The organism is Thermopolyspora sp. NPDC052614 (assembly GCF_040678635.1).
Lineage (GTDB): Bacteria > Actinomycetota > Actinomycetes > Streptosporangiales > Streptosporangiaceae > Thermopolyspora.
The window spans coordinates 304,627-361,709 of record NZ_JBFATZ010000008.1; the positions used below are offsets into that span (position 1 = coordinate 304,627).

A 57,083-nucleotide genomic window follows, 5' to 3' on the forward strand; every position below is an offset into this window, starting at 1 on the left:
AGATCATCGACGGGCTGACGACGGGCGTGGTCTACGCCGCGATCGCGCTCAGCCTCGTCCTCGTCTACCGCACCTCACGGCTGATCAACTTCGCGCAGGCGGAGATGGCCACCTTCGGGGCCTTCCTCGCCTGGCAGTTCCACGACTGGGGGCTCGGCTTCCTGCCGGCGATCCTGCTGGCGGTGGTGGTGTCGTTCCTGGCCGGCGCCGTCATGGAGCGGACGCTCGTCCGGCCGCTGGCCGAGGCGCACAACGAGCTCGCGCTCTTCGTCATCTCGCTCGGCATCCTCATCGTGCTCCTCAACGCGGAGGCCTGGATCTGGGGCTACGAGGTCAAGGACGTCCCCTCCGTCCTGACGGGACCCGCGCTGGAGATCGGCTCGGTCCGGGTGAGTCAACAGAAGCTGGTGATCGTCGCCGTCGCGGTGGTGATCGCCGGGCTGCTCTGGTTCCTCTTCCAGCGCACCCGGTTCGGCCTGGCCATGCGGGCCGCCGCCGACAACCTCTCGTCGGCCACGCTGCTCGGCCTGCCGGTGCACGCGTCGATGACCTTCAGCTGGGGCATCGCCGCGGCGATCGGCACGCTGATGGCGACCCTGGTCGCGCCGCAGCAGTTCCTGCAGCCGGGCATGCTGCTGTCGGTCCTGTTGTACGCCGTCGCCGCCGCCGTCCTCGGCGGTATCGACAGCCCGGTCGGGGCGATCGTCGGCGGCCTCATCGTGGGCGTCGTCGAGAACCTCGCGGGGACCTACGTCCCGGGCATCGGCCAGGACTTCAAGGCCGCCGTCGCGTTCCTCATCATCATGATCGTCCTGCTGCTCCGGCCGCAGGGCTTCTTCGGCTCGCGGACGGTGGTGCGGGTATGAACCGGTTGCTCGCCGTCATGCACCGGCGTCGCCCCGCGCTGCCGATCCCGGCCTGGGTCAACGTGCTGGTCGGCGTGGTGGTGTTCGGCTACGCGCTGTACCTGCCGCTGGTCTCGCCGACCTACGCCAACACCAACCTGGCGATGGTGTGCGTCTACGTCGTCACCGGCCTCGGCCTGCACCTGCTCACCGGCATGACCGGCCTGATCTCGCTCGGTCACGGCTTCTTCTTCGCCATCGGCGCGTACGCCACGGCGATCCTCTCGGGCACGTACGGGTGGCCGGTCCTGGCGTCGTTCGCCGTCGCGGCCGCGCTCGGGTGGATCCTCGGGTTCGGCTTCGGCCTCCCGGCGCTGCGCCTGTCCCCGCTCGCGCTCTCGCAGGTCACCCTGGCACTCGCGTTGATCACGCCGTCGGTCATCAAGCGGCTCGACTTCTGGACCAACGGCAGCGCCGGGCTGTCGGTCAACATCGCCGATCCTCCGGCGTGGACGGGCCTCGACAAGGACCAGTGGATCCTCTACATCTGCCTGGTCGTCACGCTGATCGTCTACCTGATGGCGGTGCTGATGTCGCGGGGCCGTACCGGGCGGGCGATGAACGGGCTGCGCGACAACCAGGCGGTCGCCACCACGCTCGGCGTACGGGCGACGACGACGAAGTCGTTCGTGTTCGCAATCAGCGCGGCGTTCGCGGCGGTCGGCGGCGTGCTCTACACCCTCGTCGTGCAGTACGTCGGCGCGGACGCGTTCGCCCTGCCGTTCGCGATCTCACTGATCGCGATCATCGTCGTGGGCGGCTTCTGCTCCGTGCCCGGCGTCGTGCTCGGCGCGATGTTCGTCGTCTTCATGCCGACGTGGATCTCGGACGTCAACACCTCCTCGTCCGGTCTGGTGTACGGCATCGTGCTCGTCGTGTTCATGTTCGCCCTGCCCTACGGCATCGTCGGCGTGATCCGGATGGCCGGCAAGCCGGTCGTGGACCGGCTGGGCACCCGCGGCAAGGCCCGTCCGGGCGAGGTACGACCGGCGCCGGCGGAGAAGGTCGCCCAGCCGTGAGCCGCGAGTGACGAAAGCCGCGAGGTGACGGCCGCAAGCGATGGCCGCGAGGCGATGGAGGGGCGCGCGGGCCGATCGGATGCCCGTCGGCCCGCGTGCTCCTCCGTCACACCCCGTCCGCACCGGGCCCGAACCGCGGCTCCCTGTTCTCCAGGAAGGCGCGCACGCCCTCCTCGAAGTCGCCGCCGCGCATGCACTCCGCCTGCGCGGCCTTCTCCATCGCCAGGACGGCCGCGAGGCCTTCACCTGTCATGACACTCCTTGACCCGGAATGAACGCTCATATACATATGAATTCATATACCCCAATGAACCAAGCTCGCTACCCGCACCAGCGCCATTGATGCTTATGTGGAATTCACTTCCTTGTCCAGCGGCGATTCGAGGGACTGTGGGGCGACTTCACCGAAGGGATCGCGCATGAGCGAGATCGACGACTTCCGCGAGCGCGCCCGGCTCTGGCTCGACGGCCACGCCCGGCGCGCCGAGGAGGCCCTCCGCGCCGACTCCGGCGAGGAGGCCGCGGACCTGGCGGAGGCCAGGCGCTTCCAGGCCGCGCTGTTCGAGGCCGGCTTCGCCGGCCTGACCTGGCCCAGGGAGTACGGCGGCCAGGGCCTCGGCATCGAGTACCAGGTGGCGTGGAACGAGGTGTCCGCCGGCTACCGGCTGCCCACCGTCTTCTCCCTGGGCCTGGGCATGATCGGCCCGACCCTCCTGGAGCTGGGCACGGAGCAGCAGAAGCGGCGCTACCTGCCGAAGATCCTCTCCGGCGAGGAGATCTGGTGCCAGATCTTCTCCGAGCCCGGCGGCGGGTCCGACGTGGCCGCGCTGCGGACCAGCGCGACGCGTACCGACGAGGGATGGGTGATCAACGGCCAGAAGGTCTGGACCTCGGTCGGCCATCTCGCCGATCTGGGCGCGGTCCTGGTGCGCACCGATCCGACCGTGCCCAGGCACCAGGGCATCACGATGCTCATCGTCGACATGCGCGCCCCGGGCCTCACCGTGCGGCCGCTTCGCATCGCGACCGGCGAGGCGCCGTTCGCCGAGGAGTTCTTCGACAACGTCCTGGTCCCGCACGACGCGGTCATCGGCGAGGTGAACCAGGGCTGGGCGGCGGCCGTCGTCATGCTCCGCAACGAGCGCATCGCGCTCGGCACGCAGGGCCGCTCGCAGGCCAACCCGCTGAGCTTCGAACCGATGCTCGCCGCCGTACACAAGCACGGCTCGATCACCTCGGACCGCGCCCGCACCGGTCTCGCGGAGCTGTACGCCCGCGAGCTGGCGCTAGCCGAGTTCGGCCGGCTCGTCCACGAGGAGGCCATCGCGGGCATCCCGGTGGGCGCCCGCGGATCGGTGGGCAAGCTGGCCGGCACCCAGCAGGCGCTGTGGGCGGCCGACCTCGCCGAAGAGCTCCTCGGCGAGACGATCGCGATCGAGAACGACGACCTCGCCGCCATCCGCTGGGCGTCGCTGTACGCCACCGGCATGGCGATCGCGGGCGGATCGACCGAGATCCAGCGCAACATCATCGGCGAGCGTGTCCTCGGCCTGCCCAAGGACGGCGGCATCGACGCGAAGGACGTCCCCTTCAACCGGCTTCGGTTCGGCGACGGTAACAAATAGAGGAGGCTGGACGGACCGCTGATGGCGGGCGCGGCGATCGGCCCACGTACCCCCGGGCGAAGGCCCGCGAGATCCTCGGCTCGGGTGGTTGGATACGGTCGCGGCATGAATGTTCATCGGGTACGCGGCGTGGTGGCGTTCCACGAGACCGACGCGTCCGGGCGTTACCACTACACGAACGCCCTCAAGTGGGTCGAGAACGTCGAACACGCCCTCTACCGGTCGGTCGGCGTGCGGGCCGCCACGTTCCCGCGCCGGGCCGTCGCCGCGAGCTTCGAACGATCGTTCGTGGACGGTGACGAATACGAGGTCGAGCTTGAGGTCGAGAAGGTGGGGAATACCTCGATCACCTATGTGTGGCGGATCCTCAAGGGGGAGCACGTCGCGGTGAACGGATCGCATACGGTCGTCCACATCGACGGCTCCGGCAGACCCACCCCGTTGCCGGACGCGCTTCGCGCCGTGCTGGACGGCCTCGCGAACGACACGGCCTGATCGGCGAGGCGGTCCGGCGTCGCCGATCTGCCATACAGCGTTCTGCTAGATGGAATCGAGGTGGCTCGTCGGGTGCTATAGTGCAGGCGCCACCCGGAATGGTCGTGGCTCCGTTCGTCGCTCCTAGCGGAGGGCACATGTCGGCGCCGGCAGGCTATCCGATCGAGTCGGTCGAGAACGCGGCCCGCGTTCTGTTGATGCTCCGCGAGCGGCGTATTCTGCGGGTGGCCGAGGTCGCCGCCGAGCTGGGCATCGCCCGGTCGAGCGCGCACCGCATGCTCACCACCCTGCAGTCCCAGGGCCTGCTGCGGCAGGAGCCGGTGACCCGTGGGTACGGTCCAGGGACCGGGCTCATCCAGATCGGCGTGGCGGTGATCGGGGCGACCGACCTGCGTGCGGAGTCCCGGCCGACGATCGAGCGCCTCTGCCACGACCTCGGCGAGACGGTGCATCTGATCGTCCTCGACGGCTCGGAGATCGTCTTCATCGACGGCGTGGAGGGCCGTCACGCGATCCGCGCCGCGCTGCGCATCGGCGACCGGGCGCCCGCGCACGCGGCCGCGGCCGGGAAGGTCCTGCTGGCGGCCCTGCCCCGGGAACAGCTGCGGGAGCGGTATCCGGGTGGTCGCATCCGGGGCGGGACGAACAAGGCCATCAGCAGCCGACGCGTGCTCGAACAGGAGCTTGAGACGGTCCGCGAGCAGGGGTACGCGACGAACTTCGGCGAAAGCGAGCCGGGGCTGCACGCGATCGCCGCGCCGGTACGCGACGCCGCGGGCAGCGTACGGGCCGCCATCAGCGTCTCGGGTCCCGCGGAGCGTCTGGCCGAGGAGAAGCTCGCCTCGCACGTTCGCACGCTGCTCGACGCGGCGGACCGGCTCAGCACGGTGCTGAGCTAGCCGCCGCGTCGCGCGATCGCGGAGTGTGCGCTACGTCAGCGACAGGTCCGAGCGGAGTGCGGCGAGCAGGTCTGGTACGTCCGTGAGCCTGGCGGCGGTGCCGAAGACGTAGAAGTCGGGGCGAACCAGCACCGCCGTGACGCCCGCCTTCCGCATCCAGCCGGTGAGCGCCTCGCCGTCCTCCTGGATCCCCTCACCGCCGATCACCACGGACCGCAGCCCGATCGCGCGCCCGAGGTCGTCCACGGCCGCTGCGGCCGCCGCGTCCGGTTCGCCCAGGCTGAAGAGGGTGAACCCGTGGCCGAGCACGTCGTCGGACCGTTCCGCCTTCCCGTCGCCCGTACGCAGCAGCGGCTGGACGGCCAAGCGGCCGGCCAGCGGTTGCCCGTCCCGGAAGCCCGCGCCGATGGGCGGCTCGAAAGGCGGGGGAAGCTCGGTCGCCGACCGCATGGCCTCGCGGTGTCGCGCCGCGCGTACGGGATCGGTCTCGCAGACGGTGGTCCCGATCCGTACCGACTCTTCGATGTAGGCGATGACGTGCGGCCTTCGTGAGGCCGTGTACAGGTCCAGGAGCCCGGGGTCGGCGGAGCCCGCCAGCACGAGGTCGAACATCCACGCGAGGGTCGCGGCGTCCCGGATGCCGGAACTCATGCCCTGCCCGAGGAACGGCGGCATGACGTGCGCGGCGTCGCCGGCGAGCAGCACCGATCGGTCCCGGAACGTGTCGGCCACGATGGACCTGAACCGGTAGACCGTCTGCCGGATCAGCTCCCCCTCCCGGGGGCCGATCCACGGTTTGAGCAGGTCCCAGACCCGTTCCGGCCGCACCATCTCGGCGGGGTCGTCGCCGTCGACGAGCATGAACTCCCAGCGGAAGTACCGCTGGGCCACCCTGCCCATGTGGTTCGGCCGCGCGGGATTGAGCACCTGGCCGGTGTCGGGGATGTCCAGGGCGGGGGCACCGGGGCGTGGGCGGACGTCGACGACCAGCCAGTCGCCCCGGAATCCGAGATCCTCCGTCCGGATGTCGCAGAGCGCGCGCACCGTGCTGCCGGCGCCGTCCGCGCCGACGACGTAGCGGGCGGTCACGGCACCGCCGTCGGCCAAGGTCACCGCCACGTGGTCGGTCTCCTGGCGGAGGCCGGTCACGGCCGCGTCGAAGCGGACGTCCACGGTGGGCATCGCGTGGACGGCCGCGTCCAGGACGTCCTCAAGTTCCGGCTGGTAGAAGTGGTACGACGCGTCCCAGCCGGAGGGGGCGGCCCAGTCGCGCGGCAAACGCGAGATCACGGCTCCGTCGGGGTCGAGGAACTCGTACACGCGCGCCGGCTCCGCGATGCGCCGTACCTCGTCCGCGATTCCCAGCGATTGGAAGACGCGCATGATCTCGTGATCGAAGTGTCCTGCCCGGGGCGTCTCGTAGCGTCCGGTGCGGCGCTCGCACACCACCACGCGGTGCCCCGCGCGCCCCAGCAGTGCGGCCAAGGTCTGCCCGACCGGGCCGTATCCCACGATGAGGACGTCCGCGTCCGGCTCATCGGGCCTGATCACGGCTTCGCGGGGACCTTCGGTAAGACTCATGTGGCTCGGCCCTTCGCCTCTCGTACTCGGCGGCTCGTGAACGCGGCCGGCGGGTCGCCGTGGGCTCACAACAACCCGACAAGCATTGGTTACAGGTAGCGCTCATTCTGGAAACCGGTCATGGTTCTGTCAAGCAGACATCGCCCGCGATCGGCGGGCACGGGCCCGCGAGGAGGACCTTCGCCCGGCTTCCACCTCCAGGACCAGGGCCATCAGTGGCGACCTCGATGTGAAGCGGCTGGCCCGGCCCGCGGATCACCGCTCCGAAGTTCGCCTCTGCAGAACCTTGTGTTCATAGCGGAATTTGTTCTACGTTACAGACCGCGTTCTGGTAACGGCCGCGGCACTCACCCCGCCCACCGATGCGCGAACAACGCGGAGCGACGCCGACGAAGGGAAGCCCCCATGCCAACGACAAGCAACGGCATCCACTACGAGGAGCGAGGCGACGGGCCGGGCACGATGGTGATGCTGCCCGGGCTCGGGTGCTCGCTCGCCTGCTGGTCCCGGGTGACACCCCTGCTCGACGGCCATCGCATCGTGCTGTTCGACCTGCCGGGCCACGCGGGCTCCGCCCGCGCGGTCGCCGACGGAACGAACCTCGCCACCTTCACCAAGCCGTTGATCGACGCCTGTGACGAGCTCGGCCTGGCGCGTTTCTCCCTCGTCGGTCTCTCCTTCGGCGGCTCGGTCGGCGTACGGATCGCTCTCGACCGGCCCGACCTGGTGCTCTCGGTCATGGCGTTCATGCCGTGGAACGCCGGCGGGACCGAGCCCGGCGATCCGGTCATCGAGGGGTTCTACAACTCCTACGGCGACGTCGAGGCCATCACCCGGGCCATCGCCGCCATCTCGCTCGATCCGAGCATGACGACCGATGTCGTACGCACGATGCCGACTGTCAGCGAGCGATTCTGGCGCAGCTGGTACGGCGGAGGCGTCTACACGAGCATGTTCGAGGAGCTGCCGGGCATCACCGTGCCCGTGTGCTACGTCCTCGGCGGCAGGGACGCCGTCGCCCCCCAGGACAAGTTGATCGCCGACGTCGGGGCGATGCCCGGCGGACGCCTGGTCTACCTGTCGGACGTGGGGCATCTCGCCCCGTACGAGTCGCCCGAGCTCGTCGCCACGGAGATCCGCGAGTTCGTCACCCGCCACGCGACCGCCCGCACGGGGGTCGCCTGACCCGCCGCGACCGTCGCCGAGCGCTTCAGCAAGGTCCGCGACCCGCTTCCGACCGAAAGTCAGATGTCCGCATGAACACCCACGCCGGCTCCACCCGGCCGAAGGTCGCCGAGCTCGGCCACGTCGGAATCCGATGCTTCGACGTGGCCAAGCAGCTCGACTTCTACACCGGGGTCCTCGGCCTGGTCGTCACCGACCACGACGCGGACCTCGGGAACTACTTCCTGTCCGCCCGCCCCGACGACGAGCATCACGAGCTCCTGCTCACCAAGGGCCGCGACGTCGCGGTCGGCGGCAGGCTGATTCAGCAGATCTCCTTTCGCTGTGAGTCCTTCGAGGACGTCGTCGGTCTGTACCGCCGGTTGAAGGAGTACGGCACGAAGTTCGACATGATCGTGTCCCATGGCAACGCCATCGGCGTCTACTTCTTCGATCCGGAGGGGAATCGGACCGAGGTCTACTGGCGGACCGGCCTCGTCGCGCGCCAGCCGTTCATCGAGACCATCGACATCGAGACCCCGCCGGATCGGCTGATGGACGCGATCCGTGCCTCGGTGGCCAAGTACGGCGCGAGCGGATTCACCGAGGAGAGCTACCTGCGCTGGACCCGCGAGCAGGCGAGGCCGGCGGACGACGACACGAAGGGCCGAAAGTGAAGTTCGTTCGATTCGCGAGCGCCGGAGGCGAGGTTCGGGTGGGGGTCGTCGCCGGGGAGCACTTCCGCGTCCTCGGCGGCCACACCGACCTGCTCCCGCTGATCGAGGCCGGTGAGGCCGCGCTCCTGGAGGCCGGACGCCGGGCGGAGAAGTCGGGCGAGGAGGTGGACCCCGCGCAGGTGCGGATCCTTTCCCCGCTGGCGACGCCGCCCACGTTCCGCGACTTCTACGCCTTCGAGCAGCACGTACGCGCCGGTCGCGCGTGGCGCGGGCTGGAGATGGACCCGACCTGGTACGAGATCCCGGTCTTCTACTTCTCCAACCCGTACGCCTTCCGGGGCGAGGGCGAGGTTCCCATGACCCCGGGGGCCGAGAAGTTCGACTTCGAGCTGGAGGTCGCCGCCATCGTCGGCAAGGCGGGCTCCAACCTGACCGTCGAGGAGGCCGAGGACCACATCGTCGGCTACTGCGTGCTGAACGACTGGAGCGGCCGGGACGTGCAGCACCGCGAGATGACCCTGTCGATGGGCCCGGTCAAGGGCAAGGACACGGCGACCAGCCTCGGCCCCTACCTGGTGACCAAGGACGAGCTGGCGCCGTACGCCACGGCCACCGGCTTCGACCGGGCCATGACGGTCACCGTCAACGGACGGCCGTACACCGAGGCGAACTGGTCGGACGTCTACTGGTCCTTCCCACAGATGATCGCGTACGCGTCGCGCGGCACCCAGGTCCGCCCGGGAGACGTCATCGGCTCGGGCACGTGCGGCACGGGCTGCATCCTCGAACTGTCCCGAACCCACGGCGAGGAGGACTACCCGTGGCTGAAGGCGGGCGACGAGGTGGTCGCCACCGTCGAGGGGCTCGGCAGCCTGCGCAACACGATCGTCGCGGCCGACCCCGTGCACCCGCTGAAGCGTCAATAGAGCAAACGATGGGAACACCTGTGCGACTCACGGACGGAGCCACACGCTGATGGGTACGGCGGAAGCGACGCAGGAGGCGACCGCGCATCGAGCCGCGCTGATGCGCGCCATGCCCGTGACCCGAATGCTCGACTACGGCATGGACCACTGGGACGCCACCCACCTGTTCAACGCGCCCGTCGAACGGCCGTGGCACGAGGTCGCCGCCGAGCTGGCCGACGCGCAGCTCGCCCGCGCGCAGGCGGCCGCCGCCCGTGGCGACGTCGAGACCGCGGTCGCGTGCTTCCGCCGGGCGGCGGCCGCTCTGATCTTCGCGCAGATGGCCTTCAACGCCGACAACGCGACCAAACGCGCGCTCTACAAGCGGCTCGTCGAGGCGTACCAGGCCGCGGCCGATCTCGACACCGAGCTGCGCGTGGAGCGGCTGTCGATCCCGTTCAAGGGAAGTCACTGCACGGCCTGGCTCGTCCGGCCTCGCGCCGATCGCCCCGGTCCCGCGGTCGTGATCGTCGGCGGGCAGAGCGGTTGGGGCCCGGCGTACCACAGGCAGGCCGAGGCCCTGGCCCGGCGGGGCCTGTCCACGGTCCTGCTTGAGGCGCCCGGCCAGGGCGAGACCCGGATGTCCGGCGGACTCCACCTCGACGGAAACGTCGATCAGGTCTTCAGCGCGACCCTCGACGCCGTGTCCGCCCGCACCGGTTACAACGGCCCGTACGGCGTCTGGGGAAACAGCTTCGGCGGCCTGCTGGCCGCCCGCGCCGCCGTCCACGACGACCGCTTCGGCGCGTGCTGCGTCAACGGCGCCGACGCGCGACCGGAACCCCGCCCGTTCCGCACCGCCAGGGAACAGGCGCAGGCGCTCCTCGGCGTCGGCACGGACGAGGAGGTGGCGGCCGCCCTGCGCACCCTGTGGCTCGACCCGTCCGTCGACCGGATGTCGGCCGCGCTGCTCGTCCTGCACGGCGGCCTCGACCCGCTCGTCACCCTCGACCAGCAGAAGGTGTTCCTCGACCTGTCGGAGCGCTCCACCCTGCGCGTCTGGGAGGACGGCGAACACACGATCTACAACCATTCGGCCGAGCGCACGGAGTTCGTCGGCGACTGGTTCCGCGCCCGGCTCGGCCCCGGGTGACTCACGCTGCGCCGAGGTACAGGCGGTGTCCTCCGGACATCAGGCGATTCCCCCATTGCTTCTGATGACCTGCCCGTTGACCCACGCGGACGACTCAGAGGCCAGGAAGGCCACCAGGGCGGCGATGTCGGCCGGAGTGCCCAGCCGCCCAGCCGGCGCCATCGCCGCCATGCGGGCGATCTGCTCCTCGGTCTTGCCCGTGGTGAACAGCTCGGTGTCGACGGGCCCGGGGGCGACCGCGTTGACCGTGATGCCGCGCGGTCCGAGTTCCTTGGCCAGGACGCGTGTGATGCCCTCGACGGCCCCCTTCGTCGCGTTGTAGCCGCCGTATTCGGGGGCGTTGAGCGCCAGGGTCGTGCTGGAGAGTGTGATGATCCGGCCGCCGTCGGCCATCCGGTTGGCGGCCTCGCGCAGCGCGTAAAACGTCCCCTTGAAATTGACCGCGAGCATGATCTCGATGTCCGCGTCGGTCAGATCGGCCACCGGCGCCGTCCTGAGCACCCCCGCCGAGGTGACGAGGCAGTGCAGACCCCCGAGCCGCACCGCCGCGTCGAAGAGGCGTGCCGTCTCGGCGGCATTCGTGACGTCCGCCTGTACGGCGACGGCGGCGCCGCCGGACTTCTCGATCCCCTCCACGACCTCGCGAGCCTGCGCCTCGCCGCGGTGGTAATTGACCACCACGACGTACCCGGCCGCGGCCAGGCGCTCCGCGACCGCCCTGCCGATGCCGCGCGACCCGCCGGTGACCAGGGCCACCCGATTGGAGTCCACTGTCACGAACCTTTCCGTTGATCCTCGAACCTCGTCACGGCTGGACGATGACCTTGCCCTTGGCGTGCCCCTCGGCGACGTGATCGAACGCCCAAGCGGCGTCCGCCAGCGGAACCGTACGGTCGATGATGAGTTCCACGCCCTCGTCGACCGCGGCGACGACCTTCGCGAGGCGAGCGGCGTCGGTGGAGTGGAACACGAACTCGGCGCGAATCCCGCGCTCGGCCGCGCGCTCGACGTCCGGCGGGACGTTGAGGGCGACCAGCAGATCGCCCGAGGACAGCACGTCCAGCGAGGCGACCTCGGTGTCGCCGCCGATCGGGTCGATGACCACGTCCACGTGCTCGACCTCGCCGCGGAAGTCGGTCGCGGTGTAGTCGATCACCTGGTGCGCGCCGAGCCTCTTGGCGATCTCGGCGCCCGCCGGTGAGACGGTCGTGATGACGTGGGCGCCCGCCTTCCGGGCGAACTGGATGACGAAGCCGCCGACGCCTCCGGCACCGCCGTGGACGAGCACCCGCTGGCCGGGCTTGAGTTCCGCCACCTCGACCACCGCCTGAAACGCCGTCGCGGCCGTGGTCGCCAGCCCGGCGGCGAGGTCGAGCGGAATCGTGGCCGGGGCGGCCGCGAGGTTCGCGACGGGGACGGCGGCGTACTCCGCGACGGCTCCACCGGAGGTCGGGTCGGTGCGGGCGATCACCGCGTCGCCGATGCTCCAGCCGGTGACGCCGGGTCCGATCCGCTCGATGGTTCCGGCGAGATCGGTACCGACCACCGACGGGAAGGTGATCGGGAAGAAGTCCTTGACGTAGCCGGCGCCGATCTTGACGTCGAGCGGGTTCAGCGCCGCCCCGGCGACCTGGACCAGGACCTCGCCCGGGCCGGGTTCCGGCTTGGCGCGCTCGGTGACGGCAGGTCGGGCGCCGTACGCGCTGTACTGCAGTGCCTTCATGAATGTGTGCCTCTCGGATAGGTCGGGCTCGGGGCGTGGGCTGGGCGTGTTGATCCTCGAACCTTCGAGAACCCACGGTCGCCGAGCCCGGCCCGCCCGAGAAGGCGGAGGTCACACTGGTGACGGCGGCACCACTGTCAGGGTGGCGCCGCCTCCGGACCTCGATCCAGCAGGGAAAGCAGTACCTCGCGGCCATGCCGCCGCGCCGGACTCAGGAGGTGTGACCCACCGGTCATCCCGGCCTTTCGCGTGCATCGCCGGTTTCCGGATCGAGTCACGGGCGGCTCACGGCAGCATGCGGTGCCAGATGTCGATGCAGACGTCGCCGGCGTGCTTCAAGGCGTCCTCGCCGCCCTTGCCCGCCGAGGCGCGGTAGAAGTTGCGCTCGGTCATCCAGCACAACGCCCGCGCCACGTCCTCGGCCGCCCCCGGTCCCTCCGCGGGAAGCCCGGCGCTCAGCAGCACCCCGGTCATCGCGGTGACATAGCGCTCGACCGTCTCGGTCCACATGGCGCCGATCTCGGGGATCACCGCGCCGAGCTCCACCGCGGCTCGCATCACCACGCCGTGCTGGACCCAGTGGCGCTCGGTGTTGCGGACCGCGCGGACGATGCGCTCGGGCGGCTCGGTGCCGGTGTCGGCCGCGGTGAACGCGGCGTCGTTCGCGATCTGCTTCACCGTACGGCGGACCAGCGCGGTCAGCACGTCCTGTTTGGAGGCGAAGTAGAAGTAGAGGGCGTTGCGGGTGATCCCGGCGCCGCGCGCGATCGACTCGACGGTCATGCCGTCGAGCGTCTGGGTCTGGAGCTGCTCCTCGGCCGCGTCGAGGATGGCCTGTTCGCGCAGGTCGCCTTTGCGGGGCGCGTCCCGCCGGCGTCGGCGGCCACGTGCGTCTGCGCTCGTCATGCCACGGATGTTAGTGGGCGGATTCGGAAGCCGCGGCGGCGACCGGCCGCCGCTGGGGGATGCGCCCGCCGGTCCTGTGTGACCCCGGCGGGCGGCGCGTCGTACCGGGGCGGGTTCAAACCCGGGTCGGCATCGGATGGCCGACCCAGGTGACGGCGTCGGTCAGCGCGGCGACGATGTCGACGTCCCCGACACCGGCCTCGGCGTAGGCGCGGTGCAGGTTCGGCACCAGGCGCTCGGCGTCGGGCCACGCCGCGAACGGCCCGAGGTCGGCCGCCCGTGCCGCGGTCAGCGGGTCGGCCCCGCGCCGGATGCCCTCGGCCGCCGTTTCCTGGACGAAGCGGTAGTACGCCCGGTGCCGGGCGAGCACCTGGTCCAGCTCGGCGCCGTCGATGACCGGGCCGTGGCCGGGCACGACGTACGCCGGGGCGAAGGAGGCCAGCCAGTCGAGGGAACGCAGCGCCCCCTCGACCGAGCCCATGAAGACCAGCGGGGTGATGCCGTGGAAGAGCAGGTCGCCGGTGAACAGCACGCCCTCGTCGGGCACCCACGCCACCACGTCGCCGGTGGTGTGGGCGGGGTGTCCGGGGTGCCGCAGCTCGACCGTCAGCCCGCCGGCGTCGACGAGGAGGGCGTCGGTGAGCGCGAGCTCGGGCACCCGGCGGGTCACGGCGCCCCAGTGCGGCACGGGATCCCACAGCGGCGGGCAGGCGTCGAAGACCGGATCGGTGCGCAGGTGCTCGCACATCAGCCGGTGGCCGATGAGGACGGCGTCCTCGGGGAGCAGCGAGTTGCCGTAGGTGTGGTCGCCGTGCGCGTGGGTGTTGACCGCCCAGCGCACCGGCCCGCCGCTCTCGCGGTCCACCGCGCCCAGGAAGGCCTGCGTACGCCGTTCGGTCGCGCAGGTGTCGACGATCAAAAGTCCGTCCCCGCCCGAGACGACGCCGGCGTTGTTCACCCACCAGGTGCCGTCCTCCTGGACCCAGGCCCAGACCCGATCGGTGACCCGCTCCAGCCGCGCGGGCGGCGGCCCGTCATCGCGCGTCATGCTCCATGTCCTCTCCGTTCCTCTCTGTTCCCGGTACGTCTGGCGCGGGCGAGCGCCGCGTAATGGTCGATGATCGCGGGGTCGGCGAGGCTGCCGGCGCCGACGGCGTCGTACACCCACCGCGCCGTGGCGGCCGGCAGCGGCGAACCGGTCGAGCCGATGAACCGGACGCGCGACAGGTCGTGCCGCTCCCCTGGCCGCAGCCCTTGGGCGGCACACGCGCTGAGGTAGCCCGCGCTGACGCCGAAGTGGGTGAGCCGCCACCGCCGCGCCAACGCCCACTGCCGGTCCAGGTCGGGGTGGGTGGGGCTGCCGTCGTACAGGACGGCGGTCGCCCCGCCGAGCAGCGAGCAGACCACGATGTTCCACATCATCCAGGCCGTGGAGGTGTACCAGTAGAAGACGTCGCCGGGCCGGACGTCGGCCTGCAGCAGCATGTTCTTGTACTGCTCGATCAGCATGCCGCCGTGGCCGTGCACGATTCCCTTGGGGATGCCCGTGGTCCCGGAGGAGAACAGGATCCACAGCGGATGGTCGAACGGCAGCGTCGCATACCGCGGCTCTTCCTCGCCGGCGACCACGTCGGTCCACGGGATCACCTCGCGGCCCTCCGGAGCGTCCGGGATCCGGCCGGGGCGCAGGTGATCGACCCAGACGCAGGTCCGCACGGTCGGCAGCCCGCCGAGGATCTCCAGCGCGGCGGCGGCCCGGTCGCGCCGCTTGCCGCCGAAGTGGTAGCCGTCGGCCGCGACCAGCACCCGGGGCCGGGTCTGGGCGAGCCGGTCGAGGGCGCCGCGCACGCCGAAGTCGGGCGCACACACCGTCCACACCGCGCCGACGGACGCGGCGGCCAGGAAGGCGACCACGGCGTGCTCGGTGTTCGGCAGGTACGCGGCGACGCGGTCACCGGGCTCGACGCCGAGGCGGCGCAGCGCGGCGGCCAGCGACGCGACCTGACGCCGCAGCTCGGCACCGGTCAGCCGGGCCGCTCCACCCTCCTCGGTGTACGCGGCCAGCGCCACGCGGTCGTCGTCGACGGCGGCCAGCAGGCGCTCGGCGAAGTTGACGCGCACCTCGGGGAACCAGACCGCCCCGGGCATCGTGTCGTCGGCCAGCGCCTGCTCGGCGGCGAGCCCCGCGGCGACGCCGAAGAACTCGGCGATATCGGCCCAGAACGTGCCCAGGTTTTCGATCGACCACCGCCACAGGTCGTCGTACCCGGCGAAGCGCCTGCCGTGCCTGGCCTCCAGCCAGGCCGTGAACCGCCCGATCCAGGTGGCCGAGAGGTCCTCAGGCGGCGACCACAGCGGCACCGGGCCGTCCCCTGCGAGATCGGCCATGATCACTGGGCCAGGTTGGCGAACGCGAGCGCGGTCACGTCGTCGAAACCCTCGGTCGGGGTGGCGGGGAAGCGTCCCCCTGCGGCGCGCACCCGTTCGAGCACCCGCGCGGCGGACTCGTCGGCCTCGGCCAGGAGCTTGGGCAGATCGTACCCGACCAGGACGCCGTCGCGCTTGACGAATTCGCCGTCGACCAGCACGTGGCGGACGTCCGCGGGGGTCGTCTGGTAGATCAGCGTGCCGGGTCCGTCGATGATCGGGTGCTGGGCGATCCCGGAGCCGCCCACGACCATGAGATCGGCCTTCTTCCCCACGGCGATGGTGCCGATCCGGTCGCCGAGGCCACAGGCCTCCGCGCCGTTCACCGTCACCCACTCCAGGGCGTCGAGCGCGGTGGCGGTGACCTTCTCGACGTCCTTGCCGGCCAGGTTGAGGTGCTCGGTCTCGGCCCAGCGCTTGAAGGCCAGGCCGAACCGCGCCTGGGTGATCAGGTCACCGCTGTTGAGCGAGATCACGTCGCAGGACAGCGTCGGCTCCACGCCGAACTCGGCGCACTTCTGAAAGACCGGCCGGCCCATGCCCATGTTGGTCCCGGTCTCGACCGAGATCGACACTTGCATCCGGCGTCGGCGAGCCGCCGCCACTGCTCGTCGCTGAGCGTGTTGCAGTGGATGTGCACCATGTCCGGGCCGAGCAGCCCGGCGTCCGCGATCTCGTCGAAACCGGACGGCATCTGCCACACGCACGCCATGTGCGTGGCGATCAGGGCGTTGTGCGCGCGGGCGACCTCGATCTCCGTACGCGTGTGGGAGAACGGGACCAGGCCGAGCTCGTTGAGGGCGACCCCGAGGGTCAGCCGGCTCGCCCCGCCGAAGTACGTCGCGGCGACGCGCTCGAAGTCCCGGACCCGCTCGGAATGGTCGGCGAAGTGCGGCGGCGCGAACGGGCTGCTCTCGAAGAAGCCGTAGCAGAACCTGGCCCGCACGCCGGAGTCCAGCAGCCCGGTGACCGCGGCGTCGGAGTGCTCGGGCGTGTTGTTGCAGTGCGAGAAGTCGAGGATCGTTTTGTCGCGGCGTCGATTTTCTTCGGAGCGGCCGACGGCTGACCTACGCTCGCGACATGCGTGAGAACACCCCGACAGCGGAGTCCACCACCCGGCCGAAGACGTCCCTGATCACGGGCGTAAGCGCCGCATTCGGCCGGGTGCCGGCGACCGCCACGCTCGACGCCGACCACACGGTGCTCGGGAGCGTACGCCGCGCGAAGGAACCCTCCGGGCGGGAAACGCCGCCTCTGTTATCCGCGGCGTTTTCGCGTGGGCCCGCCCGGCGCGTGGCGATCCCGGGCAGGCTCGCGCCGCTTCTGCTCGCCGCTGTGCTGACGGCCTGCTCGTCGCCGCCTTCGCCCTCGACCGGAGTCCCGGAAGGACCCCCGTCGTCGGCCGTGTCCTCGCCCTCCGCGTCGGCCGTCCCCTCCAAATCACCTGTACGGTCCCGCGACACCGCCCACGACTACAACCGGGACGGGCACGCCGACCTGATCATCGGCGTACCCGAGGGCGAGGTGAACGGAAAGGAGGCCGGGCGGATCGAGGTGGTGTACGGCTCGCCCGGCGGCCCGGCCCCCGGAGAGCGGAAGACCATCGACCTCGGCTCGGCGGCGACCGGAGGCGCGCGATTCGGCGCGGCTCTGGCCGGCGGCGACTTCGACGAGGACGGCTACGCCGATCTGGCGGTGGCGGCGCCGGGCGGGGGCAGTGCTCCCGGTACGGTGGCCGTGTTCTTCGGCTCGGCGCAAGGTCTCTCCGACACGGCCGTCGTACTGCCCAGGCCACCGTCCGTCCAGGGATTCGGCCTCCGCCTGGCCGCCGGGGACTTCAACCGGGACGGCCGCCACGACCTGGCCGCGGCCGACTACTCCTCGCTGTGGGTGACGTACGGCGGGCCGAGGACGCGGGCGGGCCGCGTCACCTGGCACAACGTGCTGCGGGACACCGCCGCGATCGGCCCGATCGCCGTCGGCGACGTCACCGGCGACGGCTACGCCGACCTCGCCGTCGTCTACTCCGTCGACGACCCCGCCGACGAGGGCACCGGGGTCGTGTACCGGGGCTCCCCCGACGGCCTGTCCGGCAGGATGGAGGGCACCTTCCCCGGCTGGGGCGTGGGCGATGTCGCGATCGCCGACTTCGACGGCGACGGGTTCGGCGACATCGCCGCAGGCAACTCCTTCGAGGACGCCGAGGAGACCACGGGCCAGATCTACCTCTCCCGTGGCTCGGCCACCCGGCTGCCGGAAGGCCCGGTGCACTTGACGATCAAGTCGCCCGGCATGCCCACGTACCCCGAGGACACCTCCGGCTTCGGCTCCGCGCTGGCGACCGGCGACGTGAACGGCGACGGGTACGCCGACATCGCCGTCGGCGCGGACGGCGGGCAGCGTGGCACCGCCTTCGTCCTCTACGGCGGGCACAACGGCCTGTCCCCCCAGGGGGCCCGGGTGTTCGAGCCGAAGCCGCTCGGCGTGACCGACGGCTCGGTGCAGGGGTTCGGCCTACAGGTGGCCGTGACCGACCTCAACGGCGACGGCGCCGCCGAGGTCGCCGTCACCACCCGTGCCCCGGATCGCGTCACCGTCCTGTCGCCGGGCAGGTCGAACGCCGAGGTCGATCTCAACCCGGGCAAGGAGGGCGAGCAGTTCGGTTATGTCCTGGGCTGACCGGGCGCGCCCCCAGCTCTCCGGCCCAGGACGCGTCCGCCGTGCTCATCGCGCAACTGTAGCCCCGAACGCGGCAGTACGGGCCGCGCCTGAGGCGACCGCCACGTGGTTCGGGCGTCAGGCACAGAGGTCGGTGAGGTCGAGCGGGCGGCCGGGGAGCGGGCCGGTCGCGCTCGCCCGCAGGCCGTCAAGCATGATCGCGACAGCCCGGTCGAAGGCGTCGATCTGCGGCTCGGTCTCGATCGGGGGGCGGCGTACCAGCAGCACGAGGAGAACGGCGATGTCGCCGACGCCGACGTCCCGGCGCATCGTTCCCTCCTCCTGCGCGGCTTCGACGATCCGGGCGAGTGCGGCCATCAGGTCGTTGCGGAGTCGTTGGCTCTTCGGGTCGGCCGGCAGGATGGCGTGGGCGCCGGTGGAGCTCCAGGCGAGCCGGAAGCTCAACTGGAGCTCGCGTGACCGGCTGATCAGGCGTTTCAGCGCGGCCCACGCCGTCGGCTCCTCCGCGATGGCCGCGTGGGCGTCCTCGATGACGCGCGAGAAGGTCTCCTGCGCGACGGCCAGGATGAGCGACTCCCGATCGGGGAAACGCCGGTAGAGCGTGCCGACGCCGACCCCGGCGACCCGCGCGATCTCCTCCATCGGCACACCGGGACCCTGGACGCCGAACATCTCGCGGGCGGCGACCAGGATCTGGTCGCGATTACGCCGTGCGTCCGCCCGCAGCCGGGTATTCGGGCCAGCAGCCATGTTGCTCCTTCTCCACCACCGACCGGAATTCTCCCATTGTCCGCTAGACGGGACGGAAGCTTTCTGGATTGGGTACGGTTAAACGGTAAGCGGAAGAAGTTCATCCGTATACGCACTGTCCCGTGCTGGAATCGGAAGGGAACCATGACCGCGGACCACACCACTGCGGGCTCGACCACTGCGGACCCCACCACTGCGGGCTCCACCACTGCGGACCCCACCACGACGCTGCCCATCGTCCGAAGCTGCCCCTACGCGCCGCCTGAGGAGCACCTCCGGCTCCGGAAGGACGCGCCGATCTCGCGGGTGACCCTGCCCAGCGGCATGAACGCGTGGGCGATCACCCGGTACGAGGACGTCCGCACCATGCTGACCGACCCTCGGTTCAGCTCCAACCGGCTCGCTCCGGGCTTCCCCTGGCTGGTCGAAAGGGCTCCCCAGGGCAACCACCCGCTCCGCCTGTCCTTGATCAGCATGGACCCGCCCGAGCACGGCCCGGCGCGTCGCGCGGTCGTCGGCGAGTTCACCATCCGGCGCCTGACCGCGCTGCGTCCCCGCATCCAGCAGGTCGTCGATGAGCACATCGACGCGATGCTCGCCGGGCCGCGTCCCGTCGATCTGGTCAAGGCGCTGTCCCTGCCGGTGCCGTCGCTGGTGATCTGCGAGCTGCTCGGCGTCCCCTACGCCGACCACGAGTTCTTCCAGGCGCTTTCGGCGCGGCTGCTGAACCGGACGGCCACGCAGCAGGCGCGGCTGGAGGCGGTCAAGGAACTCCTCGGCTACCTCGACCAACTGCTCAGGGTCAAGGAGAAGGAGCCGGCGGACGATCTGCTCAGCCGGCAGCTCGCCAAGTCGAACCGCGAGGACGTGCTGGGCCTGGCGTTCCTGCTGCTCATCGCCGGTCACGAGACCACGGCGAACATGATCTCCCTGGGGACCATGGCCCTGCTCGAACGGCCCGACGACGTCCGCGCGATCATCGAGGATCCGTCGAAGACACCGATGGCCGTGGAGGAGCTGCTGCGGTACTTCACCATCGCCGAGTTCGCGACCTCCCGCGCCGCGGTCGCCGACGTCGAGCTCGGCGGCGTGCTGATCCGTGCCGGCGAGGGCGTGGTCACGTTGACGAACACGGCGAACCGGGATCCGGACGTGTTCGATCGGCCGGACGAGCTGGACATCGAGCGCGGCGCGCGCAACCACCTCGCGTTCGGCTACGGGCCGCATCAGTGCCTTGGGCAGAACCTCGCGCGGATGGAACTGGAGATCGTGTTCAACACGCTGTTCCGCCGGATTCCGGATCTGCGCCCGGCCGTGCCCCTGGACACGCTGCCGTTCAAGACCGACGCCAACATCTACGGCATCCACGAGTTCCCGGTCACCTGGTCCGATCGGCCGGAGGGGCAGGCCGTACCCGCGTGACGCGCGCCCGACGCGGTTCCGCCGGAATCGGCGGAACCGTTCGTCGCGCGGTGGACGATATGACCGTTTTATACCTATTAGTCGGATTTGCCGGAAGCATCGGTACGAAATTGGGACGCCGAGGCGTGCGGCCATGAGTCGCCACCTGCGAAAAGGCCAAAGAATTACGTTTGGCGATTAGGCGAATAGTCGATTACGCCACTTTTCACTAGTTGTCGGTAACGCCATGATCGCTCCAGAGACCCTCACTCTAGGAGCGACCTCCCGTGGCGATCCCCCGCACGCGCCGACTGATCATGGCGGCGAGCCTGCCGCTCATGATCGCGGCGACCACAGCGTTACAACCCGGCACCGCGAACGCCCTCTCGACCGACGTCGTCATCTCGGCCGTGTACGGCGGCGGCGGCAACTCCGGAGCGATCTTCAAGAACGACTTCATCGAGCTCGCCAACACCAGCGACAACCCCGTGGACGTCTCGGGCTGGAGCGTCCAGTACGCCTCGGCAGCGGGCGCCGTCTTCCAGATGACCAACCTGACGGGGAGCATCCCCGCGCACGGCAGATACCTCATCAGGCAGGCCGCGGGCAGCGGCGGCACTCTCGACCTGCCCACGCCCGACGCCGTCGGCTCGATCCCGATGTCGGCCACCTCCGGGGTCGTCGCACTGGTCACCGCCCAGGTGCCGCTGGTGGGGTGCGGCACCTCCTGCGCGACCGCACCGAACGTCAAGGACCTGGTCGGCTACGGCGCGACCGCGAACGCCGAGACGGCCGCGGCGCCCGGGCTCACCAACACCACGGCCGCCGCCCGCACCGGATCGCTGACCGACACCGACAACAACGCCGCCGACTTCACCTCCGGCGTGCCGAAGGCCACCAACTCCGCGGGCGTCACGGTCAGCGCCGACGACCCGGGCGGCCCCGTGGACCCGACCCCCGGCTCCGTCCGCATCCACGACATCCAGGGCTCGGGCCGCGTCTCCCCGATCGTGGGGACGAACGTCACGAACGTCCCGGGCATCGTCACGGCCGTCCGAACGACGGGCAACGCGCGTGGTTTCTGGTTCCAGGACCCGTCCGCCGACGCCGACCCCCTCACCAGCGAGGGCATGTTCGTCTTCATGGGCTCGACCTCGCCGTCGGTCACCATCGGGGACTCCGTCCTGGTCTCCGGCCGCGTCACCGAGTTCCGCCCGGCCTCCGGCGCGCAGACCCTCACCGAGCTCGGCGGCTCGATCACCACCACCAAGCTCAGCAGCGGCAACGCGCTGCCCACGGCCGTCCCGGTCGCCTTCCCCGACGCCTTCACCAAGACCGGCAGCCTGGAGACCCAGCCGCTGGAGCCGTCCTCGTACGTGCTGGACTGGCTGGAGGTCCACGAGGGCATGCGGGTCACCCTCACCCAGGACACCCGCCTGATCAGCCCGGTGAACACCGAGTTCGACGAGCTGTGGGTGACGCTCAAGCCGGGCCAGAACCCGACCCCGCGCGGCGGCTCGATCTACACCTCCTACGACGACCCGAACAGCGGCCGGCTGATGATCGTCGCGCTGAACGGCGCGCCCGCCGCGAACGTCGGCTCCACGCTGGCCGCCGGGACCACCGGGCCGATCGACTACCAGTCGTTCGGCGGGTACGTCGTCCAGGCCACCACGCTCGGCACGATCACCGAGGGCGGTCTCAAGCGCCAGAAGGTGCTCGCGCCGAAGAAGGAGGGCGACCTGTCCATCGCGACGTACAACGTCGAGAACCTCGCCGCCACCAACCCGGACGCGAAGTTCGCCCGGCTGGCCCAGGCGGTCGTCGACAACCTCGGCTCGCCCGACATCCTCGCCCTGGAGGAGATCCAGGACAACAACGGCGCCACCAACGACAGCGTCGTCGCGGCCGACCAGACCGTGGCGAAGTTCATCGCGGCGATCGGCGCCGCGGGCGGGCCCACGTACGACTGGCGCTCGATCGACCCGAGCGATGACGACGACGGCGGCGAGCCCGGCGGCAACATCCGCCAGGTGTTCCTGTTCAACCCCGCGCGCGTGACGTTCGTCGACCGCCCCGGCGGCGACGCGACCACGGCCGTCACCGTCGTCCGCGAGCGGCAGACCAGCAACCAGGTCGCCCTGTCGGCCTCACCCGGCCGGATCAACCCGACCAGCGACGCCTGGGAGGCCAGCCGCAAGCCGCTCGTCGGCGAGTTCCGCTACGACGGCGGCAAGCAGTTGTTCGTCGTCGCCAACCACTTCAACTCCAAGGGCGGCGACGCACCGCTGACCGCGGCCGTGCAGCCGCCGGTCCGGAGCACCGAGGTCCAGCGCGTCGCGCAGGCCGAGCAGGTGCACGACTTCGTCGCGGACCTGCTCGACAAGAGCGGCGGCAAGGCCCGTGTCGTCGTCCTCGGCGACATCAACGACTACCAGTTCAGCCCCGCCATGCAGACGCTCACCGGCGGCGGCGTCCTGAAGACGCTGATCGACGACCTGCCCGCCGACCGGCGCTACAGCTACATCTTCGACGGCAACTCCCAGGCGCTCGACCACATCCTGGTCAGCCCGGCCATCAAGGGGTACGCGTACGGCGTCGTGCACATCAACGCCGAGTTCTCCGACCAGGCCAGCGACCACGACCCGCAGATCGTCCGCATTCTGACGGGCTGCAACACGGATCCGCTGCCCGCCCGCTGCCGCCCCGGCAGTCCGGTGGTGGACGAGTAGCACCTTGGCGAACAGGCGTAAGGGCCGTCCCGCCGCGGCGGGACGGCCCTTACGTGTCAGGCCGCCGGATCCTTGATCTCGCAGATGACCGCGCCCGATGCGACCGTGGCGCCGATCTCGGCGCTCGGGCCGACCACGGTCCCGGCCTTGTGCGCGGTGAGCGGCTGCTCCATCTTCATGGCGTTGATCCGGAACTCGATGGAGTGGCCGCGCAGCGGCGGGTCGTCGTAGCCGAGCGGCTCGCCGGCGGCGACGCGGAACTGCTCGCGGACCAGGTCGATCCCGGAGATCTCCTCGGTGACCGGGTGCTCGACCTGCAGGCGGGTGTTGACCTCCAGGAACGAGGCTCTCACCAGCGGTCGTGGTGCAGCGCGGAGTCCAGGGGACGACGGCGACGCCGGCCATGCCGTTCGAGATCGGGTCGGCCCGATCACCCATCTCGCCTCCGCTCCCGATGAAAGCTCGTCACCGAGCTCGCCGGCACCGCGGAGTCGATCACCAGGGATCTCGGCGGCGATCTCCCGACGTGACCGGGCGGCCGACGTTCACGGTATCTAGAAAAGCCCATAAAATCTGGAAAACCAGGACTAACAGAACATTTCCGCATCACCATCCCATTGCGGGGCCATGACACAAACCTGTTACTCCATCTACATCTGAGGCTTGCGTCAGCCTGCCAGCAATGATTAAGTCGTGCATATGACAAGCGTGCCGCCGTGTACGACAGGTGAGAGTAAATTCGGATTCACCGGGATTCATCTAGGATCAAGCTACCGGTTTCTGATCGTCGACGACATCGCCCCCTAATCGGGCTCGCATCGGGCTCGAATCGCTCGAATGTAGCGCTGCCAGAGGGTCAAGTTCCTCGCACCACCTGCCACTGACATCGATCGGCGCCCCAAGCCCGAGGTTGGACCGATCTAAACGGTAACGACAGGTCAACAAAGGTACGAATCGCACCTCACCCTTCCGGGCCCCAAAGGACCGTCTCACGGATATTCATTCATTCGAGAGGTTGTCATGCGATCGCCCCGGGAGTTCAATTCGCCATGTCCAAATTCCCCGGCCGAGCGCGCCATGCGCGCGCTTCTCGATGCCGAATAATTGTGGAGTCCCCTTCGTGACGAGTTCGCTTTCCGATGTCCAGAGTTCTTTTCCGCAGCCGGCGACGGGTGAAAGTCAGCAATCACCCGCGCCGGCCCTCACCGCGGCCTTCGACCCCGGACGTTTTCACGACGGCGCCATGAACCTCGTCGGCCGCCTGACGGCGTATCTGGGCGACCGGTCGGTCCGGGGGCTCGACCTCCACGATCCGGCGACGCTGCTCAAGGCCGCGCGGGAGCTGATGACCCTCGAACGGCAGGGCATCGCCGAGTTCGACGCCGATCGGGTCAACCGGATCATCGACCTGTACACGGGGACCGGCATCCCCGTCTACTCGCCCGGCTACATGGGACGGCAGTTCTCCGGAGTGGTGCCACTGGCCAGCCTCGTCGACCTGGTCGGGTCGGTGGTCAACCAGCCCTCCTCCTTCTATGAGGCCGGGCAGCTCCCGAACGTCGCCGAGCGGCTCATGGCCGAGGAGCTCAACCGGTTCATCGGCTGGGACCAGGACCGGTTCGCCATGGTGACGACCTCGGGGGGATCGCTGGCCAACCTGACCGCCCTGCTGGCCGCCCGCAATCGCGCCTTTCCGCAGATCTGGACGGCCGGCGCCGAGGGCGCGCCGGGGCGTCCCGCCATCGCGGTCAGCGAGGAGGCGCACTACAGCGTGACGCGGGCGGCGGGCGTGCTCGGGATCGGGGAGCGGCAGATCGTCCGGCTTCCCGTCGATCGGGGCGGGCGGATACGCCCGGATCTGGCCGGTCCGATGCTGGACGAGGCGCACCGGCGTGGGCTGCGGCCGTTCTGCCTGGTGGCCTCGGCCGGGACCACGTCGATGGGCGCGTTCGACCCGTTGGAGGAGCTCGCGGCCCTGGCGCGCGGGTACGGGCTCTGGCTGCACGTGGACGGGGCGCATGGGGCGAGCCTGCTGCTGTCGGAGCGGCATCGGGACCGGCTGCGCGGCGTCGAGCAGGCCGACTCGCTCACCTGGGACGCCCACAAGATGCTGTTCATGCCGGCGCCGTGCACGTTGCTCTTCTACCGGGACAAGGCGGCGGCGCGCGGCGCGTTCCGGCAGCGGGCCAGCTACGTCTTCGATGAGGAACCGGACGCCTACAGCGCCTACGACAGCGCGGACAAGAACTTCGAGTGCACGAAACGCCCAATGATCATGCCGCTCTGGACGGTCTGGTCGGTATACGGCCCGGCGCTGTTCGCGCAGAAGATCGACCGGCTGTGCGCGGTGGCCCGGCAGGCGTACCAGATGATCGACGCCGAGCCGGACTTCGCCGTGGCGCACGAACCGGAGTCCAACATCCTGTGCTTCCGGTACCTGCCGGACGGCCTGAACCCGGGGACCGTGCACCGGCTCCAGCTGGAGATCCGTAACCGCATCCGGGACGGCGGGCGCTTCTTCATCTCCAAGGTCGACATCGACGGGGTGGCGGCGCTGCGCGTGGTGGTGATGAACCACCTGATCGACGCCGGCCACCTGGCCATGCTCATCGCCGAGATCAGGGACATCGGGCAACGAGTGCTGCGCGCGGGCGGGGCCGCCCGGCACGATCAGCGGAACGGGAGTCACTCATGACCATGACGGAACCGGACATCGCCGCCTGGACGGAGCTGGCGGCACGGCTGATCCCGGAGGAGGAGCTGCGGCCCCGAACCGTGGACGACGTCACCCGGCTGCCCTCGTTCGCCGGGAAGCTGGAGGAGTGCGGGCGGCTCACCGGGACTCCGTACTGTGAGTCCCCGCTTGGGCTGCAGAACGCGCTGGTGTTCCGGCGGCTGCGGCAGCTCGTCGGCATCGCGCTGCTCAACCCGCTGTGGCGCGAGCGGCTGAACTACTTCGGGATCCGCGACGCCCCCGCCGACATGTCCGAGTGGGAGCGGATCCCGCTGTCGGACAAGACCGTGCAGCGGGACATGTTCATGGGGGCGCGGGCCGGGATGGTCGTGCCGCTCGACCGCGGCGGCTTCGAGGTGGTGGCCAGCGGCGGCACCGGCGACGGCATGCCCTTGGAGATCGTGTACTCCCTGCGGGAGCTGCGCGACACCTACCGGGTCGCCGGGGCGTTCATGGGCGCCTACCAGCTCGGACGCTACCTGCGCGGCCCCGCGCCGCGCTGGCTGTTCACCACGCTGGCCGACTACCAGATGTGGAGCAGCGGGACCATGGTCGGCGGCGTCCTGTCCCAGGTCCCAGGGGTCAACTACATCGGCGCGGGGCCGGTGAGCGCGCCGGTGCTCGAGCACATGTTCTCCTACCCCGGCCATAAGGCGCTGATGGGCATCACCGCCGGCATCGCGCTCCTGCCCGAGCTCGGCGCGGGCCTGCCGCCGAGCGCCAGGGCGAGCTTCCGGGTCGCCATGTACGGCAGCGGCACCCTGCCGCAGCGCAAGCGGGACGAACTGCAGGCGTTCTTCCCCAACGTGTCGATCCTCAGCTACTTCGCCGCGACCCAGGCCGAATGCGTCGGGCTCCAGCTCGACCACACCTCGCCGACGCTCTCCGCCGTGCCGGGGCTGCATCTGGTGGAGATCGTGGACGAGCACGGCCGCGCCGTCGCCGAGGGCGAGGAGGGCGAACTGGTCGTCACCCGGCTGCACGCCGACGAGACGCCGCTGCTCCGGCTCAAGCTCGGCGACCGGATGATCCGCCGCCGCGCCCTCGACGGGCCCGGGTTGCGCACCGAGCGCTTCGAGTTCGCCGGGCGCACCGCCGACGTGCTGCACCTCAACGACAGCCAGTACTCGGCGACGCTGGCCTACGCCGCCCTGCGCGGGCGGCTGCGCGCGGCGAGCGGCGTCGATTTGGACCTGGTCGCGCACGAGGTCCAGTTTCACAACCACCGGGAGGAGCGGACCCTCACCCTGCTGGCGGCGGTGGACGACGCCGAGGGTACGGCCGCGGCCGTCGAGCACGCCCTCGGCCCGAGCGGGACGCGGCGGCTGTTCACGGCGGCGCTGCCGAGTTCCCTGTCGCTGTTCAACGACCGGGAGGCGAACGCGGCCGCCATCGAGCGGACCGGATACGAGTTCCGGCTGGTGTTCGTGCCCCCCTCCTCGCCGCGGATCGAGCGGACCGCCGTCGGCAAGACGCCGCTGGTCAGGGACCGAGGCTGAGCACGTGGCGGCTGCTGAGCCCGGGAAATCCGACAAGGAGGACGAATGAAGGAGAAGGTCAGCATCGTCGTGATGGTCGACGCCGTCGGGGCGTTGTCCGACCGGTCGCTGCACAACGGCAACCTCTCGCTGGTGGACGACAGCCCGGCGGGGAGCCGGCACCAGGGGACCACCGACCTCATCACGGCGGTGGTCCCGGGACAGGTCGTCCAGTGGACACCCATCCCCGTGGACGTGCAGACTCCGGTCGAGATCCAGGCCATCGAGTTCCTGTCCGGCGCTGCCGTCCCGTGCCCGGCGGACCCGGCGGACCCCACCGATTCGGCCGACCCCACCGACCCTGGCCAGCCGGCCGGCTTGCCGTACCCGGTGGAGTCCCCTGCGGTTCCGGCACCCGACGCCATGGGCTCCAACGGGCACGAGAACCACGACCTGCTGGTGTGGGAGGGCGTGGTGCCCTACTCCATGGTGCCCGGCGTCCCCTACCGGTACCGGCTCTCGCTCAAGCTCCACGAGGGACCCAACAGCGTGCTGCACATCGACTCGCCCGCGCTGCTGCGCGTGTGAGCCACGTTTCGCGAAAGGCGGTTTCATGGCCCAGCAACACGGGATCATCGTGCTGGTCGACATCGAGAACGCGCTTCGGACGCGGTCGCTCGACGGCAACGCCTACTGGTTCGACAACATGAAGTTCCTCGGCTCGGAGGGGGAGGGCACCGGGCGACTGGTGACGATCGTGCCCGGCACCTACTTCCTCGACGGGTCGCAGGCGACCGAGCAGGTGCTGAACTGGCTGCCCGCGGCGCTGGGGGCGATTCCCCCGACGGTGCCGCGCAACTACCTGGCCGAGCGGGAGCGCGCCCACGACCGGCGCACGCTGGAGCAGCTGGCCGCGCTCGGCGGCGAGGGTGGCCCGGGTGGTGTGGACGCGGCCGAGCTCACGCGGCTGCAGCAGCGGGTCGGCCGGAGCGCCCGCAAGCAGGCCGGCGGGCGTGGCCTCACCGCGGGCAAGCTGCTGGACGTCACCGGGAAGACCACGAGCAGCGCCGCCGCGTACAACTACCCGGCTCCGGTGATCACCGACATCACGGGGCAGGCCGTCAGCGAGAAGATCATTTATCCGGCCCAGTACGGCTCGCCCGACATGGTCTACGACGGCTGGTACTGGGCCGCGACCGTGGACACGAGCCGACCGGGCGTCTACCCGTACACGATGCACATTCAGCTGCACGAGCTGGTCGAGCAGAACGACGAGCTGGTCTGGCAGTCCGTGGACCTGACCTGCGAGTCCAGTCTCAAGATCACCAGCGACCCGAAGCGCAACGCGTTCACCGGCGCCGGGCTGGGCGTCCTGCCCCTCCCGGCCGTCCCGCCCGCCGGCTGACAGAGCGAAGGAGCCGCATGCCCCCGAGGAACAAGCCGTCCGCGCCCCGGCCCGCCCGGCCCGTGACGATCACCGCGGTGATCGACCCGGTGGCCGCGCTGGCGTCGGAGAACCTGGACGACAACCTCTACCTGTACGACACCAACAAGGCCGCCGGGTCCTCCGGTTTCGGAACCCCCGGGCTGCACAGCCGGGTGCGCAAGGGCGACACCCTGCTGTGGAACGTGATCCCGCTGGAGTGCGAGACCTACGTGGCCCTCGCCGACATCGAGATCGACCCGAAGATCGCCGAGCCGACGCGGCAGGTGTATCCCGGCACCGACATCGTGTTCTGGACCGCCGAGGTCAAGCAGGACCTCGCCGCGCCGGTGCCGTACCGGCTCTCGTTCCTGCTCGGCACCGTCGCCACGCCGTTCACCCCCACCGCCCGGCCGGCCCTGACCGGGCCCGCCGACGAGGGAAAGGAAGGCCGATGACCCAGGCGTACGCGGCCGCGGACTTCGCCGATCGCGGCCAGCTCAACTCCGTCCAGTTGAACGTGGTGACCCTCGTCGACATGGAGAGGGCCGCCGCGACCAGGTCCCTGGACGGCTGCCTCTACATGATGGACAACAGCGTCGGCGGGGTCGGGCAGGGCAGCGACCACCTGGAGACCGTCTGCAAGCAGGGGCAGGTGATCAACTGGATCATCCGCCCGATCGACATGCACCGCCGTACGGACGGCACCTGGCCCCCGATGCCGAAGATCAACAACCTGGTCTTCCTCGACATCGAGAAGGGCGACGAGGATGACGTCGCCGAGCGCCGGATCATGACCGAGCTCAAGGTCTACGGCGCGCCGGACCTGATGCGCGACCAGTACACCGCCGTCTACTACTACTGGGCGGGGGCGGTGCTGAGCGACGCCCCGCCGGGGGTCTACCGCTACCGGTTCGTCCTGGAACTGGAGAAGGAACACGGCACCGACAAGTTGTACCTGAACTCGGTCCGCCATCCCGCCCTGCGGGTACTGCCCGTCTGATTATCGCCAGAGCCCGCTCCCGGATGGCCTACCGATCCCGCGATGACCGGAGCCTGGACATCGCGGCGGCGTGCTCCCCGTCGAAGGGGAGGTCCGCGTCGCTGATCGGGTCACCGGGCAGCGGGTTCGTCGAACTCGCTCGCAGGCCGTCGAGCATGATCGCGACGGCGCGGTCGAGCCCGAACCTCATGGGCCCGCGGCCGACCGGCGGTTGGCGTAGGAGCAGCACGAGCAGAACGGCGATGTCGCCGGCGCCGACGTCCGGCCGCATCGTCCCCTCCGCCTGCGCCGCCGCGACGATCCGGGCGAGCTCGGCCATCAACGCGTCCCGGAGCCGGCCGGTGTTCGGGTCGGCCAGCAGGATGTCCCGCGCCCGCGCGGAGCTCCAGGCGAGCTGGAAACTCACCTGGAGCCCGCGCGACCGGCCGATCAGGCGTTCCAGCGCGGCCCATCCCGTCGGCTCCTCGGCGGCGGCCGCCCGGGCGTCGTCGATGACCTGCGTGAAAGCCTCCTGCGCGACGGCGAGGATGAGCGAGTCCCGATCGGGGAAACGCCGATAGAGCGTGCCGACGCCGACCCCGGCCGCGCGCGCGATCTCCTCCATCGGTATGTCGAGGCCCTGCGCGGCGAACATCTCACGGGCGGCGGCGAGAATATGGTCGCGGTTGCGCCGCGCGTCGGCCCGGAGGCGCGTCTTCGGGTCAGCTGTCATGTCGCTCCTTCGTCACCGACCGGAATTGTCGCACTTCATCGCCATGTGGACGAGGGCTCTCCGGTCCTGCCCAGCGGCATGACCGCGTGGGCGATCACCCGGCACGAGGACGTCCGGAAGATGCTGGCCGACCCGCGGTTCAGCTCCTGACGAAGTCGTCGAAGCTGGTGCGGGTGTCGGCGGCGAGGCTCTCGACGTAGAGCCCGAAGCGGGGCGGGCCGACGGCCTTGTCCACCTCGGTGTCGGTCAGCCGGGTGATGAGCTGTTCATCGGCCCACGACGCCAGGTCGATCCTGCCCTCGCCGCGTACGCACTCGGCGCGGAGCAGGGCGTTTCCTCTGGCGCCGACCTCCGGCACCGGGATGTCGGCGGTGAGGTCCCGCCAGGTGTTGCCGACGAGCTTGGCGAGCTTCGCGTTTCCCTCGCCACTGATCTCCAGGACGTACAGGGCCTTGCTGGGGTCCTGGTCGTCCTTAGAGTCCGGACCGGTGACGACCCACAGCGGCTCGCCCTCCAGTTGCCCCAACAAGTCGGCTGCCAACCCTGGGGGCATGGCGGAGAGCAGCTGTGCGCAGATCCTCGGCGAAGCGCACGGTATAGCCGCCATGCGCGGTCACCGCCGCGACATGAGCCACCATGTCGGGGGCGGTCGCGGACAGGCCGACCCGCTGACCAGCCGCTGAGCACCGGCGGTCCGGGCCCGCCGCCGCCCGGGGGCGGCGGCGGACCTGATCACGCCGGGTCTTTGATCTCGCAGATGACCGCGCCCGATGCGACCATGGCGCCGATCTCGGCGCTCAGGCCGACCACGGTTCCGGCCTTGTGCGCGGTGAGCGGCTGCTCCATCTTCATGGCCTCCAGCACCACGATGGTGTCGCCGGCCGCGACCGTGTCGCCGTCGGCCACGGCGACCTTGACGATCGTGCCCTGCATGGGGCTGACCAGGGAGTCGCCGCCCGCCGCCCGGGTCGCCGTCTTCTTCGCGCGGCGGGGTGGGGCGGGCTTGCGCGCCGCCGGGCCGGAGGCGCCGAGGCCGGCGGGGAGGACGACCTCCAGGCGCTTGCCGCCCACCTCCACCGTGATCCGCTCCCGCTCGGCCGGCTCCCCGGCCGCGACCGTGCCCTCGTACGGGGGAATGCGGTTGTCGAAGTCGGTCTCGATCCAGCGGGTGTGCACGGTGAACGGCTCGGCGGCGAAGGCCGGATCCGCGATGACGGCCCGGTGGAAGGGCAGGGCGGTGGGCATGCCGTCGATCTCGAACTCGGCCAGGGCGCGGCGGGCGCGCTCCAGCGCCTGGGTACGCGTGGCCCCGGTGACGATGAGCTTGGCGATCAGGGAGTCGAAGGCGCCCGGCACGGTCTCGCCCTGCTCGTAGCCGCTGTCGAGGCGGACGCCGGGGCCGGAGGGGGCGCGCCAGCGGGTGATCGTGCCGGGGGCGGGCAGGAAGCCGCGGCCCGGATCCTCGGCGTTGATCCGGAACTCGATGGAGTGGCCGCGCAGCGGCGGGTCGTCGTAGCCGAGCGGCTCGCCGGCGGCGACGCGGAACTGCTCGCGGACCAGGTCGATCCCGGAGATCTCCTCGGTGACCGGGTGCTCGACCTGCAACCGCGTGTTGACCTCCAGGAACGAGATCGTGCCGTCCTGGCCGACGAGGAACTCGCAGGTGCCCGCGCCGACGTACCCGGCCTCGCGCAGGATCGCCTTGGAGCTGTCGCGCAGCAGCGCCTCCTGCTCGGCGGTGAGGAAGGGAGCGGGGGCCTCCTCGACGAGCTTCTGGTGACGGCGCTGCAGCGAGCAGTCGCGGGTGGACACCACGACCACGCCGCCGTGCGCGTCGGCCAGGCACTGGGTCTCGACGTGCCGGGGCCGGTCCAGGTAGCGCTCGACGAAGCACTCCCCCCGGCCGAACGCCGCCACCGCCTCCCGGACGGCGCTGTCGTACAGGTCGGGGATCTCCTCCAGGGTGCGGGCGACCTTCAGCCCGCGCCCGCCGCCGCCGAACGCCGCCTTGATCGCGATCGGCAGGCCGTGCTCCTCGGCGAACGCCACGACCTGCGTCACATCGGCCACCGGCTCGGGCGTGCCGGCGACGAGCGGCGCGCCGACCCGCTGGGCGATGCGGCGCGCCTGGACCTTGTCGCCGAGCGCGGTGATGGCGTGCGGCGGCGGGCCGATCCAGATCAGCCCGGCGTCGATGACGGCCTGGGCGAACGCGGAGTTCTCGGCGAGGAAGCCGTAGCCGGGATGCACGGCGTCCGCCCCGGCGCGTCCGGCCACCTCGATGATCTTCTCGATGGACAGGTACGTCTCCGCCGGGGTGACGCCGCCCAGCGCGTACGCCTCGTCGGCCAGCCGGGCGTGCAGGGCGTCACGATCGGGGTCGGCGTAGACGGCGACGCAGCCGATGCCCGCGTCCCGGCAGGCCCGGATGACCCGGACCGCGATCTCGCCCCGGTTGGCGACCAGCACCTTGCGCAGACTCACCGCACTCCTCCAAGATTCCAGCTCGACTCCCGCCAGCCGCGCGGCCCCCTGAGCAGGGGGCCGCGCAGCGTCCGCCGGACGACGCGGGTCTCCGGCGGCGGGGCGGGCCTGTCCCGCACGGCGCCGAGGACCGCGACGAGGGCGGCGAGTTCTTCCGGTGACGGCGTGCCCGCCACCACGGTCAGGCCGCTCACAACGGGATGTTCCCGTGCTTCTTGGGCGGCAGGGCGTCGCGCTTGCCGCGCAGCAGCCGCAGCGCCCGGGTGACCTCGCGGCGGGTCTCGCTGGGCCGGATGACCGCGTCCACGTAGCCGCGCTCGGCGGCCAGGTAGGGCGTGGCGAGGGTCTCCTCGTACTCGCGGATCAGCTCGGCCCGCAGCACGTCGGGGTGGTCGACGGCGGCGAGGCGCCTGCGGTGCAGGACGTTCACCGCGCCCTGCGCGCCCATCACCGCGATCTGCGCCGTGGACCAGGCCAGGTTGACGTCCGCGCCCAGGTGCTTGGAGCCCATGACGTCGTACGCCCCGCCGTACGCCTTGCGGGTGATGACGGTGACCAGCGGCACGGTGGCCTCGCCGTACGCGTACAGCAGCTTGGCGCCGCGCCGGATGATGCCGTTCCACTCCTGGTCGGTGCCGGGCAGGAAGCCGGGCACGTCCACCAGCGTGAGCACCGGGATGCCGAAGGCGTCGCAGGTGCGGACGAACCGGGCGGCCTTCTCGGAGGCGTCGATGTCGAGCGTGCCGGCGAGTTTCATCGGCTGGTTGGCGACGACGCCCACCGGGCGGCCCTCGATCCGGCCGAAGCCGACCACGATGTTCGGCGCGAACAACTCCTGGACCTCCAGGAAGTCGCCGTCGTCGAGCAGCGTGCCGATGACCTCGTGCATGTCGTACGGCTGGTTCGGGGAGTCGGGGACGAGGGCGTCCAGGGCCAGGTCCCGGGCGTTGAGCTCCAGGTCGGCCTCGAAGGACGGGTGCGGCGGCTCGTCGAGGTTGTTCTGCGGCAGGTACGACAGCAGCGCCCGCGCGTAGTCGAGCGCGTCGTCCTCGTCGCTGGCCAGGTAGTGGGCCACGCCGCTGCGGCTGTTGTGCACCCGGCCGCCGCCGAGGTCCTCGAAGGTGACGTCCTCGCCGGTGACGGTCTTGATGACGTCGGGGCCGGTGACGAACATGTGGGACCCCTCGTCCACCATGATCGTGAAGTCGGTGAGCGCCGGGGAGTAGACGTGGCCGCCCGCGCACGCGCCCATGATGAGGGAGATCTGCGGGATCACGCCGGAGGCGCGGATGTTGCGGCGGAAGATCTCGCCGTACATGCCGAGCGAGACCACGCCCTCCTGGATGCGGGCGCCCGCGCCCTCGTTGATGCCGATGATCGCGCAGCCGTTGCGCATCGCCAGGTCCATGACCTTGCAGATCTTCTGGCCGTACACCTCGCCGAGCGAGCCGCCCGCGACGGTGAAGTCCTGGGAGAACACGCACACCTGGCGGCCGTCGATCGTGCCGTACCCGGTGACCACGCCGTCGCCGTACCCCAGCGTGCCCTTCGCAAGCACGTCGAGCTCGACGAACGACCCGGCGTCGAGCAGCCGCTCGATCCGCTCGCGGGCCGTCAGCCTGCCCTTGGCGTGCTGCTTGGCGGCGGCGCGGGCCTCCGCCGCGTGAACCGCCTCGTCCAGGCGTTCCTTCAGGCGGGCGAGGCTGCCCGCGGTGCCCTGGAGTGCCATCCACACCACCGTTGATAGGACCCATTGGTAAGACCCATGGATAAGACTCAGTTTCGTATCAACGATACTCAGTATCAGGTGCCGTGAACAACCCGGGTCTCGGCGAGAATGGCCACGTGCCCAAGACGCCCATCAGCCGACGCCTCGCCGAGGCCGCGGTGGCGCTGTTCGACGAGAACGGCTACGACGCCACCACGGTCGACGACATCGCCGCCCGAGCGGGCGTGAGCCGCAGCACGTTCTTCCGCTACTACCGGTCCAAGGAAGACGCGATCTTCCCCGACCACGACGCGCTGCTCGCCCAGGTCGACGCCCGGCTGCGCGCCTCCACCGCCGGCACCGCGATCGTCGCGATCACCGACGCCGTACGGCTGGTGCTCGCCCACTACGTCGACGACGCGGAGGTGTCCCTACGGCGCTACCAGCTCGTCCACAAGGTGCCCGCGCTACGCGACCGCGAGATCGCCAGCGTGGCCCGCTACCAGCGGCTCTTCCGCGAGTTCGTCGGCGAATGGCTGGCCGGCTCCCCCGACGCCGACCTGCGCGCCGAACTGATGGCCGCCTCCGTGGTGGCCGCGCACAACCAGGTGCTACGCGGCTGGCTGCGGGCCGGCGGCACCTACGATCCGTTCGGTCCGCTCGACCACGCCCTCGGCTACGTGATCGCCACCTTCCGCCACCTCGAACAGCCCCGGGAGAGCGACCAGGTCGTCGTCGCCACCTTCAGCCGCCAGGCCTCCCCGGAGGCCGTCATGGCCGCCATCCAGCAACACCTGAGCTCGGACTCCTGAAACGCCTGGCACGCCTGAAGCACCTGAAGCGCCGCCGCGCCCCTCGTCACCGACGTTTCGCGGGCTTCCGATAGGTGATGACCTTGTCGCCGGGTCCCGGGTAGGCCATGATCAGCAGCCGCTGGGTGCCGTACTTCTCCCCCTTCCAGGGGAACCAGGCGAAGTGCACGCGGATGCGGTAGTGGCCTTTGCGGCCGTTGAGCGATATATCGGGCAGTGTGGTGCCGCTCAGGCCGTCCATGAGAACCATCCGGCCGGTGGGGCTGTCGTAACCGACCTCGACGACGTGCTCCCAGCCCTTGGTCTCCACCGGCGGACGACGCGCGTAGGTCTCCAGGGTGACGCACATGTGGTAGTCGGAGTGCGTCTGTACGAACAGATGGCCGGGGCCCGCGCCGACCAGGCCGTTGTCGCCGCTCTTCTCGTACACGCCGTCGCCGGTGGGGTCTCCCTCGCCCTCGTAGAGTTCCAGGCCCACCTCGGGCCATTCCGGTTCTTTCAGCCGCACCGCTTTGACGGGTCTGATGAGCGGACGGTGGCGGGGCGTGGCGTCACATTTGCGCTGTTCCTCCGCTTGGAACTCCTCGAATTCGCGGTCCTGCGCGGCCTGTTGGGCCTTGATCTTGGCGTCGGCGGCCGGGCAGATGTCGGCCAGCACGTAGGCCATCCTGGCGACGTCCACTCCGTGCACCGAGCGCACCCGGTCCAGTTCGCGCGGATCGTTGCGGGTGTAAACGTCGCACAGGCGACGTCCGTACTCGACCAGCGCCAGGTCCGGGATGGCGTCGGCGAATTCGAGCGCGTCGTTGGTGCGCACGGCGCAGACGAAGGCGCGCGTCCCCGTCAGCGGTTCGTCCTCCTTTATCGAGTATTCGCGTGGAGAGCAGTCCTTGGCCGTGGTGAAGGGGCCGCGCACCTGTGCGGCGGCGGGCAGGAAGAGCAGCGCCAAGGACAAGACCAGCCCCGCGGCCAGCATGTGGTACGGACGGCGGACGGCGGGCGGCTCGGTGTACAGCAGGAACAGCAGCAGGGCCGAGACGGCGAGCGCGACGCTGTACCACAACGGCGAGATGCCGAACTCCGGCCCGCCGTCCTGCCCCCGGGGAAGCAGTCCCGCCGGGTAGTACCGCAGCCGCTCCTCGGCGTACTCGGGGATGCCCCAAATGTCCGGCCCGGACTCCGTGGTGAGCACGGTGACGACCCCTGCCACGGCGGCGGCGAGCAGAACCGCCATGGTGCCCCGCAGCAGCCCCTTGGTCCTGCGCACGACCGCGATCCCCACCAGCACGGCCGGGGCGCCGACCCCGACCAGCGCGTCCACGGCGATCCACAGCAGCGTCGCCGGAATGGCGGTGTACTCCTGGAAGTAGCGCTCGAACACGCTTCTGGGCCCGATCCACAGCGGCGTTCCGTGCGCGAGGTTGACGGCCGCGGGGATCAGCGGCGGCACCACGGCCAGGGCGGCGAGGGCACAGGGCCGTCGTGGCGCCCGTGCGGCGGCGCGGGGCGAGGTCTCCGCGGACGGTACGGCGGGCGGGCCGCCCAGCTCGTGCGCGGAGCGCGCCGCCCATGCCAGGCCGATGACGTGCAGGACACCGGTGAGCATGAACAGCACCAGGACGTAGTCCACGACGCCACCGAACGAGAAGGACCCGAACGAGCCGGGCGACAGGAACGACAGCGCCGCCGCGATCGCCCCCATCCGCACGGTGGCCCGGCTCCACCGGGGATCCCTGGCCTGTCCGACCAGGACCGGTATCAGCCACATCAGGTGAAGCGCGTCGCCCACCGGCAGTTCCCCCACGAACTGCAGGAACCCCGCCAGCGGGAAGAGATCCACACCGAAGGCGACCGTGGCAAACGTCTGGAGAGCGGCGTCCAGCAGTCCGGCCACGAGCCCGAGGAGCCGCAGCCATCGCGGTAGCGCTCCCCGCAGGACCATGAAGAACAGGCAGACGATGGCGAACTGGATCAGGTCGCCGGGCAGGCCCAGCCACCACTGGTACGGGAGCGGAAGGATGAATAGCAGGGCGCAGGCGACGCTGAGGTACAAGGCCGCCCGCAGCAGCCCGACCGACCTTCCCCCGCCGGCCGGCTCGCCGGTCAATCGGCCGCGAAGCACCTGCCAGTAGACCCACGCCTGCAGGACCCCGCACGCGATCACGAGGATCTCCACCCACCAGGCGAAGGGGATCAAGTGCTGCCATCCGTCCCCCACGACGAGCTGTCGCAGCAGTCCGGGGTCGCCGGTGATCAGGGCGATGACGCCCGCCACAACGACCACGGCCACGTAGCCGACCGCGAGAAACGCGGCGATCCTGCCAAAACGGTAGCGTCGCACGGAACATCCCTGGAAAGCGCCGATAAGGCGAAGCGGAGCGACAAACAACACCAGTCAGGTAGTTGTCTGCCTTCGCAGGAAAAAGCGAAAGAAACCCTACTATAAGAAGTGATCTTACGAGGAACTCCTCCAGAGCCCGCGCGTCCGGGGAACTCATAGGCGTCCCCGGCGCCGCCGAATCCGCCTCCCGGCCTCTGCCCAAGCCCGCCCCTCGCCCACCCCCATCGGATTCGGCCCCGCCGGTTTTCCGTCGCCCCGCGCCACCTGGCCGCCGACCGCCCCGAGCAGGGCGGAACCGCCCCCGGCAGGACGGATGCGCAATGGCGACTCGCCCTAATCACCCTGAATGGACATCCGATATTCGCGCCAACAGAGAAAGCCCGCGGCATCGGCTGCCGCCTCTTCGCCGTAGCGCCCCGCGTTCGCCGACCGGGCCGCACACTCAGCGGAAATTGTCGGTCCGCTTGTTCACACTGGGTTCCGTTCCCCCTGCATTCCGGAGGCTCGCAGTGGCACGACGACGGAAACCGGTCAAACGGCGATCGCGCGCCCGAAAGGGCGGCGCGGAATGGGTGCTATGGCTGTTCGCGATCGCGGCCGTCGCCCTGATCGCCAAGTGGCTCCTCAACGTCGTCGTGGCCAACTGGCCGGTCCTCCTCTCGATCACGCTTCTTGTCGTCGTGGGCCTGGTCTGCGCCGTCGTGCTCCGCGCCCGGGTGATCCGCGCGAGGCAGGAGAAGTGGCTGGAGGACAACGCCCGTCTCGAACGCGCGGACCGCCTGTCCCCCGACGACTTCGAGGTCCTCGTCGAGAGGCTGCTGCTGCGCGAGGGGTTCCGGGACGTCCGCAGGCTCGGCGGCAGCGGCGACGGCGGCATCGACGTCATGGGGCGTGCGCCCACCGGCGAGCCCTTCGCCATCCAGTGCAAACGCTGGCGCAGCTCGGTCGGCTCGCCGGTGATCCGCGATCTCCTCGGCGCCCTGCACGCCCACCCCGGGCACCGAGGCGTCCTGGTCACCACCGCGAGCATCACGGCGCCCGCCCGGCAGTACGCCGAGGGCACGGGCCTGATCCTGATCGACCGGGCGTTGCTGGGCGACTGGCTGGCGGGCGCCATGACGCTCGCCCCGAGGCCCCGGCCGGGCCTCACCCGGCGGCCGTGGACGAGACGCCGCGCGTGAGGCGTGCCCTCGAACGAACTCGTCCACCAGCGGCGAAATTCAGGTGACATCTCGCCGCGTTTGCCGCAATGTGGAGCGAGTGCGATGAGTTCTGTCGGTGGCCGCGGTCAGTATGTGCATGACGATGACCGCCGAAGAGATGACAGACCCGCAGGGCCGCTCCGGCCTCCTTCTGACCGACGATTTCGATAGAGGTGCCGTGTCCGGCCTACAGCTCGAAACGCCTGCCACATTGACGGGCGGCGGCGCACGCCGTACTCCCGCTGTGATCCCGTTGCTGGTGCTCGCCACGTTCGTGGTCATCCTCAATGAGACGATCATGATCAACGCGATCCCTCGGCTGATGACCGCGCTGAACATCACCGAGCAGACCGCGCAGTGGCTGTCCACCGCCTTCATGCTGACCATGGCCGCGGTGATCCCCATCACCGGGTGGTTCCTGCAGCGGGTCACCACCCGCGCCGCGTACACCACCGCCATGGGCCTGTTCCTGCTCGGTACGGCGCTGGCGGGGCTCGCGCCGGTGTTCGAGGTGCTGCTCGCCGCCCGGATCATCCAGGCGGCCGGGACAGCCGTGATGATGCCGCTGCTGATGACCACGCTGATGCGGGTCGTGCCCGTGTCGGAGCGCGGCCGGGTGATGGGGAACGTCACGCTGGCCATCTCGGTCGCCCCTGCCATGGGGCCGACGGTCTCCGGGCTGATCCTGCAGCTCGGGTCCTGGCGACTGCTGTTCGCCGTGGTGCTGCCCATCGCGGCCCTGATCACGTGGGGCGGTCTGCGGCAGCTCAAGAACGTCGGCGAGCCGGAGTTCTCCACCATCGACTGGCCGAGCGTGGTCACCGCCGCCGCCGGGTTCGGCGGCCTGGTCTACGGGCTCAGCCGGTTCCAGGGCGGCGACATCCGCGTCGCCGGGGCGATCGTGGGGGCAGGGCTGGCCCTGATCGCCGTGTTCGTCGTCCGTCAGATCGTGCTGCAGCGGCGCGGCACGCCGCTGCTGGACCTGCGGACGCTGCGCCACCGCACCTTCACCGTCGCGTTGATCCTGATGTCGGTGGCCTTCATGGCGATGCTCGGCTCGATGATCCTGCTGCCGCTGTACCTGCAGAACCTTCGCGGCCTCAGTCCGCTGGACACCGGTCTGCTGGTGATGCCGGGCGGGCTGGCGATGGGGCTGCTCGGCCCGGCCGTCGGCCGCCTGTTCGACCGGTACGGCGGGCGGGTGCTCGTCGTGCCCGGCGCCGTCGGGATCACGCTGTCGCTCGCGGGGTTCACCCAGGTGACGCTCGCCATGCCGTACTGGCAGCTGCTCGGCCTGCACGCGCTGCTCATGGTGAGCCTGGCCGCGACCTTCACGCCGGTCTTCACCCTCGGGCTCGGCGCCGTCCCGTCCTCGCTGTACTCGCACGCCAGCTCGATCCTGAGCACGTTGCAGCAGGTCGCCGCGGCCTTCGGCACCGCGCTGGTGATCACCGTGATGGGGGCGCGGGCCGAGACCGTACGGGCCCAGGGCGTCACGGAGTCGCTCGCGCTCCTCGACGGCATGCGGCTCGCCTTCGTCATCGGCGCCGTTCTGTCGGTGGCGGTGATCATCACCGCCCTGCTCCTGCCGAACCGGGCGGACAACGTGGGCGAGCACGCGGGATTCGGTCACTGAGGCCCGGCGGCGGGAGGAGGCGGTCCTCCTGACGCGCCGGTGCTGCTTCGACCCGGGGTGTGCGCCCCGGGTCGAATCGTGAGGACGCGTACGCGACCGAATCGGAGGCCCGGGAGGAGTCCGGGGGCGTCCGGCCCGTGGGTCAGATCGCGAGGACCCGGCGGCAGACCGCGGTCAGCACGGCGTCGATGCCGGGTCGGGAGCGGATGCCGGGGCTGCGGGCCAGGTCGTTGATGACCGTGAGGGCGGCGTGGACCACGACCCGGGCGCGGGTGGCGTCGAGATCGGTGTGGATCCGCCGCAGCAGGTGGACCCATTCGTCGATGTACTCGCGCTGCGCCTGCAGCAGCGGGGCCGCCTGCTCCCGGGGGATGTTGTGCGTCTCGGTGATGAGCAGGTCGAGCAGGTGTGGGTGCGCGAGGGCGAACCGGCCGTAACACGCCAGCATCTCGTGCAGCGCGCCGATCGGGTCCTGCGCCCTCGCGAGGGTGTCGTCCAGCATGACCTGGAGGTATCCGTTCGCCCGCTCCAGGGCGGTGACCAGCATCGCGGCCTTGTTGGGGAAGTGGTTGTAGACGCTGGACGCGCTCATGCCCACCGACTCGGCGACGTCCTCCATGCTGACGCGGGTGTAGGTGCGCTCGGCGAAGAGCCGGACGGCCGCGCCGAGGAGGCGTTCGCGCTTGGTCGTCCGCTGCAGGCCCCCGGACGGCGCGGCGGGCCCGGCGGGCGGCGGGTCCGGCAGCTCGGTGGTGAGCGCGCGGTTCGCCAGTTCGGTGAGCAGCGCGTCGTAGCCGGGGCGGGGCAGGTCGATGGCGTGGAACGACGGGCCGAGCAGCACGGCGAGGACCGCGGCGGCGACCAGGCCCGTCTGGTGCTCGGGGATCTGCGGCCGGGCCGCCTGGACGGCGAGGATGAACCGCCGTCGGGCGTGGCGCATCCGGGCGCGGACGGCGTCCTGCGTCCCGGCCGGGAGGCATCGCGCCTCGCGCTCCCACAGCACGCCGATGGGGCGGTGGTCCAGCGTGAAGGTGGCCGCGGCGGCCAGCGTCCGGGCGGGGTCGGTCTGCGCGTCGATCTCGGCGGCGAACCGGTCGGCGATGTCGCCGATGACGGCGGCGAGCAGCTCGTCCTTGCCCGCGAAGTGCCGGTACAGGGCGGACGGCACGACGGCGACCGCCTCGGCGACGTCGCTGATGCCGACCCGTTCGTAGCCGCGCGACCCGAACAGCCGGGTGGCGGCGGCCAGGATCAGCTCACGCCGGTTGGCCGGCCGGGTGCCGCGCGCCGGCCGATCGGCGACGGTCATCGCCCGCCCGCCTCGGCCGGCCGTGCGACTCGCCTCACCGCGCACCTCCGTCGTACGAATGACTTTTCACTTGGCTCTCCGTACCCATTGACGTAACAGAAGCATAGACCGAAGATGTGAGCACCCTCACACGTATGTGTATTCACAACGCGAATCGCGAGGTGTCCCATGTACCTGACCCAGTTCCTGCACCGCGCGATCCAGCAGGACGCTCAGCGCGTGCTCACCGTGTTCGGCGACCGAACCCGCACCGTCGCCGAGTGCGTCGACCGCGTGGCACGGTTCGCGCACGCCCTGCGGTCCCTCGGCGTACGGCCCGGCGACCGGGTCGGCATCATGGCCCTCAACAGCGACCGCTACCACGAGTTCCTGCTCGCCGTCCCGTGGGCGGGCGCGGTGACGAACACGGTGAACATCCGGTGGAGCGCCTCCGAGGTGGCCTACTCGCTCGTCGACTGCCGCACCGACGTCCTGCTGGTGGACGACGCGCTCGCCGGCCTGCTGCCCGCGCTGCGCAAGGAGGTCCCCGACCTCAAGACGGTGATCTTCTGCGGCGACGGCCCGCAGCCCGACGACACGCTGAACTACGAGGAGCTGATCGCCGCGCACGAGCCGGTGGAGGACGCCCGCCGCCACGACGACGACCTCTACGGCATCTTCTACACCGGCGGCACGACGGGCCGGCCCAAGGGCGTGATGCTCAGCCACCGCAACATGGTCACCTCCGCGATGGGCACCCTGGCGACCCTCCCGGTGGTCTCGAAGGGCGGCCGGCTGCTGCACGCGGCGCCGATGTTCCACCTCGCCGACATCGCGGCCTGGGCGATGGGCCTGCTGGCCGCGTCCACGCACGTCATCGTGCCCTCCTTCACCCCGGCCGGGGTCGCGGAGGCGATCGCCCGGCACCGGGTCACCGACGCCCTCCTGGTGCCGACCATGATCCACCTGCTGGTGAACTCGCCCGAAGCGGCCGACGCCGACCTGTCCAGCCTGCACGGCGTGCTGTACGGCGCCTCCCCGATCTCCGAGGAGACGCTGCGGCAGGCGCGGGAGAGGCTGCCCAACGCCGCCTTCACCCAGGCGTACGGGATGACCGAGTTGTCCCCGGTCGCCACGCTGCTGAGCCCCACCGACCACGACGACCCGGTCCGGTCGCGCTCCGCGGGCCGCGCCGTCGCGCACGCCGAGGTCCGCATCGTCAACCCGTCCGGCGCCGAGGTGCCCCTCGGCACCGTCGGCGAGATCGCCGTCAGCGGCGACCACGTCATGCTGGGCTACTGGAACAAGCCCGAGGAGACCGCCGCCGCGCTCCGCGACGGCTGGATGCACACCGGCGACGGCGGATACATGGACGAGAACGGCTACGTGTTCGTCGCCGACCGGATCAAGGACATGATCATCACCGGCGGGGAGAACGTCTACTCGATCGAGGTCGAGAACGTCCTCACCAACCACCCCGCCGTCGCCCAGTGCGCCGTGATCGGCGTACCGGACAAGGACTGGGGCGAGCGCGTGCACGCCGTGGTCGTCCTCGCCCCCGGCGCGAGCGCGACGGCCGAGGAGCTGCGCGACTTCTGCCGCCCGCACATCGCCAACTACAAGATCCCGCGCAGCGTCTCCTTCACCGACGCGCTGCCCATCTCCGCCGCCGGCAAGATCCTCAAGCGCGAGCTGCGCGAGCGGTACCGGGCGGGCTGACGGTCAGCGGGCCGGGACCCGCGGCCGGTTCCACCACAGGGACAGGGACATGGCCGTCGCGACGAGGACGCCGCCCGCGGCGGCGAAGGCGGCGGCCGTGTCGACCTTCTGGTAGACGACGGTGAAGCTGCCGGGGAGGGACGCGAGGGCGTCCTGGAGCTCGTCGGCGTTCTCGGCGCGGTGGTAGGAGCCGCCGGTGGTCTGGGCGATCCGCTTGAGCGTGGGCTCGTCGATGTCGCGGATGTTGCGCCCCCGCCCGCCGAACCCGCCTCCCCCGCCGAATCCGCCACCGCCGCCGAATCCGCCGTAGTTGTCGAACTGGGAGCTGTCACACACCATCGGGGCCGGGGTCGTGGTGCCGAAGCCGATGGTGAAGACGCGGACGCGGCGCAGCGCCGCCTCCTCGGCGGCGGTCTGCGGCTCGACCCCCTGGGTGTTGGCGCCGTCGGTGAGCACGACGATCGCGGCCGCGGCGTAGTCGCCCTCGCCGCCCGAGCCTCCAGTGCCGCCGGTGCCGCCGCTGCCACCCGAGCCGCCGGTGCCGCCGGTGCCGCCCGCTCCGCCTCCGCCGGGATTCGCCCCGGTGGGGGGCACCGACGGATCCACCTCCGCGATCGCGTCGATCGAGGTGAGCATGGCCTGCCCGATCGCGGTGCCGCGGCCCACGGTGAGCACCTCCAGCGCCTCGATCAGCGCGTCGGTGTCGTCGGTGGGCGGGACGAGCAGGCCCGAGGTGCCCGCGAAGGTGACCAGCCCGATGCGCGGCCCGCCCCGCTGCGACTCGATGAACTCCACCGCGGCCTTCTTCGCCGCCGTGAGGCGGTTGGGGTCCACATCCGTGGCGCACATGGACCCGGAGGTGTCGAGCGCGAGCACGATCGTCGCCGACGTCTGCGGCACCGGCACCGACGCCTGCGGTCGCGCGGCCCCGATCGAGAGCAGCACGAGCCCGGCGACGAACAGCGCCACCGGGATCCTCCTCGTCCACCGCGTACGGCCCGGCAGCGCGGCCCGCACCAGCGCGATCGAGGTGACCCGCACCGCGGCCCGCCGCCGGCGGCGCAGCGCCCACGCGCGGATGATGAAGATCAGCGGTATGACCAGAATCGACAGCAGCGCCCAAGGCCATGACAACGACATCTAAATCACCCGTCCGGACCGCAGCACGGTGAGCGCCGCCCCCACGGTGAGCAGCGCGAGGGCAAGCCCGATCAGCCCGCCGGCGAGGGGCAGCGGCTCGTCGGACACGGTGAGCCGCAGGTCGATCGTGTCGGCGATCCCATCGAGCCGCGCGGCGTCGGAGGCGGGCTGGTACGTCCCGCCGGTGGTCTTCGCGATCAGCGTGAGGGTCTCCTCGTCGAGCGCGGTCCGCAGATGGAAGCCATCGACCTTCACCGTCGCCCCGGCCACGGTCCCGACCCCCACGGTGTGGATCTGGATCCCCGCCCGCTGGGCCACCATCGCGGCCCGCTCCACGTCCGGCCCCTGGTTCTGGCCGTCGGAGAGGATCACGATCGTCGCCGACGGCCAGTAGCCGATGTCGGGCGGCGGCGCGTCCTCCCGGCCGAGCGCCACCTGTCTGCCGGTGATCGCCGTCAGCGAGGCCATGATCGCCGCCCCCAGCGACGTGCCGCCGCTGAGCTTCAACCGGTTGATGGCCGCGAGCGCGACCGAGTGGTCGGCGTCGGGCCGCGCGGTGGTGAGCGCGCCCCGCTCGAACGCCACGACCCCGATGTCGACGCTGTCCGGCTGCGCCGCCACGAACGCGCGGGCCGCCCGCTGCGCCGCCGCCAGCCGGTTGGGCGCGACGTCCTGCGCGCCCATGCTGTTGGAGACGTCGACGGCGAGGATGACGGTCCCGGCGGTCCGCGGCACCGGCACCATGGCCGTCGGCCCGGCGGTGGCGACCGCGAGCACGGCCACGCCGCTGAGCGTCAGGCCCACGCCGAGCCGCGCCCGCCGCCCGCCCGGCGCCGCGACTCCGGCCGCGGCGAGCGCGGCCCTCCGGCGCCGCCCCGAGACGACCGCCGCCCAGGCGAGCGCGGCCGTCACGAGCAGTCCGACGACGAGCAGCAGCGGGGAGGACAGGGTCATACGACCTCCTTGCGCCCGGTCATGCCGGCCTGTCCCCGGTCCGGGCGACGACCTCGACGAGCGTCTCGGCCAGGTCGCGGTCGGTGTCGACACGGTGGACGGGCACCCCGGCCCGGCGCATGCCCGCCGCGAGCCGGGCCTCGCGCTCGTCGACCGCGGCGCGGAAGCGGACCCGCAGCAGCGGGTCGGCGGAATCGACGACGAGCTGCTCGCCGGTCTCGGCGTCCTCGACGACGATCAGCCCGGCCTCGGGCAGCACGTCGTCGGCCGTGTCCACGATCCGCAGGGCGACCACCTCGTGCCGCCGGGCCAGGCGCCGCATCGAGCGCTCCCAGTCGCCCTCGCCGATGAAGTCCGACAGCACGACGATGAGCGCGCGGCGGCGCGCGAGCCGCCCGGCCGCGTCCAGCATCTCCGCCAGGTCGGTGGTCGCACCGCCGCGCGCCTCGAACGTGCGCTCCAGCTCGGCGCCGATCCGCAGCACGTGCCGCCGCGAGGTGCCGGGCGGCACGACGCGCAGCATCCCGGTGTCGAACAGCACCGCGCCGACGCGGTTGCCGCCCCGCCCGAACAGCCGGGCGAGGACGAGGGTGAGCTCGGCGAGCACGTCGCGTTTGCCCCGCCCCGGCCTTCCGGCCGCCATCGACGCCGACCGGTCGAGCACGAGCCACACCGTCAGCTCGCGGTCCTCGGTGAACATCCGCAGGTACGGCTCGTCCAGCCGGGCGGTCACATTCCAGTCGATGTGCCGGGCGTCGTCGCCGTCCACGTACGCGCGCAACCCGGTGAAGTCGATCCCGGCGCCGCGGTGCACGGTGCGGTGCGCACCCTGCAACCGGCCGTCGAGCCTGCGGACGACCTTCCACTCCAGGCGGAGCAGGAGCCTCTCGGTGGCGGTGGCCATGGCTCAGCGGCTCTGCAGGACGACTTCGGGCGCCCGGACCGCCCCGAGCACCCGGTTGATGATCGCGTCGGCGTCCACGTCGTCCGCGAGGGCCTCGTACGACAGCACGACGCGGTGGCGCAGCACGTCGAGCGCGAGCTCGGCCAGGTCGTGCGGCAGCACGTACTCGCGTCCGCGCAGGAACGCCAGCGCCCGCGCGCCCGTGACGAGCGCGATGGACGCCCGCGGGCTCGCGCCGTAGGTGACGTACCGTTCGAGCTCGCCGAGCCCGGCCATCGCGGGGGAACGCGTCGCGGTGACGAGCCGTACCGCGTAGTCGACGATCGCCGGATCGACGTACACCTGCTGGGCGCGGGCCCGCATCGCGATCAGGTCGTCGGTCGTCAGCATCGGCTGCGGCGGCTCCGGCGGGCGCAGCGCCCGGGCGACGATCGCCTGCTCCTCGGGCTGCGTCGGATAGTCGACCAGCACCTTCATCATGAAGCGGTCCACCTGCGCCTCGGGCAGCGGGTAGGTGCCCTCCGACTCGATCGGGTTCTCCGTCGCCATGACCAGGAACGGCTCGGGCACCCGGAAGGTCTCGCGGCCGATCGTCACCTGATGCTCCTGCATCACCTCCAGCAGGGCGCTCTGCACCTTCGCGGGGGCACGGTTGATCTCGTCGGCGAGCAGCAGGTTCGCGAACACCGGGCCGAGCTCGGTCTTGAACTCCCCGGAGTGCTGGTGGTAGACGCGCGTGCCGACGAGGTCGGCCGGCACCAGGTCGGGGGTGAACTGGACCCGCTGGAAGCTCCCGTCGATCGCGGCGGCCAGCGACCGCACCGCGAGCGTCTTGGCCAGGCCGGGCACGCCCTCGACGAGCAGGTGCCCGTCGGCGATCAGCGCGACGGCCATGCGCTCCAGCAGCAGGTCCTGCCCGACGATCACGCGTTTCACCTCGAACAGCACCTGTTCGAGCGGGTGAGCCGACGCGGGGGACGAGATCGGGGTCATCGTGTTCCTTCTCATGGCTCTTGCTCGTGGCTCTTGGTTCAGATCTGCGGGCCGCCGCCCGGCGGGCCCTCACCGTCGCCGCCGCCCAGGGCCGCGCCGATCGGCACCGCGAACGCGATCCCGGCGAACGCGTCGTCGCCTCCCGGGTCCGCTATGGAGACGACGATCCCGATGACCAGGCCGTCGGCGTCGAGGAGGGGACCGCCGGAGCTCCCCGGGTTGGCGGCGGCGTCGAACTGGATGAGCCCGCTCGGCCCGCCGTCCACGGCCTTCCGGTTGAGCCCCGACACCACGCCGGTGGAGACGCTGTGCGTGAGGCCCAGCGGGTTGCCGATGGCCACCACGGGGGCGCCCACCTCCGCGCCGCCGCCGAGCGTCGCGGGGACGACGATCTCCGGCAGCTTCGCGGGTTTGAGCATCGCGACGTCGAGCTTGGGATTCGCCGACGCCACGGCGGCCTTCGCCTTGGTTCCGTCGGCGAACGTCAGGTTGATCTCCTTGGCGCCCTTGATGACGTGGTGCGCCGTGATGACCGTCCCGTCCTCGGACGCGATCACCCCGGTGCCGAGCGACCGCCCGGCCTGGACGGTCACCACCGACGGCCCGACCTTCTGATAGACCTCGGTCGTGGTGAGCTTCGTGGCGCTGGGCGTCGGCGTCGGGCTCACGGTGGGCGCGGCGGCCTGGCCACCGCTCCCGCCACCGCCCATCAGGTACGCCAGCACCGCCACGACGACGAGGGCGACGCCCCCGGCGAGAACCCACCGAGACCTCCAGGCCACGGCCCCCTGAGCTTCGGCCGCACCGGCCTCCCGCGGCACGTGCTCCATCGCCCCATAGTCATAAACCTTGGCGAAAAGTGCCATAAAAAACGCCTGAGAAACTGCTGAGAACCGGCCGAGCGCCCCGGAATCGCGCACGGTGGGGATCTCACAAAATGGGGATCGCGCATGGTGGGGATGACGTCGCCTGTCTCCGCTCGCGGCGGCGACGGACAATGGCGCCCATGGATCTGCGTGAGTTCGGCGAGTTCCTGAGGTCGCGGCGGGACCGCATCCAGCCCGGCGAGGTGGGACTGCCGGCGGGGACGCGACGCCGGGTGCCCGGGCTGCGCCGGGACGAGGTGGCGATGCTGGCCGGGGCCTCGACCGACTACTACAACCAGCTTGAGCAGGGGCGGGGCGCGCAGCCGTCGGAGCAGATGGTGGCGGCGCTCGCCCGCGCGCTCCGGCTGACCGCGGACGAGCGGTCGCATCTGTTCCTCCTGGCGGGCCGCCCGGTCCCGCCGCCGCACGGCCTGTCGGCGCACGTGCATCCGGGCATGCTGGACCTGCTGGGACGGCTGCCCACGACGCCGGCGGCCGTGATCACCGACCTGCACGCCACGCTCGTCCAGAACCGCCTGGCCACCGCGCTCCTCGGACCGATCGGCACGGCGAAGGGCCACGAGGCCAGCTTCGTCTACCGGTGGTTCACCGACCCGGAGGCCCGCTCGCGCTACCACCCGGACGAGCACGACCACCAGTCCCGCGTCTTCGTCGCCGACCTGCGCGCCGTATCGGGACGCCGGGGCGGCGACGAGGAGGTAACCACCCTCATCGACACGCTGCTGTCGTCCAGCGCCGAGTTCGCCGACCTATGGGCGCATCAGGAGGTGGCCGTACGACGCAAGGACCGCAAGCGCCTCATGCATCCGGAACTGGGCGTCATCGAGCTTGACTGCCTCAGCCTGCTGAGCGAGGACGGCACCCAGCGCCTGCTCTGGTTCACCCCGCCGGTCGGCAGCGACTCGGCCGAGAAACTCGCCCTGCTCAACGTCCTCGGCAGCCAGGACATCACCGCGGACCCGAGTCCGACGCGCTGAGCCCTTCCTCGCGGCGCTGCGTCGCGAGGAAGGGCTCCGGCGGCCGGGTGGTCACCACCGCTGAAGCATCCCTGCCCCTGTGCTCAGGGCCGGATGATGACCTTCCCTTTGGCCCCTTTGGCGTGGCCCCTGGTCACGCCCGGCCGTGCTTGCCACTCCGCCCCGGCGCCGAGAAGCGTTCGGTGAGGAACTCGACGGTTCCCGAGACTCCGTACGACTGCTCGGCCGAGTGGGTCTTGCCCTCGTGTTCGACCAGCGCGATGTCGGCGCCCTTGGCGCGGTACTTCGCCGCCAGCCGGCGAGCGGCCTCGACCGGCAGGAGCTCGTCGGCCGTGCCGTGGTACATGTACACGGGCGCGATCGGCGTGCCGCCGAAGCCGATCGGGCTGATGCCGTACGCGAAGGCGCGGAAGCGGCCGGTCCGCAGCGAGCCCGGCCACGCCTCGAACTGCTCCAGCGTCGCGTTGTAGGGCCCGGCGGCGACGGCCGCGCCGGAGCAGCCGTGCTCGGCCCGGTCGGCGTAGGCCCGCGCCTGCTCGTTGATGTACCGGTCGGTGTTGGCCTTCGGGAAGGTGTGGCGGAAGGTGGCGAACCCGAACGGCAGCCAGCCGGAGATCTGCTGGCCGCTGATGGCGGCCAGGGCGGCGTTCAGGTCGGCGATGACGCCGCCGATGGCGATGCCGCTGATCTTCAGTTCCGGGGCGAACCTGGCGTGCCGCTGGGCGGCCGCGGCGGTGGCGAAGCCGCCTCCGGAGTAGCCCCACAGGCCGACGGGGGCGTTGCGGGCCACGCCCGCCGGTTTGAAGGACCGGGCCGCGCGGATGCCGTCGAGGATTCCGTGCGCGGCCGCGTCGCCGCCCATGAACTCCGATTTCGGCCCCTCGTAGTCGGGCACCATCACCGACCAGCCGCGCCGTACCGCGTCCGCGACCTGCTGCCGGTCGAAGGCGATCGCGGTCGGGCCGACGGGCACCGAGCCCGCCCGGAGCAGATAGGACGGCGCGCAGAAGGTGGCCAGGCCGTCCTCTGGGGTTTGGTACGACAGCAGGGGCCGGGGGCCCTTGCCGGTCCACGGGGCGGTGGGCACGAGCAGGGTGCCGACCGTCGCCGTGGGCCGCCCCGCGTTGTCGCGGGTCTTGTACAGCAGTTGCCAGACCCGAGCCGGAGCCGGCACCGCGAGGGCGTCGGCCGACAGGCTCCGCGACCGCAGCACCGTGCCGTCGCGCACCGAGCCCAGCCCGGCCGGCACGGCGTAGAAGGGATCATCGTCCGGTTGGGGGACGACGGCCGTGCCGGACGACGGAGAGGGGGAAACGGTGGGAGAAGCGGTGGGCGAACTGGTGGGGGCGGTGGGGGAAGCGGTGGCGGTGGCCATCGCGGCGGGCGCCGCGACCGTGCCGGTCAGCGCGAGCATGCTCCGCGCGGCCGTCGCCACCGACCCCACCCACCCCCGCGCCACCACGATCATCGGCGAGCTCAGCATCCACAGCGCGGAGTTTCGGCGGCTGTGGGCCCGACACGACGTGAAGGAGACCGTCCACGGGAGGAAGCCGTTCCGGCACCCGCGCGTCGGCGACATCACCCTCGACTGGGACACCTATCCGCTGCCCGGCAACCCCGGCCCGTTCCTGCTCGTCTACACGGCCGAGCCCGGTACGCCGGACGCCGAGCGCCTCCAGCTCCTGGCCTCCCTCCACGCCACCCGCAGCCGCCGGCCCGCGCCCGCCGACGACACCGCCACCCGCGCCTGAGCCCGCCGCCGGGCACGTTTCCGGCTCGGGGGGCGGACATGCTGACGGGCGCGGCCCCGTCACGAGAGGCCGCGCCCGTCAGGTTGGGGGCGGAGGGGGTTGGCTTTGTCAGCCGCAGCGCCTGCCGGTGTTGATGCAGTTAACGGCCTGGCGCATCAGCTGCTCCGGCATCACGTTGATGAAGTCGGAGTGGTCGGTGACCGGCTTGTGCAACTGCTCCGGGAAGCTGTCCACGGCGAAGGACGGGCCGGACGGCACCGAGTAGGTGATGCGCTGCTCAAGCGCCGGGATCGCCTTGAAGCCCTGCGGGCAGCTCCCGTCGGCCTGGGTGAACGTCACGTGGGTGCGGTGGTTGGCGCTGTCGGTGTTGACGCCGTCCCAGCAGCTCTGGAACTCGAAGATGCGGACCACCTGGCTGCCGCGCGGGCAGAGGGGGTACTTGTCTTCAAGCCGCCGGTTCTCGAAGCCGGTGCAGGTCCACGAGGCGTTGGCGTTCGCGGTGCCGTTCGTGAACGACTTCGCGTCGCCGGTGATGATGCGCAGGAACTTCGGCGCATCCACCACCTTGGAGGTCGCGTTACCGCGGAAGGTCAGCGTGACCGAGGTCGGCCGGAGGATCCTGCCGACGTTGCCGTCGAGACCGCCGCCCGGCTGGTTCGCGTCGGACTCCCGCGTGCCGATCACGCGCAGGACCGGCCAGAAGTACGCGGACTTGTCGCCGTTGGTGCAGGTGGTGCCGGCCGCGTCCAGGCTCTCGTTGGTCGACTGGCCGCTGGTGTCGAGGTTGCCGACGTAGTCGTGCACGTGGTGGGCGCCGTTGCTCACGCCCGGGGCGACGATGACGTTGTCGGAGTTGAAGTGGCGGTTCTCGTTGCGGCCGCAGCGAGAGGTGAAGGTGCCCCTGGAGGCGTTCTGCTGGAGACGCGGGCGCACCAGGTTCGGGCGTACGCTGCGGATGTCGACGAAGTCCTCGGGCACCGGGCCGGTCGCCTGGCCGGCGCCGTTGTTGTTGCCGTTGTTCCCGTTGTTGTTGCCGTTGCCCTGGCCGTTGTTGTTGTTGCCCTGGCCGTTTCCGTTGTTGTTCCCGTTGTTGCCGTTGTTGTTGCCCTGGCCGTTGCCGTTGCCCAGCTCGCAGGTGGCGAGCTGGTTCAGGCCCTGCGGCCGAGCGCCTCCGGCGCGGGCGATGGCGATGGAGATCCGGCCAAGGGTGGCGATGCGCTTGGCCCGCAGCGGCCCCAGGATGGCGTTCTGCACGAAGTTGGGGCCACCCTGCCCAGCCGAGTTCGCCAGACGCCGGTTCGCCTCGGCGACCTGCTGGTCAAGCAGGGCGAGGTTGCGGTTCACCTCGTTCTGCGCCCTGGCCGGGACCTGCCCGAGCTGGTCGGCCACCGGCGGGCACACGATGGTCTGGCCGTTCCCCTGGCCCTGACCATTGCCCTGACCCTGGCCCTGTCCCTGTCCGTTGCCCTGGCCCTGGCCGTTGCCGTTGCCCTGACCGTTGCCTTGGTCCTGGCCGTTCCCCTGGTTTTGCCCGTCGCCCTGGCCGTTGCCCTGGCCTTGGCCGTTGCCGTTGCCCTGGCCCTGACCATTGCCCTGGCCTTGGCCGTTCCCCTGGCCCTGGCCGTTGCCGCCGACGAGATTGCAGGTGGCCAGCCCGTCCAGTCCTTGCGGCTGAGCGCCTCCGGCGCGGCCGATGGCGATGACGATCCGCTGTATGGCGGCGGCGCGCTTGTCACGCAGCGGCCCGAGGATGGCGTTCTGCACGAAGTTGGGACCGCCCTGCCCAGCCGAGTTCGCCAGCCGCCGATTCGCCTCGGCGACCTGGTTCTCCAACTGCGCGAGGTTCCTCGTCACCTCCGCCTGAGCCGCGGCGGGCACCTCTCCCAACCTGTTCCCTACCGACGGACACACGATGGTTTGAGCGCCCCTACCGGGACCGGTCGCGGCCTGTGCCGGCGTCAGCGCGCCCAGGCCGGTACTCGTGACGAACAGGGCCGTCATGGCCGCAGCCGTTCTCAAGCTCAGGTGGGACCGTCTGTGGTGCCTCTTCAAGAGAATCTCCTCGTCTACCGGTCCACGCCCTGGATGCTGAAGTGGGCCCGACACCCCTTCAGGCGGCTTGATCCGGGGCGGACGGTGGCGTGACCGGTCAGCTTGCGACTGTGCTGACCGGGGATACGCACGAGGAGAGGGGGTCGCCTCAGACTTTCTGAAAGTTGTTAAAAGTTGCCATACCCGGCCCGTGATATCGGGCGGGACCTGACTTTCACAGCGACTCGGCGAGCGCCTCGTCGAGGATGTCCATCCCCCGGTCCAGTTCGTCGTCGCCGAGCGTCAGCGGAGGCGCGATGCGGAAGATCCCACCCATACCGGGAAGCTGCACGATGTTCATATGCAGGCCGCGCCGCAAACACGCCGCGGTGACGGCCTGCCCGAGCTTCTCGGCGGGCTGCTTCGTCTCCCGATCGCTCACCAGCTCGATGCCCTGCAGCAGCCCCCTGCCGCGCACGTCGCCGACGACCTCGTACCGCCGCTGCAGCTCAAGCAGCCGCTCCCGCAGCCGAGCCCCGAGTACGGCGGCGCGCTTGACGAGCCCGTCCCGCTCGACCACCTGCAGCACCGTCGAGCCGACGAGCGCGGCGAGCGGATCGGACACATGCGTGGTGAAGAAGAGGAAGCCCCGCGAGTGGCAGACCTCCTCGATCTCCTCGCTCGTGACCACGGCCGCCACGGGCAGCCCCGCCCCGAGCGTCTTGGACAGGGTGAGGATGTCCGGCACGATGCCGTCACGCTCGAAGGCGTACATTGCCCCGGTACGGCCGATGCCGGTCTGCGCCTCGTCGGCGATGAGCAGCATGCCGCGCTCCTCGCATTTGCGCTTCAGGGCGGCGAGGTACCCGGCGGGCGGGTCGATGATGCCGCCGGAGGACAGGATCGGCTCGACCAGCACCGCCGCGAGAGCGCCCGCCGACTGCCGGTCGATCAGCTCGAACCCGTAGTCGAGCTCCGCCTCCCAGTCGTAGGAGCCGTCCGCGCGCCGGAACGGCGAGCGGTAGGCGTTGGGCGTCGGCAACGTCATGTTCCCCGGTATCGGCGGACCGTAGCCGCGCCGCCCCGCCGAGTACGTCGCGGCGGCGGCTCCCGAGGTCATGCCGTGCCACGACCGGTCGAAGGACACGATCTCGTACCCGCCGGTGTACAGCTTCGCCATCTTGATCGCGGCCTCGTTCGACTCCGCGCCGGTGGTGAGCAGGAACACCTTCGACAGCGTGGGCGGCAGCGTGCCCGTCAGCCGCTCGGCGAACTCCACCACGGGACGGCTGAGCATCCCGCTGAACAGGTGGTCGAGGTTCGACACCGCCCGGGTGACCGCCGCGACGATGTCGGGATGGGCGTGCCCGAGCACCGCGCTCATCTGCCCCGAGGTGAAGTCGAGGATCGCGTTGCCCTGATCGTCGTACACGTAGGACCCTTCGGCCCGCTCGATGATCCGCGGCGTGAAGGCCGCGCCGTACCGAACGAGATGGCGATCCACTGCCTCCCAAAAGCCACCATTTTCCACGGGTAACGCCCTGCCTTTCCCTTGTGTCGCTGGCAGCGCAACCGAGCGCCCCCCGAAAGCCCCGGGCCACTCCGCCCCCTGACGCGAGCGGGTTATCGTGAGCCCGTGCGTAGGGCGGGTCTGCCGGGTAACGTGGCCCGGCGGCTGGTGCGGGTCGCGGAGCGGCGCGGCCTCGACGTGACCGCCATACTGCGCCGGACGGGCATCCCCACCGACGCCTCGGGCCTGCCGCGCGGCACCGGCGTGACGATCGGCCAGGTGGCGAAGCTCACCCAGGAGCTGTGGACCCTGACCGGGGACGAGCTGTTCGGGCTGGGCCCGCCCGCCCCGCTGGGCACCATGAAGCTCGTGATGCGCTCGCTGATCCACGTGCCCGACCTCCACGCGGCGCTGCGGCGGCTGGCCGACGCCGGCGGGGTCGTCCCCGGCATGCCGCGGCTGCGCGTGACGGTCGGCGAGACGCTCGTCGAGGTCGACATCGACATCGACCCGCTGGACGATCCCGATCACCTGGCCGCGGAGATCATCGCCACGCTGATCCACCGCATGCTGGGGTGGCTCATCGGACGGCGCGTCAGGCTGTGCGAGCTGCGGCTGCCCTGGCCGGCGCCGCCGTACGCCGCGGACTACGAGATCGTCTTCGGACTTCACCCGGTGTTCGAGGCCGAGCGGCTCGTCCTGGTCTTCGACCGCCGACTGCTGGGCGCGCCCCTGATCCGCGACGAAGACGATCTCGCCCGTTTCCTCAGGGACGCGCCGAACGTCTGGCTGGCCACCCGCGACTACGGCTCGTCCACGGCGGACCAGGTACGCAGCATCCTGCGACGCGGCCTGCGAGGATCCTGGCCGACGCCCGACGACATCGCCGCACGGCTCGGCGTGAGCACCCAGCACCTACGCAGGATGCTGCGGGCCGAACAGACCTCGATCGGCCAGATCAAGGAGGACCTTCTACGGGACGCGGCCGTGGCGAGCCTGTCCCGCGGCGAGGAGTCCATCACCGACTTGGCCAGGCGCCTCGGCTTCTCCGAGGCCAGCGCTTTCCGCCGCGCCTTCCGCCGCTGGACCGGGCTTTCCCCAGGCGCGTACCGGCTGGCGAACGGGGGGCCGCCTGCCGCCGAATAAACGACATCACCCCGCCGGGGCGACCTTGTGCAGGTAGAGAGCCTCAATCTCGTCCGCGTACTTGGTCGCGATCGCCTGCCGCCGCAGCTTGTTCGTCGGCGTGAGCTCATCCCCGCCCGGTGCCCACGTGACGGGCAGGATGCGGAAGTACTTGATCTGCTCCACCCGGGACAACATCGCGTTCGCCCGCGCCACGCCCGCCTCGACGGCCTCGTGGACCTCGGGCAGCCCCGCGAGCTCGGCGATGCCCTGGTCGGCGGCCTGGTCGCCGATCAGCCCCCGCGACTTGGCGAACTCCCGCGCGGCGACGGCGTCGAGAGCGATCAGCGCGACCACGTACGGCCGCCGGTCCCCCACCGCGACCACGGAGGCGGCCAGCGGGCAGGAGACCAGCACGGCGTTCTCGATGTTCGCCGGCGACATGTTCTTGCCCGAGGAGTTGATGATCAGCTCCTTCTTGCGGTCCACAATCGTGATGAACCCGTCGGGCGCGATGACGCCGACGTCGCCGGTGTGCAGCCATCCCTCGGCGTCGATCGCCTCGGCGGTCTTGCCCGGCTCCCTGCGGTACCCCCGCATCAGCATCGGCCCCCGGAGCAGCAACTCGCCGTCGTCGGCGAGCCGTACCTCCAGGTCGCGCATGATCGTCCCGACCGTCCCCGGCCGGATCGACTCCGGCAGGTTGATCGCCCCGGCGGCGCTCGTCTCCGACATGCCCCACCCTTCGCAGAGCCGGATCCCCAGGGTGTAAAAGAAACGCACGACATCGGGGGCGATCGGCGCGGCGCCGGTGATGGTCGCCGCGGCCTCGTCCAGACCAATCCGCGCCCGCAGTCCCTTGAGAACCGTCCGGTCGGCGAGGTCATACCGCGCCGCGAGCTCCGCCGGAACCGGACGTCCGGTGGTCTGCAGCTCCATGACCTCCCGGCCGACGGCGAGCGCCGACTCGATCTGGTCGCGGCCCGGCCCGCTCTGCGCGGCGATCATCTGGCCGATCGCGGCCTGCATCTTGTACCAGAAGGCCGGCACACCGAGAAAGATCGTCGGCCGCACGTCCGGCAACACCCCGGCCAGCGTCTTCATATCCGCCACAGTGGTGATCGAGGATCCGCCGGCCATCGCCATGTAGTGGCTGAACCACCGATTCGCCACGTGCGCGTCAGGCAGGTAGGACACCAGCCGCCCCACCTCGGCACCAGCCGCCACAAA

Annotated in this window: 52 protein-coding genes and 1 pseudogene (2 of these 53 only partly in view); 25 read left to right on the forward strand and 28 right to left on the reverse strand. The window is 70.8% G+C overall.

The window, feature by feature from the left end; genetic code table 11:
- Positions 1–866 carry the 3' portion of a branched-chain amino acid ABC transporter permease gene (locus AB0K60_RS19890; protein WP_364056614.1) on the forward strand. It extends 19 nt beyond the left edge of the window, so 866 of the gene's 885 nt are visible here — the last part of the coding sequence; its start codon lies off the left edge, out of view; it ends in the stop codon at positions 864–866.
- Positions 863–1,924: a branched-chain amino acid ABC transporter permease gene (locus tag AB0K60_RS19895; protein ID WP_364056618.1), complete on the forward strand. Its 1,062-nt coding sequence runs from the start codon at positions 863–865 to the stop codon at positions 1,922–1,924. Before AB0K60_RS19890 ends, AB0K60_RS19895 begins: the two co-directional genes overlap by 4 nt.
- A gap of 106 nt (positions 1,925–2,030) precedes the next feature.
- On the opposite strand, the gene AB0K60_RS19900 is transcribed toward AB0K60_RS19895, so the two are convergent.
- Positions 2,031–2,177: a hypothetical protein gene (locus tag AB0K60_RS19900; protein WP_364056621.1), complete on the reverse strand. Its 147-nt coding sequence runs from the start codon at positions 2,175–2,177 to the stop codon at positions 2,031–2,033.
- A gap of 166 nt (positions 2,178–2,343) precedes the next feature.
- Here AB0K60_RS19900 and AB0K60_RS19905 point away from each other — a divergent pair, with 166 nt between their 5' ends.
- From AB0K60_RS19905 to AB0K60_RS19915, 3 genes are all read left to right on the forward strand, one after another.
- A complete protein-coding gene (locus AB0K60_RS19905) occupies positions 2,344–3,549 on the forward strand; it encodes an acyl-CoA dehydrogenase family protein (RefSeq protein WP_364056624.1) in 1,206 nt (401 codons plus the stop codon).
- Positions 3,550–3,654: 105 nt separating this feature from the next.
- Entirely contained in the window at positions 3,655–4,044 is a 390-nt protein-coding gene (locus AB0K60_RS19910; protein ID WP_364056627.1) for a thioesterase family protein, read from the forward strand.
- A gap of 137 nt (positions 4,045–4,181) precedes the next feature.
- Positions 4,182–4,943: an IclR family transcriptional regulator gene (locus tag AB0K60_RS19915; RefSeq protein WP_364056630.1), complete on the forward strand. Its 762-nt coding sequence runs from the start codon at positions 4,182–4,184 to the stop codon at positions 4,941–4,943.
- Between the two features lie 30 nt (positions 4,944–4,973).
- Here the strand turns inward: AB0K60_RS19915 and AB0K60_RS19920 are convergent, their stop codons facing one another.
- Entirely contained in the window at positions 4,974–6,494 is a 1,521-nt protein-coding gene (locus AB0K60_RS19920) for a bifunctional 3-(3-hydroxy-phenyl)propionate/3-hydroxycinnamic acid hydroxylase (RefSeq protein ID WP_364056633.1), read from the reverse strand.
- Positions 6,495–6,929: 435 nt separating this feature from the next.
- Between AB0K60_RS19920 and AB0K60_RS19925 the strand changes: the two genes are divergently transcribed.
- From AB0K60_RS19925 to AB0K60_RS19940, 4 genes are all read left to right on the forward strand, one after another.
- Positions 6,930–7,709, forward strand: coding sequence for an alpha/beta hydrolase (locus AB0K60_RS19925; protein WP_364056636.1), 780 nt, complete (start codon positions 6,930–6,932; stop codon positions 7,707–7,709).
- Positions 7,710–7,780: 71 nt separating this feature from the next.
- On the forward strand, positions 7,781–8,365 hold the full coding sequence (locus tag AB0K60_RS19930) for a VOC family protein (RefSeq protein ID WP_364056639.1): 585 nt from the start codon (positions 7,781–7,783) through the stop codon (positions 8,363–8,365).
- Complete coding sequence (locus tag AB0K60_RS19935) at positions 8,362–9,291, forward strand: fumarylacetoacetate hydrolase family protein (RefSeq protein ID WP_364056642.1); 930 nt, start codon at positions 8,362–8,364, stop codon at positions 9,289–9,291. The genes AB0K60_RS19930 and AB0K60_RS19935 overlap by 4 nt, the downstream gene beginning before the upstream one ends.
- Positions 9,292–9,340: 49 nt before the next feature.
- Entirely contained in the window at positions 9,341–10,423 is a 1,083-nt protein-coding gene (locus AB0K60_RS19940; protein WP_364056645.1) for an alpha/beta fold hydrolase, read from the forward strand.
- 39 nt (positions 10,424–10,462) lie between these two features.
- Here AB0K60_RS19940 and AB0K60_RS19945 read toward each other — a convergent pair whose 3' ends face one another.
- The 7 genes from AB0K60_RS19945 to AB0K60_RS19975 form a co-directional block, all read right to left on the reverse strand.
- Positions 10,463–11,194: an SDR family oxidoreductase gene (locus tag AB0K60_RS19945; protein ID WP_364056648.1), complete on the reverse strand. Its 732-nt coding sequence runs from the start codon at positions 11,192–11,194 to the stop codon at positions 10,463–10,465.
- Positions 11,195–11,228: 34 nt separating this feature from the next.
- Positions 11,229–12,146 carry an NADP-dependent oxidoreductase gene (locus AB0K60_RS19950; RefSeq protein ID WP_364056652.1) on the reverse strand — a complete coding sequence of 306 codons (918 nt, stop codon included), beginning with the start codon at positions 12,144–12,146 and terminating at the stop codon, positions 11,229–11,231.
- 285 nt (positions 12,147–12,431) lie between these two features.
- Complete coding sequence (locus tag AB0K60_RS19955; protein ID WP_364056655.1) at positions 12,432–13,052, reverse strand: TetR/AcrR family transcriptional regulator; 621 nt, start codon at positions 13,050–13,052, stop codon at positions 12,432–12,434.
- A gap of 115 nt (positions 13,053–13,167) precedes the next feature.
- The gene (locus AB0K60_RS19960; RefSeq protein WP_364056658.1) at positions 13,168–14,100 is read right to left on the reverse strand and encodes an MBL fold metallo-hydrolase; all 933 of its coding nucleotides are present in this window, start codon (positions 14,098–14,100) and stop codon (positions 13,168–13,170) included.
- Positions 14,097–15,440 (reverse strand): AMP-binding protein, encoded by a 1,344-nt coding sequence (locus AB0K60_RS19965; protein ID WP_364056661.1) that lies wholly within the window; start codon positions 15,438–15,440, stop codon positions 14,097–14,099. Before AB0K60_RS19965 ends, AB0K60_RS19960 begins: the two co-directional genes overlap by 4 nt.
- A 2-nt stretch (positions 15,441–15,442) precedes the next feature.
- Entirely contained in the window at positions 15,443–16,018 is a 576-nt protein-coding gene (locus AB0K60_RS19970) for an amidohydrolase family protein (protein WP_364056664.1), read from the reverse strand.
- The gene (locus AB0K60_RS19975; protein ID WP_364056667.1) at positions 15,952–16,425 is read right to left on the reverse strand and encodes a hypothetical protein; all 474 of its coding nucleotides are present in this window, start codon (positions 16,423–16,425) and stop codon (positions 15,952–15,954) included. The genes AB0K60_RS19970 and AB0K60_RS19975 overlap by 67 nt, the downstream gene beginning before the upstream one ends.
- Positions 16,426–16,559: 134 nt before the next feature.
- Here AB0K60_RS19975 and AB0K60_RS19980 point away from each other — a divergent pair, with 134 nt between their 5' ends.
- On the forward strand, positions 16,560–18,158 hold the full coding sequence (locus AB0K60_RS19980; RefSeq protein WP_364056670.1) for an FG-GAP-like repeat-containing protein: 1,599 nt from the start codon (positions 16,560–16,562) through the stop codon (positions 18,156–18,158).
- Positions 18,159–18,275: 117 nt separating this feature from the next.
- Here the strand turns inward: AB0K60_RS19980 and AB0K60_RS19985 are convergent, their stop codons facing one another.
- Positions 18,276–18,908, reverse strand: a complete 633-nt coding sequence (locus tag AB0K60_RS19985) for a TetR/AcrR family transcriptional regulator (RefSeq protein ID WP_364056673.1) — start codon at positions 18,906–18,908, stop codon at positions 18,276–18,278.
- A gap of 144 nt (positions 18,909–19,052) precedes the next feature.
- On the opposite strand from AB0K60_RS19985, the gene AB0K60_RS19990 reads away from it, so the two are divergent.
- Both AB0K60_RS19990 and AB0K60_RS19995 read left to right on the forward strand, forming a co-directional pair.
- A complete protein-coding gene (locus tag AB0K60_RS19990) occupies positions 19,053–20,330 on the forward strand; it encodes a cytochrome P450 (protein ID WP_364056676.1) in 1,278 nt (425 codons plus the stop codon).
- A 266-nt stretch (positions 20,331–20,596) separates the two neighbouring features.
- Complete coding sequence (locus tag AB0K60_RS19995; RefSeq protein WP_364056679.1) at positions 20,597–23,041, forward strand: lamin tail domain-containing protein; 2,445 nt, start codon at positions 20,597–20,599, stop codon at positions 23,039–23,041.
- Between the two features lie 56 nt (positions 23,042–23,097).
- Here AB0K60_RS19995 and AB0K60_RS20000 read toward each other — a convergent pair whose 3' ends face one another.
- Both AB0K60_RS20000 and AB0K60_RS20005 read right to left on the reverse strand, forming a co-directional pair.
- Positions 23,098–23,220, reverse strand: a complete 123-nt coding sequence (locus AB0K60_RS20000; RefSeq protein WP_364056799.1) for a biotin/lipoyl-containing protein — start codon at positions 23,218–23,220, stop codon at positions 23,098–23,100.
- Positions 23,221–23,385: pseudogene (locus tag AB0K60_RS20005) on the reverse strand (hypothetical protein); the annotation flags it as partial.
- Positions 23,386–24,284: 899 nt separating this feature from the next.
- On the opposite strand from AB0K60_RS20005, the gene AB0K60_RS20010 reads away from it, so the two are divergent.
- The 6 genes from AB0K60_RS20010 to AB0K60_RS20035 are packed head-to-tail and all read left to right on the forward strand — an operon-like array spanning position 24,285 to position 29,679.
- Positions 24,285–25,736 (forward strand): pyridoxal-dependent decarboxylase, encoded by a 1,452-nt coding sequence (locus AB0K60_RS20010; RefSeq protein WP_364056682.1) that lies wholly within the window; start codon positions 24,285–24,287, stop codon positions 25,734–25,736.
- A complete protein-coding gene (locus AB0K60_RS20015; protein WP_364056685.1) occupies positions 25,733–27,274 on the forward strand; it encodes a hypothetical protein in 1,542 nt (513 codons plus the stop codon). Before AB0K60_RS20010 ends, AB0K60_RS20015 begins: the two co-directional genes overlap by 4 nt.
- A gap of 45 nt (positions 27,275–27,319) precedes the next feature.
- Complete coding sequence (locus AB0K60_RS20020) at positions 27,320–27,841, forward strand: hypothetical protein (protein ID WP_364056688.1); 522 nt, start codon at positions 27,320–27,322, stop codon at positions 27,839–27,841.
- A gap of 25 nt (positions 27,842–27,866) precedes the next feature.
- Positions 27,867–28,658, forward strand: coding sequence for a hypothetical protein (locus AB0K60_RS20025; RefSeq protein WP_364056691.1), 792 nt, complete (start codon positions 27,867–27,869; stop codon positions 28,656–28,658).
- A 17-nt stretch (positions 28,659–28,675) separates the two neighbouring features.
- Complete coding sequence (locus AB0K60_RS20030; protein ID WP_364056694.1) at positions 28,676–29,134, forward strand: hypothetical protein; 459 nt, start codon at positions 28,676–28,678, stop codon at positions 29,132–29,134.
- A complete protein-coding gene (locus tag AB0K60_RS20035; RefSeq protein WP_364056697.1) occupies positions 29,131–29,679 on the forward strand; it encodes a hypothetical protein in 549 nt (182 codons plus the stop codon). The genes AB0K60_RS20030 and AB0K60_RS20035 overlap by 4 nt, the downstream gene beginning before the upstream one ends.
- Positions 29,680–29,707: 28 nt before the next feature.
- On the opposite strand, the gene AB0K60_RS20040 is transcribed toward AB0K60_RS20035, so the two are convergent.
- The 5 genes from AB0K60_RS20040 to AB0K60_RS20060 form a co-directional block, all read right to left on the reverse strand.
- Positions 29,708–30,391 (reverse strand): helix-turn-helix domain-containing protein, encoded by a 684-nt coding sequence (locus tag AB0K60_RS20040; RefSeq protein WP_364056700.1) that lies wholly within the window; start codon positions 30,389–30,391, stop codon positions 29,708–29,710.
- 139 nt (positions 30,392–30,530) lie between these two features.
- Complete coding sequence (locus tag AB0K60_RS20045; protein WP_364056703.1) at positions 30,531–30,932, reverse strand: hypothetical protein; 402 nt, start codon at positions 30,930–30,932, stop codon at positions 30,531–30,533.
- Positions 30,933–31,123: 191 nt separating this feature from the next.
- Positions 31,124–32,869: a biotin carboxylase N-terminal domain-containing protein gene (locus AB0K60_RS20050; protein WP_364056802.1), complete on the reverse strand. Its 1,746-nt coding sequence runs from the start codon at positions 32,867–32,869 to the stop codon at positions 31,124–31,126.
- A gap of 2 nt (positions 32,870–32,871) precedes the next feature.
- Entirely contained in the window at positions 32,872–33,069 is a 198-nt protein-coding gene (locus tag AB0K60_RS20055) for an acyl-CoA carboxylase subunit epsilon (RefSeq protein ID WP_364056706.1), read from the reverse strand.
- The gene (locus tag AB0K60_RS20060) at positions 33,066–34,604 is read right to left on the reverse strand and encodes an acyl-CoA carboxylase subunit beta (RefSeq protein WP_364056709.1); all 1,539 of its coding nucleotides are present in this window, start codon (positions 34,602–34,604) and stop codon (positions 33,066–33,068) included. The genes AB0K60_RS20055 and AB0K60_RS20060 overlap by 4 nt, the downstream gene beginning before the upstream one ends.
- A 116-nt stretch (positions 34,605–34,720) precedes the next feature.
- Between AB0K60_RS20060 and AB0K60_RS20065 the strand changes: the two genes are divergently transcribed.
- Positions 34,721–35,395: a TetR family transcriptional regulator gene (locus AB0K60_RS20065; RefSeq protein ID WP_364056712.1), complete on the forward strand. Its 675-nt coding sequence runs from the start codon at positions 34,721–34,723 to the stop codon at positions 35,393–35,395.
- A 46-nt stretch (positions 35,396–35,441) separates the two neighbouring features.
- Here AB0K60_RS20065 and AB0K60_RS20070 read toward each other — a convergent pair whose 3' ends face one another.
- Positions 35,442–37,736, reverse strand: coding sequence for a hypothetical protein (locus AB0K60_RS20070; protein WP_364056715.1), 2,295 nt, complete (start codon positions 37,734–37,736; stop codon positions 35,442–35,444).
- Positions 37,737–38,245: 509 nt separating this feature from the next.
- Here AB0K60_RS20070 and AB0K60_RS20075 point away from each other — a divergent pair.
- Both AB0K60_RS20075 and AB0K60_RS20080 read left to right on the forward strand, forming a co-directional pair.
- Entirely contained in the window at positions 38,246–38,917 is a 672-nt protein-coding gene (locus AB0K60_RS20075; protein WP_364056718.1) for a restriction endonuclease, read from the forward strand.
- A gap of 265 nt (positions 38,918–39,182) precedes the next feature.
- Positions 39,183–40,574 (forward strand): MDR family MFS transporter, encoded by a 1,392-nt coding sequence (locus AB0K60_RS20080; protein ID WP_364056721.1) that lies wholly within the window; start codon positions 39,183–39,185, stop codon positions 40,572–40,574.
- Between the two features lie 142 nt (positions 40,575–40,716).
- Here AB0K60_RS20080 and AB0K60_RS20085 read toward each other — a convergent pair whose 3' ends face one another.
- Entirely contained in the window at positions 40,717–41,883 is a 1,167-nt protein-coding gene (locus AB0K60_RS20085) for a TetR/AcrR family transcriptional regulator (protein WP_364056724.1), read from the reverse strand.
- 168 nt (positions 41,884–42,051) lie between these two features.
- On the opposite strand from AB0K60_RS20085, the gene AB0K60_RS20090 reads away from it, so the two are divergent.
- Entirely contained in the window at positions 42,052–43,581 is a 1,530-nt protein-coding gene (locus AB0K60_RS20090; RefSeq protein WP_364056727.1) for a long-chain-fatty-acid--CoA ligase, read from the forward strand.
- A gap of 3 nt (positions 43,582–43,584) precedes the next feature.
- On the opposite strand, the gene AB0K60_RS20095 is transcribed toward AB0K60_RS20090, so the two are convergent.
- From AB0K60_RS20095 to AB0K60_RS20115, 5 genes are read right to left on the reverse strand one after another with little or no spacing between them, the layout of a single operon-like run.
- A complete protein-coding gene (locus tag AB0K60_RS20095) occupies positions 43,585–44,721 on the reverse strand; it encodes a VWA domain-containing protein (RefSeq protein ID WP_364056730.1) in 1,137 nt (378 codons plus the stop codon).
- Positions 44,722–45,675 carry a VWA domain-containing protein gene (locus tag AB0K60_RS20100; protein ID WP_364056733.1) on the reverse strand — a complete coding sequence of 318 codons (954 nt, stop codon included), beginning with the start codon at positions 45,673–45,675 and terminating at the stop codon, positions 44,722–44,724.
- A 19-nt stretch (positions 45,676–45,694) separates the two neighbouring features.
- Entirely contained in the window at positions 45,695–46,579 is an 885-nt protein-coding gene (locus AB0K60_RS20105) for a DUF58 domain-containing protein (RefSeq protein WP_364056736.1), read from the reverse strand.
- 3 nt (positions 46,580–46,582) lie between these two features.
- Positions 46,583–47,572 (reverse strand): MoxR family ATPase, encoded by a 990-nt coding sequence (locus AB0K60_RS20110; protein ID WP_364056739.1) that lies wholly within the window; start codon positions 47,570–47,572, stop codon positions 46,583–46,585.
- Positions 47,573–47,610: 38 nt separating this feature from the next.
- A complete protein-coding gene (locus tag AB0K60_RS20115; protein ID WP_364056742.1) occupies positions 47,611–48,438 on the reverse strand; it encodes a trypsin-like peptidase domain-containing protein in 828 nt (275 codons plus the stop codon).
- 140 nt (positions 48,439–48,578) lie between these two features.
- Here AB0K60_RS20115 and AB0K60_RS20120 point away from each other — a divergent pair, with 140 nt between their 5' ends.
- Positions 48,579–49,436 carry a helix-turn-helix transcriptional regulator gene (locus tag AB0K60_RS20120; RefSeq protein WP_364056745.1) on the forward strand — a complete coding sequence of 286 codons (858 nt, stop codon included), beginning with the start codon at positions 48,579–48,581 and terminating at the stop codon, positions 49,434–49,436.
- Between the two features lie 133 nt (positions 49,437–49,569).
- Here AB0K60_RS20120 and AB0K60_RS20125 read toward each other — a convergent pair whose 3' ends face one another.
- Positions 49,570–50,685: a lipase family protein gene (locus AB0K60_RS20125; protein ID WP_364056748.1), complete on the reverse strand. Its 1,116-nt coding sequence runs from the start codon at positions 50,683–50,685 to the stop codon at positions 49,570–49,572.
- Between the two features lie 79 nt (positions 50,686–50,764).
- On the opposite strand from AB0K60_RS20125, the gene AB0K60_RS20130 reads away from it, so the two are divergent.
- Positions 50,765–51,187: a hypothetical protein gene (locus tag AB0K60_RS20130; RefSeq protein ID WP_364056751.1), complete on the forward strand. Its 423-nt coding sequence runs from the start codon at positions 50,765–50,767 to the stop codon at positions 51,185–51,187.
- 108 nt (positions 51,188–51,295) lie between these two features.
- On the opposite strand, the gene AB0K60_RS20135 is transcribed toward AB0K60_RS20130, so the two are convergent.
- Both AB0K60_RS20135 and AB0K60_RS20140 read right to left on the reverse strand, forming a co-directional pair.
- Positions 51,296–53,065, reverse strand: a complete 1,770-nt coding sequence (locus AB0K60_RS20135) for a DUF1996 domain-containing protein (protein WP_364056754.1) — start codon at positions 53,063–53,065, stop codon at positions 51,296–51,298.
- A gap of 388 nt (positions 53,066–53,453) precedes the next feature.
- On the reverse strand, positions 53,454–54,722 hold the full coding sequence (locus AB0K60_RS20140; RefSeq protein WP_364056757.1) for an aspartate aminotransferase family protein: 1,269 nt from the start codon (positions 54,720–54,722) through the stop codon (positions 53,454–53,456).
- A gap of 132 nt (positions 54,723–54,854) precedes the next feature.
- Between AB0K60_RS20140 and AB0K60_RS20145 the strand changes: the two genes are divergently transcribed.
- Entirely contained in the window at positions 54,855–55,874 is a 1,020-nt protein-coding gene (locus AB0K60_RS20145) for an AraC family transcriptional regulator ligand-binding domain-containing protein (RefSeq protein ID WP_364056760.1), read from the forward strand.
- A 6-nt stretch (positions 55,875–55,880) separates the two neighbouring features.
- Here AB0K60_RS20145 and AB0K60_RS20150 read toward each other — a convergent pair whose 3' ends face one another.
- Positions 55,881–57,083, reverse strand: the 3' portion of a protein-coding gene (locus AB0K60_RS20150; protein WP_364056763.1) for a long-chain fatty acid--CoA ligase. Its footprint extends 636 nt past the window's final position; 1,203 of the gene's 1,839 nt are visible here — the last part of the coding sequence; the start codon falls outside the window, past its right edge; it ends in the stop codon at positions 55,881–55,883.

Excerpts from the sequence above, each read along its gene's own strand:
- AB0K60_RS19895 (WP_364056618.1), top strand. The coding sequence starts at position 863 with ATGAACCGGTTGCTCGCCGTCATGCACCGGCGTCGCCCCGCGCTGCCG.
- AB0K60_RS19900 (WP_364056621.1), bottom strand. The coding sequence starts at position 2,177 with ATGACAGGTGAAGGCCTCGCGGCCGTCCTGGCGATGGAGAAGGCCGCG.
- AB0K60_RS19905 (WP_364056624.1), top strand. The coding sequence starts at position 2,344 with ATGAGCGAGATCGACGACTTCCGCGAGCGCGCCCGGCTCTGGCTCGAC.
- AB0K60_RS19910 (WP_364056627.1), top strand. The coding sequence starts at position 3,655 with ATGAATGTTCATCGGGTACGCGGCGTGGTGGCGTTCCACGAGACCGAC.
- AB0K60_RS19915 (WP_364056630.1), top strand. The coding sequence starts at position 4,182 with ATGTCGGCGCCGGCAGGCTATCCGATCGAGTCGGTCGAGAACGCGGCC.
- AB0K60_RS19925 (WP_364056636.1), top strand. The coding sequence starts at position 6,930 with ATGCCAACGACAAGCAACGGCATCCACTACGAGGAGCGAGGCGACGGG.
- AB0K60_RS19930 (WP_364056639.1), top strand. The coding sequence starts at position 7,781 with ATGAACACCCACGCCGGCTCCACCCGGCCGAAGGTCGCCGAGCTCGGC.
- AB0K60_RS19940 (WP_364056645.1), top strand. The coding sequence starts at position 9,341 with ATGGGTACGGCGGAAGCGACGCAGGAGGCGACCGCGCATCGAGCCGCG.
- AB0K60_RS19950 (WP_364056652.1), bottom strand. The coding sequence starts at position 12,146 with ATGAAGGCACTGCAGTACAGCGCGTACGGCGCCCGACCTGCCGTCACC.
- AB0K60_RS19955 (WP_364056655.1), bottom strand. The coding sequence starts at position 13,052 with ATGACGAGCGCAGACGCACGTGGCCGCCGACGCCGGCGGGACGCGCCC.
- AB0K60_RS19960 (WP_364056658.1), bottom strand. The coding sequence starts at position 14,100 with ATGACGCGCGATGACGGGCCGCCGCCCGCGCGGCTGGAGCGGGTCACC.
- AB0K60_RS19965 (WP_364056661.1), bottom strand. The coding sequence starts at position 15,440 with ATGGCCGATCTCGCAGGGGACGGCCCGGTGCCGCTGTGGTCGCCGCCT.
- AB0K60_RS19970 (WP_364056664.1), bottom strand. The coding sequence starts at position 16,018 with ATGGGCCGGCCGGTCTTTCAGAAGTGCGCCGAGTTCGGCGTGGAGCCG.
- AB0K60_RS19980 (WP_364056670.1), top strand. The coding sequence starts at position 16,560 with ATGCGTGAGAACACCCCGACAGCGGAGTCCACCACCCGGCCGAAGACG.
- AB0K60_RS19985 (WP_364056673.1), bottom strand. The coding sequence starts at position 18,908 with ATGGCTGCTGGCCCGAATACCCGGCTGCGGGCGGACGCACGGCGTAAT.
- AB0K60_RS19990 (WP_364056676.1), top strand. The coding sequence starts at position 19,053 with ATGACCGCGGACCACACCACTGCGGGCTCGACCACTGCGGACCCCACC.
- AB0K60_RS20000 (WP_364056799.1), bottom strand. The coding sequence starts at position 23,220 with ATGAAGATGGAGCAGCCGCTCACCGCGCACAAGGCCGGGACCGTGGTC.
- AB0K60_RS20010 (WP_364056682.1), top strand. The coding sequence starts at position 24,285 with ATGAACCTCGTCGGCCGCCTGACGGCGTATCTGGGCGACCGGTCGGTC.
- AB0K60_RS20015 (WP_364056685.1), top strand. The coding sequence starts at position 25,733 with ATGACCATGACGGAACCGGACATCGCCGCCTGGACGGAGCTGGCGGCA.
- AB0K60_RS20020 (WP_364056688.1), top strand. The coding sequence starts at position 27,320 with ATGAAGGAGAAGGTCAGCATCGTCGTGATGGTCGACGCCGTCGGGGCG.
- AB0K60_RS20025 (WP_364056691.1), top strand. The coding sequence starts at position 27,867 with ATGGCCCAGCAACACGGGATCATCGTGCTGGTCGACATCGAGAACGCG.
- AB0K60_RS20030 (WP_364056694.1), top strand. The coding sequence starts at position 28,676 with ATGCCCCCGAGGAACAAGCCGTCCGCGCCCCGGCCCGCCCGGCCCGTG.
- AB0K60_RS20035 (WP_364056697.1), top strand. The coding sequence starts at position 29,131 with ATGACCCAGGCGTACGCGGCCGCGGACTTCGCCGATCGCGGCCAGCTC.
- AB0K60_RS20040 (WP_364056700.1), bottom strand. The coding sequence starts at position 30,391 with ATGACAGCTGACCCGAAGACGCGCCTCCGGGCCGACGCGCGGCGCAAC.
- AB0K60_RS20060 (WP_364056709.1), bottom strand. The coding sequence starts at position 34,604 with ATGGCACTCCAGGGCACCGCGGGCAGCCTCGCCCGCCTGAAGGAACGC.
- AB0K60_RS20085 (WP_364056724.1), bottom strand. The coding sequence starts at position 41,883 with ATGACCGTCGCCGATCGGCCGGCGCGCGGCACCCGGCCGGCCAACCGG.
- AB0K60_RS20090 (WP_364056727.1), top strand. The coding sequence starts at position 42,052 with ATGTACCTGACCCAGTTCCTGCACCGCGCGATCCAGCAGGACGCTCAG.
- AB0K60_RS20095 (WP_364056730.1), bottom strand. The coding sequence starts at position 44,721 with ATGTCGTTGTCATGGCCTTGGGCGCTGCTGTCGATTCTGGTCATACCG.
- AB0K60_RS20100 (WP_364056733.1), bottom strand. The coding sequence starts at position 45,675 with ATGACCCTGTCCTCCCCGCTGCTGCTCGTCGTCGGACTGCTCGTGACG.
- AB0K60_RS20105 (WP_364056736.1), bottom strand. The coding sequence starts at position 46,579 with ATGGCCACCGCCACCGAGAGGCTCCTGCTCCGCCTGGAGTGGAAGGTC.
- AB0K60_RS20110 (WP_364056739.1), bottom strand. The coding sequence starts at position 47,572 with ATGACCCCGATCTCGTCCCCCGCGTCGGCTCACCCGCTCGAACAGGTG.
- AB0K60_RS20115 (WP_364056742.1), bottom strand. The coding sequence starts at position 48,438 with ATGGCACTTTTCGCCAAGGTTTATGACTATGGGGCGATGGAGCACGTG.
- AB0K60_RS20120 (WP_364056745.1), top strand. The coding sequence starts at position 48,579 with ATGGATCTGCGTGAGTTCGGCGAGTTCCTGAGGTCGCGGCGGGACCGC.